This window comes from Streptomyces sp. NPDC002730 (assembly GCF_042888805.1).
Lineage (GTDB): Bacteria > Actinomycetota > Actinomycetes > Streptomycetales > Streptomycetaceae > Streptomyces.
In genome coordinates, this window is the sequence record NZ_JBIAQG010000001.1 from 167,390 (window position 1) to 222,333 (window position 54,944).

Annotated in this window: 58 protein-coding genes and 4 tRNA genes (2 of these 62 running past the window's edge); 40 read left to right on the forward strand and 22 right to left on the reverse strand. The window is 68.3% G+C overall.

The genetic code is table 11. The annotated features are described in order from the left end of the window. Together ACFYXH_RS00820 and ACFYXH_RS00825 are read right to left on the reverse strand one after the other, a co-directional pair. Positions 1-364: the 5' portion of an alpha-ketoglutarate-dependent dioxygenase AlkB family protein gene (locus ACFYXH_RS00820; RefSeq protein WP_389559471.1), read on the reverse strand. Its footprint begins 305 nt before the window's first position; 364 of the gene's 669 nt are visible here — the first part of the coding sequence; its start codon is at positions 362-364; its stop codon lies off the left edge, out of view. Next, entirely contained in the window at positions 361-867 is a 507-nt protein-coding gene (locus ACFYXH_RS00825) for a methylated-DNA--[protein]-cysteine S-methyltransferase (RefSeq protein WP_389559473.1), read from the reverse strand. The genes ACFYXH_RS00820 and ACFYXH_RS00825 overlap by 4 nt, the downstream gene beginning before the upstream one ends. A gap of 458 nt (positions 868-1,325) precedes the next feature. Here ACFYXH_RS00825 and ACFYXH_RS00830 point away from each other — a divergent pair, with 458 nt between their 5' ends. From ACFYXH_RS00830 to ACFYXH_RS00865, 8 genes are all read left to right on the forward strand, one after another. Further along, a complete protein-coding gene (locus ACFYXH_RS00830) occupies positions 1,326-1,604 on the forward strand; it encodes a hypothetical protein (RefSeq protein WP_389559475.1) in 279 nt (92 codons plus the stop codon). Beyond that, the gene (locus tag ACFYXH_RS00835) at positions 1,601-1,888 is read left to right on the forward strand and encodes an HNH endonuclease (RefSeq protein WP_389559477.1); all 288 of its coding nucleotides are present in this window, start codon (positions 1,601-1,603) and stop codon (positions 1,886-1,888) included. The genes ACFYXH_RS00830 and ACFYXH_RS00835 overlap by 4 nt, the downstream gene beginning before the upstream one ends. Continuing rightward, positions 1,885-2,172 carry a hypothetical protein gene (locus ACFYXH_RS00840; protein WP_389559479.1) on the forward strand — a complete coding sequence of 96 codons (288 nt, stop codon included), beginning with the start codon at positions 1,885-1,887 and terminating at the stop codon, positions 2,170-2,172. The genes ACFYXH_RS00835 and ACFYXH_RS00840 overlap by 4 nt, the downstream gene beginning before the upstream one ends. Next, on the forward strand, positions 2,169-2,324 hold the full coding sequence (locus ACFYXH_RS00845; protein WP_389559481.1) for a hypothetical protein: 156 nt from the start codon (positions 2,169-2,171) through the stop codon (positions 2,322-2,324). The genes ACFYXH_RS00840 and ACFYXH_RS00845 overlap by 4 nt, the downstream gene beginning before the upstream one ends. A 7-nt stretch (positions 2,325-2,331) precedes the next feature. Next, entirely contained in the window at positions 2,332-2,832 is a 501-nt protein-coding gene (locus tag ACFYXH_RS00850) for a hypothetical protein (protein ID WP_389559483.1), read from the forward strand. Beyond that, complete coding sequence (locus ACFYXH_RS00855; protein WP_389559484.1) at positions 2,832-3,437, forward strand: hypothetical protein; 606 nt, start codon at positions 2,832-2,834, stop codon at positions 3,435-3,437. Before ACFYXH_RS00850 ends, ACFYXH_RS00855 begins: the two co-directional genes overlap by 1 nt. 500 nt (positions 3,438-3,937) lie before the next feature. Further along, complete coding sequence (locus ACFYXH_RS00860; protein WP_389559486.1) at positions 3,938-4,609, forward strand: hypothetical protein; 672 nt, start codon at positions 3,938-3,940, stop codon at positions 4,607-4,609. Between the two features lie 35 nt (positions 4,610-4,644). Beyond that, positions 4,645-5,910 (forward strand): ATP-binding protein, encoded by a 1,266-nt coding sequence (locus tag ACFYXH_RS00865; protein WP_389560611.1) that lies wholly within the window; start codon positions 4,645-4,647, stop codon positions 5,908-5,910. Between the two features lie 1,178 nt (positions 5,911-7,088). Here ACFYXH_RS00865 and ACFYXH_RS00870 read toward each other — a convergent pair. The 10 genes from ACFYXH_RS00870 to ACFYXH_RS00915 form a co-directional block, all read right to left on the reverse strand. Further along, positions 7,089-7,346 (reverse strand): hypothetical protein, encoded by a 258-nt coding sequence (locus ACFYXH_RS00870; protein WP_389559488.1) that lies wholly within the window; start codon positions 7,344-7,346, stop codon positions 7,089-7,091. A 262-nt stretch (positions 7,347-7,608) separates the two neighbouring features. Beyond that, positions 7,609-8,838 carry a multiprotein-bridging factor 1 family protein gene (locus tag ACFYXH_RS00875; RefSeq protein ID WP_389559489.1) on the reverse strand — a complete coding sequence of 410 codons (1,230 nt, stop codon included), beginning with the start codon at positions 8,836-8,838 and terminating at the stop codon, positions 7,609-7,611. Between the two features lie 141 nt (positions 8,839-8,979). Then, on the reverse strand, positions 8,980-9,702 hold the full coding sequence (locus ACFYXH_RS00880; RefSeq protein ID WP_389559491.1) for a hypothetical protein: 723 nt from the start codon (positions 9,700-9,702) through the stop codon (positions 8,980-8,982). Next, complete coding sequence (locus ACFYXH_RS00885) at positions 9,699-10,103, reverse strand: hypothetical protein (RefSeq protein ID WP_389559492.1); 405 nt, start codon at positions 10,101-10,103, stop codon at positions 9,699-9,701. The genes ACFYXH_RS00880 and ACFYXH_RS00885 overlap by 4 nt, the downstream gene beginning before the upstream one ends. Further along, on the reverse strand, positions 10,087-10,359 hold the full coding sequence (locus ACFYXH_RS00890) for a hypothetical protein (protein WP_389559494.1): 273 nt from the start codon (positions 10,357-10,359) through the stop codon (positions 10,087-10,089). Before ACFYXH_RS00890 ends, ACFYXH_RS00885 begins: the two co-directional genes overlap by 17 nt. After that, positions 10,356-10,853 carry a hypothetical protein gene (locus ACFYXH_RS00895; RefSeq protein ID WP_389559496.1) on the reverse strand — a complete coding sequence of 166 codons (498 nt, stop codon included), beginning with the start codon at positions 10,851-10,853 and terminating at the stop codon, positions 10,356-10,358. Before ACFYXH_RS00895 ends, ACFYXH_RS00890 begins: the two co-directional genes overlap by 4 nt. 404 nt (positions 10,854-11,257) lie before the next feature. Next, positions 11,258-12,808: a DnaB-like helicase N-terminal domain-containing protein gene (locus ACFYXH_RS00900; protein WP_389559498.1), complete on the reverse strand. Its 1,551-nt coding sequence runs from the start codon at positions 12,806-12,808 to the stop codon at positions 11,258-11,260. Continuing rightward, the gene (locus tag ACFYXH_RS00905; RefSeq protein WP_389559500.1) at positions 12,809-13,183 is read right to left on the reverse strand and encodes a hypothetical protein; all 375 of its coding nucleotides are present in this window, start codon (positions 13,181-13,183) and stop codon (positions 12,809-12,811) included. Then, the gene (locus ACFYXH_RS00910; RefSeq protein WP_389559502.1) at positions 13,180-13,770 is read right to left on the reverse strand and encodes a DUF6907 domain-containing protein; all 591 of its coding nucleotides are present in this window, start codon (positions 13,768-13,770) and stop codon (positions 13,180-13,182) included. Before ACFYXH_RS00910 ends, ACFYXH_RS00905 begins: the two co-directional genes overlap by 4 nt. Positions 13,771-13,907: 137 nt before the next feature. Then, a complete protein-coding gene (locus ACFYXH_RS00915; RefSeq protein ID WP_389559504.1) occupies positions 13,908-14,111 on the reverse strand; it encodes a helix-turn-helix transcriptional regulator in 204 nt (67 codons plus the stop codon). Between the two features lie 147 nt (positions 14,112-14,258). Here ACFYXH_RS00915 and ACFYXH_RS00920 point away from each other — a divergent pair, with 147 nt between their 5' ends. From ACFYXH_RS00920 to ACFYXH_RS00930, 3 genes are read left to right on the forward strand one after another with little or no spacing between them, the layout of a single operon-like run. Further along, positions 14,259-14,912, forward strand: a complete 654-nt coding sequence (locus ACFYXH_RS00920; RefSeq protein ID WP_389559506.1) for a helix-turn-helix domain-containing protein — start codon at positions 14,259-14,261, stop codon at positions 14,910-14,912. Then, positions 14,905-15,237 carry a hypothetical protein gene (locus ACFYXH_RS00925; protein ID WP_389559507.1) on the forward strand — a complete coding sequence of 111 codons (333 nt, stop codon included), beginning with the start codon at positions 14,905-14,907 and terminating at the stop codon, positions 15,235-15,237. Before ACFYXH_RS00920 ends, ACFYXH_RS00925 begins: the two co-directional genes overlap by 8 nt. A 50-nt stretch (positions 15,238-15,287) precedes the next feature. After that, positions 15,288-16,235: a tyrosine-type recombinase/integrase gene (locus ACFYXH_RS00930; RefSeq protein ID WP_389559509.1), complete on the forward strand. Its 948-nt coding sequence runs from the start codon at positions 15,288-15,290 to the stop codon at positions 16,233-16,235. 19 nt (positions 16,236-16,254) lie between these two features. Here ACFYXH_RS00930 and ACFYXH_RS00935 read toward each other — a convergent pair whose 3' ends face one another. Next, positions 16,255-16,743, reverse strand: a complete 489-nt coding sequence (locus tag ACFYXH_RS00935; RefSeq protein ID WP_327325461.1) for a YajQ family cyclic di-GMP-binding protein — start codon at positions 16,741-16,743, stop codon at positions 16,255-16,257. Between the two features lie 196 nt (positions 16,744-16,939). Between ACFYXH_RS00935 and ACFYXH_RS00940 the strand changes: the two genes are divergently transcribed. Then, positions 16,940-17,021: transfer RNA gene (locus tag ACFYXH_RS00940), tRNA-Tyr, on the forward strand. Between the two features lie 368 nt (positions 17,022-17,389). On the opposite strand, the gene ACFYXH_RS00945 is transcribed toward ACFYXH_RS00940, so the two are convergent. Further along, positions 17,390-18,010, reverse strand: a complete 621-nt coding sequence (locus ACFYXH_RS00945) for an isochorismatase family protein (protein ID WP_389559511.1) — start codon at positions 18,008-18,010, stop codon at positions 17,390-17,392. A gap of 83 nt (positions 18,011-18,093) precedes the next feature. Further along, positions 18,094-19,311, reverse strand: a complete 1,218-nt coding sequence (locus ACFYXH_RS00950) for an MFS transporter (protein WP_389559513.1) — start codon at positions 19,309-19,311, stop codon at positions 18,094-18,096. Between the two features lie 48 nt (positions 19,312-19,359). Between ACFYXH_RS00950 and ACFYXH_RS00955 the strand changes: the two genes are divergently transcribed. Then, complete coding sequence (locus ACFYXH_RS00955) at positions 19,360-20,337, forward strand: helix-turn-helix domain-containing protein (RefSeq protein ID WP_389559514.1); 978 nt, start codon at positions 19,360-19,362, stop codon at positions 20,335-20,337. A 469-nt stretch (positions 20,338-20,806) separates the two neighbouring features. On the opposite strand, the gene ACFYXH_RS00960 is transcribed toward ACFYXH_RS00955, so the two are convergent. The 3 genes from ACFYXH_RS00960 to ACFYXH_RS00970 all read right to left on the reverse strand — a co-directional run bounded on the left by ACFYXH_RS00960 (position 20,807) and on the right by ACFYXH_RS00970 (position 23,318). Beyond that, positions 20,807-21,304 carry a GyrI-like domain-containing protein gene (locus ACFYXH_RS00960; protein ID WP_389559516.1) on the reverse strand — a complete coding sequence of 166 codons (498 nt, stop codon included), beginning with the start codon at positions 21,302-21,304 and terminating at the stop codon, positions 20,807-20,809. A gap of 65 nt (positions 21,305-21,369) precedes the next feature. After that, positions 21,370-22,026, reverse strand: a complete 657-nt coding sequence (locus ACFYXH_RS00965) for an SDR family oxidoreductase (protein WP_389559518.1) — start codon at positions 22,024-22,026, stop codon at positions 21,370-21,372. Positions 22,027-22,085: 59 nt separating this feature from the next. Further along, positions 22,086-23,318, reverse strand: coding sequence for an amidohydrolase family protein (locus ACFYXH_RS00970; RefSeq protein ID WP_389559520.1), 1,233 nt, complete (start codon positions 23,316-23,318; stop codon positions 22,086-22,088). Between the two features lie 238 nt (positions 23,319-23,556). On the opposite strand from ACFYXH_RS00970, the gene ACFYXH_RS00975 reads away from it, so the two are divergent. The 8 genes from ACFYXH_RS00975 to ACFYXH_RS01010 all read left to right on the forward strand — a co-directional run bounded on the left by ACFYXH_RS00975 (position 23,557) and on the right by ACFYXH_RS01010 (position 28,351). Then, a tRNA-Thr gene (locus ACFYXH_RS00975) sits at positions 23,557-23,629 on the forward strand. A gap of 46 nt (positions 23,630-23,675) precedes the next feature. Beyond that, positions 23,676-23,748 (forward strand) — tRNA-Met (locus tag ACFYXH_RS00980). 85 nt (positions 23,749-23,833) lie between these two features. Next, positions 23,834-23,998: a 50S ribosomal protein L33 gene (gene rpmG, locus ACFYXH_RS00985; protein WP_003956487.1), complete on the forward strand. Its 165-nt coding sequence runs from the start codon at positions 23,834-23,836 to the stop codon at positions 23,996-23,998. 124 nt (positions 23,999-24,122) lie between these two features. Continuing rightward, on the forward strand, positions 24,123-24,575 hold the full coding sequence (locus ACFYXH_RS00990; protein WP_385305859.1) for a MaoC family dehydratase N-terminal domain-containing protein: 453 nt from the start codon (positions 24,123-24,125) through the stop codon (positions 24,573-24,575). After that, positions 24,575-25,003 carry a MaoC family dehydratase gene (locus ACFYXH_RS00995; RefSeq protein ID WP_389559522.1) on the forward strand — a complete coding sequence of 143 codons (429 nt, stop codon included), beginning with the start codon at positions 24,575-24,577 and terminating at the stop codon, positions 25,001-25,003. The genes ACFYXH_RS00990 and ACFYXH_RS00995 overlap by 1 nt, the downstream gene beginning before the upstream one ends. Positions 25,004-25,144: 141 nt before the next feature. After that, a complete protein-coding gene (locus tag ACFYXH_RS01000) occupies positions 25,145-25,702 on the forward strand; it encodes a TetR/AcrR family transcriptional regulator (protein WP_389559524.1) in 558 nt (185 codons plus the stop codon). A gap of 82 nt (positions 25,703-25,784) precedes the next feature. After that, positions 25,785-27,227: an MFS transporter gene (locus tag ACFYXH_RS01005; RefSeq protein WP_389559526.1), complete on the forward strand. Its 1,443-nt coding sequence runs from the start codon at positions 25,785-25,787 to the stop codon at positions 27,225-27,227. 68 nt (positions 27,228-27,295) lie between these two features. Further along, positions 27,296-28,351 (forward strand): UDP-N-acetylmuramate dehydrogenase, encoded by a 1,056-nt coding sequence (locus tag ACFYXH_RS01010; RefSeq protein WP_389559528.1) that lies wholly within the window; start codon positions 27,296-27,298, stop codon positions 28,349-28,351. Positions 28,352-28,454: 103 nt separating this feature from the next. On the opposite strand, the gene ACFYXH_RS01015 is transcribed toward ACFYXH_RS01010, so the two are convergent. Then, positions 28,455-29,087: an NAD(P)-dependent oxidoreductase gene (locus tag ACFYXH_RS01015; protein ID WP_389559530.1), complete on the reverse strand. Its 633-nt coding sequence runs from the start codon at positions 29,085-29,087 to the stop codon at positions 28,455-28,457. A gap of 88 nt (positions 29,088-29,175) precedes the next feature. Between ACFYXH_RS01015 and ACFYXH_RS01020 the strand changes: the two genes are divergently transcribed. After that, positions 29,176-29,769 carry a TetR/AcrR family transcriptional regulator gene (locus ACFYXH_RS01020; RefSeq protein ID WP_389559532.1) on the forward strand — a complete coding sequence of 198 codons (594 nt, stop codon included), beginning with the start codon at positions 29,176-29,178 and terminating at the stop codon, positions 29,767-29,769. Here ACFYXH_RS01020 and ACFYXH_RS01025 read toward each other — a convergent pair. Then, the gene (locus ACFYXH_RS01025) at positions 29,762-30,817 is read right to left on the reverse strand and encodes an adenosine deaminase (RefSeq protein ID WP_389559534.1); all 1,056 of its coding nucleotides are present in this window, start codon (positions 30,815-30,817) and stop codon (positions 29,762-29,764) included. The two genes, ACFYXH_RS01020 and ACFYXH_RS01025, sit on opposite strands and share 8 nt — an antisense overlap. Before the next feature lie 137 nt (positions 30,818-30,954). After that, positions 30,955-32,181: a pyridoxal phosphate-dependent aminotransferase gene (locus ACFYXH_RS01030; protein ID WP_389559536.1), complete on the reverse strand. Its 1,227-nt coding sequence runs from the start codon at positions 32,179-32,181 to the stop codon at positions 30,955-30,957. 170 nt (positions 32,182-32,351) lie between these two features. Between ACFYXH_RS01030 and ACFYXH_RS01035 the strand changes: the two genes are divergently transcribed. From ACFYXH_RS01035 to tuf, 14 genes are all read left to right on the forward strand, one after another. Then, positions 32,352-32,424: transfer RNA gene (locus tag ACFYXH_RS01035), tRNA-Trp, on the forward strand. Positions 32,425-32,532: 108 nt separating this feature from the next. Continuing rightward, positions 32,533-32,820, forward strand: a complete 288-nt coding sequence (gene secE / locus ACFYXH_RS01040; RefSeq protein ID WP_326651931.1) for a preprotein translocase subunit SecE — start codon at positions 32,533-32,535, stop codon at positions 32,818-32,820. Positions 32,821-32,895: 75 nt separating this feature from the next. Further along, entirely contained in the window at positions 32,896-33,852 is a 957-nt protein-coding gene (nusG, locus tag ACFYXH_RS01045; protein ID WP_389559538.1) for a transcription termination/antitermination protein NusG, read from the forward strand. 167 nt (positions 33,853-34,019) lie between these two features. Beyond that, complete coding sequence (rplK, locus tag ACFYXH_RS01050) at positions 34,020-34,454, forward strand: 50S ribosomal protein L11 (RefSeq protein ID WP_307661693.1); 435 nt, start codon at positions 34,020-34,022, stop codon at positions 34,452-34,454. Positions 34,455-34,540: 86 nt separating this feature from the next. Further along, positions 34,541-35,263 carry a 50S ribosomal protein L1 gene (rplA, locus tag ACFYXH_RS01055; protein WP_385305847.1) on the forward strand — a complete coding sequence of 241 codons (723 nt, stop codon included), beginning with the start codon at positions 34,541-34,543 and terminating at the stop codon, positions 35,261-35,263. Between the two features lie 144 nt (positions 35,264-35,407). Next, a complete protein-coding gene (locus tag ACFYXH_RS01060) occupies positions 35,408-36,307 on the forward strand; it encodes a hypothetical protein (protein ID WP_389559540.1) in 900 nt (299 codons plus the stop codon). A 255-nt stretch (positions 36,308-36,562) separates the two neighbouring features. Then, positions 36,563-37,093, forward strand: a complete 531-nt coding sequence (gene rplJ, locus ACFYXH_RS01065) for a 50S ribosomal protein L10 (protein ID WP_326651935.1) — start codon at positions 36,563-36,565, stop codon at positions 37,091-37,093. A gap of 112 nt (positions 37,094-37,205) precedes the next feature. Further along, a complete protein-coding gene (gene rplL, locus ACFYXH_RS01070; protein ID WP_327325478.1) occupies positions 37,206-37,589 on the forward strand; it encodes a 50S ribosomal protein L7/L12 in 384 nt (127 codons plus the stop codon). Between the two features lie 581 nt (positions 37,590-38,170). Next, the gene (gene rpoB, locus ACFYXH_RS01075; protein ID WP_389559543.1) at positions 38,171-41,653 is read left to right on the forward strand and encodes a DNA-directed RNA polymerase subunit beta; all 3,483 of its coding nucleotides are present in this window, start codon (positions 38,171-38,173) and stop codon (positions 41,651-41,653) included. A 125-nt stretch (positions 41,654-41,778) separates the two neighbouring features. Continuing rightward, on the forward strand, positions 41,779-45,702 hold the full coding sequence (locus ACFYXH_RS01080) for a DNA-directed RNA polymerase subunit beta' (protein ID WP_389559545.1): 3,924 nt from the start codon (positions 41,779-41,781) through the stop codon (positions 45,700-45,702). 314 nt (positions 45,703-46,016) lie between these two features. Continuing rightward, entirely contained in the window at positions 46,017-46,388 is a 372-nt protein-coding gene (gene rpsL / locus ACFYXH_RS01085; RefSeq protein WP_003948652.1) for a 30S ribosomal protein S12, read from the forward strand. 2 nt (positions 46,389-46,390) lie between these two features. Beyond that, positions 46,391-46,861: a 30S ribosomal protein S7 gene (gene rpsG / locus ACFYXH_RS01090; RefSeq protein WP_262006819.1), complete on the forward strand. Its 471-nt coding sequence runs from the start codon at positions 46,391-46,393 to the stop codon at positions 46,859-46,861. Positions 46,862-46,899: 38 nt separating this feature from the next. Further along, complete coding sequence (gene fusA, locus ACFYXH_RS01095) at positions 46,900-49,026, forward strand: elongation factor G (RefSeq protein WP_389559546.1); 2,127 nt, start codon at positions 46,900-46,902, stop codon at positions 49,024-49,026. Between the two features lie 161 nt (positions 49,027-49,187). Then, positions 49,188-50,381 carry an elongation factor Tu gene (gene tuf, locus ACFYXH_RS01100; protein ID WP_030351429.1) on the forward strand — a complete coding sequence of 398 codons (1,194 nt, stop codon included), beginning with the start codon at positions 49,188-49,190 and terminating at the stop codon, positions 50,379-50,381. Positions 50,382-50,479: 98 nt separating this feature from the next. Here the strand turns inward: tuf and ACFYXH_RS01105 are convergent, their stop codons facing one another. Further along, a complete protein-coding gene (locus tag ACFYXH_RS01105) occupies positions 50,480-52,606 on the reverse strand; it encodes a PIG-L family deacetylase (protein WP_389559548.1) in 2,127 nt (708 codons plus the stop codon). Positions 52,607-53,179: 573 nt separating this feature from the next. Here ACFYXH_RS01105 and rpsJ point away from each other — a divergent pair. The 4 genes in view from rpsJ to rplW are tightly spaced (at most 14 nt apart) and all read left to right on the forward strand, a layout consistent with a single transcriptional unit that may run on beyond the window. Continuing rightward, complete coding sequence (gene rpsJ, locus ACFYXH_RS01110) at positions 53,180-53,488, forward strand: 30S ribosomal protein S10 (RefSeq protein ID WP_003948644.1); 309 nt, start codon at positions 53,180-53,182, stop codon at positions 53,486-53,488. A 14-nt stretch (positions 53,489-53,502) separates the two neighbouring features. Continuing rightward, on the forward strand, positions 53,503-54,147 hold the full coding sequence (rplC, locus tag ACFYXH_RS01115; RefSeq protein WP_326651944.1) for a 50S ribosomal protein L3: 645 nt from the start codon (positions 53,503-53,505) through the stop codon (positions 54,145-54,147). 5 nt (positions 54,148-54,152) lie between these two features. Then, entirely contained in the window at positions 54,153-54,803 is a 651-nt protein-coding gene (gene rplD / locus ACFYXH_RS01120) for a 50S ribosomal protein L4 (RefSeq protein ID WP_389559550.1), read from the forward strand. Next, on the forward strand, positions 54,803-54,944 hold the 5' portion of the coding sequence (gene rplW, locus ACFYXH_RS01125; RefSeq protein ID WP_326651946.1) for a 50S ribosomal protein L23. 182 nt of this gene lie beyond the right edge of the window; only the first 142 of its 324 coding nucleotides appear in the window; the start codon lies at positions 54,803-54,805; its stop codon lies beyond the right edge, outside the window. Before rplD ends, rplW begins: the two co-directional genes overlap by 1 nt.

Consider the following 54,944-nt stretch of genomic DNA (forward strand, 5'->3'; position numbering starts at 1 on the left):
TCAGCGCGGTGTCGGGGCTGTACTCGGCGGGGGAGCAACCCTGATCCTCCCCGTACGCCTCGACCAGTGCCCTACGCCCCAAGTCCACCAGCCAGTCCGGGAATTCGGCGACCCGTGCGCCGTTCACATCGTCCGCGGTACGGGAGTACCGGTACGGCTGCCAGTGCCATCCGACGCACACGGTCTGTACGGACATCACGCCGCCGCCCGGCAGCGCGGTGTGCCGAAGCGGTACGGGACCGCGCGCCCAGCTCCGGCATGCCTCGACCAGTTCCCGCTGCCGGTCCAAGGGGAGCCACCCCGGCACATGCACGGCGCCGGGGGCGACGACCGCCCGTTCCCTCGGGAACAGGGTTCCGCTCACGATGCCGCCAGGGCGCCTTCGAGCCCGAGGAGCCGCTCCTTGCGCTCAAGCCCGCCCGCGTACCCCCGAAGCGCCCCGTCCGCCCCGATCACCCGGTGGCACGGCCGTACGACCAGCAGCGGATTGCGACCGATCGCCGTCCCCACGGCGCGCACGCCCACCGCCGATGTGCCGACCCGCGCGGCGATCTCCCCGTACGTCGCCGTCTCCCCGTACGGAATCTCCTCCAGTGCCTGCCACACGCGCCGCTGGAACGCCGTTCCGCCGTCGACGTACTCGATCTCGAAGTGCGTCAGCCGGCCCTCGAAGTACGACGTGAGCTGGGTGCCGATCTCCTCGAAGGACTCCGGGGCACGCCGCCACCCGTCCTGGACGACGGGGGCGCCCTTCTGTCCGGGCAGTGAGAGCGAGGCGAGTGCGGTGCCGCCCTTCGCCGTGGCGGACTCCTCGCCGACCAGCAGCAAAGCGCCCAGCGGGCTGTCGATGGTCGCGTAGACCGTCATGGCTTGTCCTTCCCTCGCAGCGTGTCCTGCGTCCTACGCCTACGAGTCTGCGACCCCGGCCCCGCCGAAGCTGGCGGGATTTGGACGTCACACCTGCACAGGGCGGGGTTGGACGTCACACCTGCACAGGGCGGGGGCCGAGCGACCGAGCCGCTCCGCCCCCGGTCCGCCCGGCGCGCCCCGCCGGAGTCAGCGGTAGTTCACGTACTTACCGGATGAGCTCCTGACCTGCACGTGACCACCGAAAGGGGGTTTGACGTGCAGAAACTACTGACAGTATTTGCCACCATTTCACAGTGTTACGCGGCGCCTGGTGCCCTCGATGTGCCCTCGGGTGCCCGCGACCCTCCGCACTCCCGCCGGTCCACACCCTGTGGACACGGCGGCGCCGCCGGATGCTCGAACATCACGACGGCGCCTTGATCCGAAGCCCCTTCGCATCAAGGGAGTCCAGACCCATGCGTGACCTTACCCAGCCCCACGACGTACGCGATCTCCTCGCCGCCGTCCTCGAAGCCCTCGAAATCCCCCACCCCGCCACCCTCGGAGACAGCGAGCAGCACGCCCGCGTGCTCGCCGACCGCGTGATGCACACCGTGATCGCCCTGCGCAGCACGCTGGACGGCAACCCGCTCGGCATCGAGTGGACCGTGGCGTATCTGCGGGAGCGACTCGCCGAGCACCCGCCCACCGGCTACCGCCACTACGGCACCCCGCGCACCGAGGCCACCCAGTGAGCCGCCGTCACCGCGCCGGCTGCATCCGAGGCGAGCGAGGCCGAGCCCTGCGCTATCGCCTCGCCCGCCGCGACGGCCGCCGCTGCTTCTACTGCCGTACGCCGTTCGCGGACGTCACGATGGCGACGCTCGACCACTACGTCCCGTACTGCCTGTGGCCCACCAACCGGCCCTTCAACCTGGTGCTCGCCTGCGAGCCCTGCAACGGGGCGAAGGGCTCGGCGCTGCCGCTCGGCCTGGTGCTGCTCCTCGGCGGCCGTGACGCATGGGGGGTGGCTGCGTGAGCACCCCGCCGAAGCCCGGCAAGGGCCTGTCAGTGCGCGTCGACGAGACGCTGTATGACGACCTCGCCGTGATGATGCGCGCCGGTATTACAGCGTCAGACGCCGTCCGTGAAGCGGTCTCCCTGATCGCCGGGGCGTGGCGCCACGCGTGGGAGTCCGGTCACTACCCCGAAGGCGTCATGCCGCAGGTCACAGACTGCGGACTGGCCCCGTACGACGCGCGTATGACAGCCCCCGTCGCGCCCGCGGACCCGCGTAATACGAGCCCGTCCGGGACGGGGTGAGCCGGTTGCTGCTCGCCGCGTTCTTCGCTGGCTCCGCGCTGCTCGCGCTGTTCGGCCTCTGCGCCGTCGCGCTCCACGACGTGCCCCGTATTACAGGCACCGTCGCCCTGATCTTGACTCTCGCGGCGCTCGGCGTCGCCATCCTCCACTGAGGACACCGTGAACATCACCACCAACATCGTTACCCTCGGCGGCGTCGTCGTCGGCCTGGCCCTGCTCCTCCTGACCGTCCTCAAGTGGGTGTTCCGCGAGAAGCGGCGCCCCTCCGCGATCGCCCCGTTCCTGCTCGCCCTCGCCTACGGCATGCTCCTCGTCCTGTCCGCCGGCGGCATCCTCGGCTCGATCGCGGACATCACCCTGTGGGGCGCGAACGGCCTCGGTGACCTGACCCTCGTGTGGGGCGTCGGCGGTGGCACGCAGAACGTCACCCGCGCCTCGCAGATGGCACTGACAAACGGCGGGCACGCCATCGTCATCCTGCTGACCGTCACCCTGATCGGCCTGTGGAAGTTCGCGGGCAAGGTCCCGAACGGCAAGCTCGCCGCGGGTGTTGTGTGCGGCATCTGCCTCGGCCTGTCCGGTGCGATCGCCGGGGCCGCCGCGGTACCGCTCGCGTCCGGGGCGAACCTCCTCGGCCTCAGCCTCATGGCAGTGCTGTGATGGGCCTGCGGCGCGTACTGGCGCGCATCGCAGGCGGATCGGGGCTGCTGGCCCGCCAGTTCGGCCGATGGCTGCTGCCCGGCACGGGGAAGGCCGCTGCCGGTCGTCTGACCGGGACGCTCGCCGGAACGTGGATGCTCGGCGGCATGGCTCTGGCCGCGCCGGGCCTCATGTGGGCCCTGGCTGGCGGCTGGTGCGTCGCAGCGTGGCGTACGGGCGCGGCGGAGGCGCGCGCGCAGGCGGCTCAGGCCGCGTTCGTCCAGTGGATCCGCGACCAGATCGGCGACCGCAACGGCGTGCTCCTCGCCGAGCTGCTGGCCGGACTGCACGCCGCAGACATGCATCTCGACTGGGACGTGACCGACGTGCGCGCGGTCGTCGAGCGGCTCGGCATCCCCGTCCGTGACTCGCTGAAGGTCGCGGGCTCGGTGTCGATCGGGGTGCACGTGGACGACCTCACGGCCGTGTGGGACGTACAGCTATCCCCTCCCTCGGGCAAGGTCCACAACCCCTCCCCTGCCGGGTTGACCAGCGACAACTACCCAACTACCCCGCGAGTGGAGCGCACGGCAGAAGGGGCTCAGATCACCGTCTACCCGGTGTGATGACGCTCCCTGAAAGTGACCACCGGGTGCTCTGAGGTGGGGGCAAACCTGCTCTGTTGATCTCCCCATTTGCTCGGTGTGTCGGAGTGGGTGGGTGTTCAACGGGAGGGCCTGCGTGCGCATGAAGTACGGCCTGTTCGGGGGCCTGAATGCTCGCGCAGGAGGAAGACGTGGACGCTCATGCTCTGCGTCGGCAGGGCTGGACGATCTCAGCGATCGCTCGCCAGCGAATCCAGGTCCGGACCTCTCGGCCTGCCGCCAGGCCGACATCGACGCCTGACACGCCGAGCACAACGAGCACGGGCGGCCTCGGCCTGGGCAGTAGCCCGCAAGCCCGCTGAGGGACGCCGCACCCCCCGCCAACCGCTGCGGCGCCCGCCTGCGTTCCGCGGCTACAACCGTGCACCCGTACGATTATGATCCGAACAGGCTTAGCCCGTACCACGGTTGGAAAAGATGTGACTCTTCTCCGTTCCTTGTCACCCCCCGGGCATGTACGGATGACGTCGTTCGCCATCGCAGTGACGGGCGTGGTCCTGCTGGTGAGCAGCTGTACGGCGAGCGGGGAGCCCGTGAGCGCCGGCCGCACGTCGGCCGCCTCCGCCCCGGCGCAGCTGTGGCCCGATCGGAAGCGCGCGTCGCAACCCGAGCCCGGACGGGGGGAGGACCTGCCTGCGGCCGTTCCTGGGGTGCCCCGCGTGCCATCGGGGGACATCCGCAAGGCGAACCTGCTCACCGTCGTGAGGGCGCAGGTGGCCGCGGGTTCCGCTTTCGACGGGGAGCCGCTGTTCGACGCCGACACCACGCGGAAGATCGACGCATGCGCCTCCGAGCCGGCGCACTGTCCGGTGTGGACACCGCAGTACCGGGATCTGACGGGCGATGGGGAGGTCGATTTGATAGTCGGCATCGAGACGCCGGACGATTCCCTGGCACTGTGGGTCTTCAAGCTCAACGACGGGGTGGTGACCTGGATCATGGATGCCGGCTCGGCTGTGGGGTCGGTGGAGATCGCGAACGGCGATCTGATCCTGCGGGAGCCCACGGGCACGCCCGGGTACGAGATGCGCACGGTGTACGGGTGGGACGCCCGGAAGCAAACCATGGCCCTGCGCGCAATGGAGTTCGACCAAGCAGACTCCGCCGCCCCCGCCCCGAAGCGCACGCCGTGAGCGCCCGCCGGGCGCGGCTGCGCCTGCCCGCCTGGATGGCGACGCTCTACTGGAAGTTCGCCGTCTTCGTCATCGTCATGTGTTGCGTTCTCGCCGCGGTGGTCGGCGTCCTGGTACACATCCTGGTCGGCCGGCAGATCGAAAGCCAGGCCCGCAGTGCGGCCTTGACCGAACTGGACTCCGTCGCAGACGCGTACGTCGCCGGGGAACCCCTCGGCCGCAACGCCGCGGTGAATCCCGCGGACCTCCCCGCCTCGCTCCGCGCCATGGCACTGCGGGATGAGCGCGGCACACAGCTCGCCGACCACAAGGGCCGCCCGGCAATGTGGGCCGTCGCCCCCGCCGACGGCAAGGCGCTGGCCATCCATGTCGACTACACCCAGCAAGCCGCCGCGCTCCGCGGGCTGGACCGGGCCATCATCGGCTCTTCAGCCCTCGCGATCGCCCTCACACTCATCGTCGGGCTGCTCGCCGTCTCCCGTATCACCCGTCGGCTGCGCCACACCGCCCAGGTGGCTCGCAGAATCAGCACCGGTGATCTCGACGCCCGCGTGGACGATCCCTGTGTCCTACGTCCCGAATATGCCCAGGACGAGGCAGCCGCGGTGGCGGCCGCACTCGACGCGATGGCCGCCACCTTGCAGGCCAAGTTGCACAGCGAGCAGCGTTTCACCGCCGACGTGGCTCATGAGCTGCGCACCCCGCTCACCGGGCTGCGCGTGGCGGCAGAGCTGCTCCCGCCCGGCCGACCGACCGAGATGGTGCAGGACCGTATCCGGACCATGGGCCGACTGACCGAGGATCTGCTGGAGATCTCCCGCTTGGATGCGGAGGTGGAGCAGGCCGACATCGACGTTCATCAACTGGGGCCGCTGGCCGAGCGGGCGGTGCTGGCCACCGGGCTGGAGGCCGAGGTCCGCATTAAGCGGGACACCCGGGTGGAGACCGACCAGCGAAGGCTCCAGCGTGTGCTGGGGAACCTCGTCTCCAACGCCCACAAACACGGCCGTCTGCCGGTGGTCCTGACAGTCGAAGGCCAGGTCATCACCGTGCGGGACCACGGGGACGGCTACCCTGGCTATCTCCTCGACCACGGCCCCCAGCGGTTCAGGAGCCAGTCCAGCAGCGGCAAGAAAACCGGTCACGGCCTCGGGCTGACCATCGCCATCGGGCAAGCCCAAATCCTCGGGGCCGCGCTGCGGTTCTCGAACGCGCCTGACGGCGGAGCCGTCGCCGAACTCGCACTCCCCGCCGAGCCCGGAGTAGCCGCTTCACCAGCCAACATCCCCGGCAACTCATAGACCAACGGTGGTTTGTTGGGACGACGCATTGAGGTTCAGCGCCTGGTCCCTGTTGACGGCGGCGATCAGGGCTTGGCGGGCGGGGGCGCCGTGGACTATGCCGGCCACCAGCGTTGAAGCACGATGCCAGGTGCGGATGGATCTGCGTGAGCAGGCCGCGCATGCGGATGGAGACGCGGGTGGCTTCGCCGGCCAGGTCACCGTCACGCTCATCGCGTAGCGACGCCGCAGGCGCCCTTGACGGGGCGTCACGGTCCGCACACTTCACAAGCGGGCGGCCCCGTCACAGTTGCCCCAGGCACCCCACTGGGGAACGAAGAGCAGCACTGGTTGTTTTCAGAGGTTCTCATCAGGTGCGCGGGGACGTGGATGACTCATGATCCGACGCCTGCTGAGCGCCGCCGCTGATCTCGTGTACTGCGCGGTCTGTGGCTGGTGGTACCCGCCGCACAGCCACTGATCGTCCCCAGCCCGCAGCAGCAGCACGCAGGCCCCCGCAACTCTCCTGCGGGGGCCTGCGTGCGCGCCGTCGTTGTGCACCTCGGTGCAGCGTGGGTCGGGGTCTCTTCTGCGGATGGCTCTACAGGTCCGGGCTGTAGTCGCAGAGCTCTCGGGGGCAGTCCCACATCAGAGTGCCGACCGGGTCAAGTTCGCCGCCCTTCAGATCCGGGACCGGAGTCCACGCAGGGCGGTATCGGTGGCCGCAAGCGGGGCAGGGGCTGCGGCGCATGTTGTTGTGCTCGGACTGGGTGCATCTGCGTGCTCGCTCTCGTTCCATACGGCAACCGTGGCACGGGACCCGCGAGTCGTTGCCCCCGCTCGGATCGTGGCCATATGCAGTGCTGACGGTCCCGGAACAAAGAACGGCCCCCGAGGCGCGGACACGCGTACGCGCTTCGGGGGCCGCTCGATGGCCCCGGCCTGCCCCATGACGGGGGACGAGTGGCAGACCGGGGCCAGGCAGCGAGACGCCCGTACTGCTCTGCCAACCGGGCGTCTCGCTTCCGCGCCCGCGCGGCCCTATCGGAGTAGCGCGCGGGCACGGGGATCAGGGGCTCATCGGTTCGGCGGGCAGACTTTGTGGACGTGGAGGTCAGGCCCGGCGCCGGAGTCGGAGAACTTTTGCAGCGTCTCGTAGTCCTGGTCGCGGCTGATGGGCTGCTGGCAGCGGGCGCAGATCACGACTCCTCCCGGTGCAGCGGGTTGCCCGGGGCGGGCACGGTGCGGAAGAAGGCTGTCGTCGTCGCACGGAACGAGCGGTGATCCGTGTTCCGGCCCGTGTGCCCCAGCGCCCACAGCTCCGGGTCCGTCTTGCTGTCGCTGGCCTGCGAACCCTCGCCGCACGTCGTGCATGCCAGCTCGAAGATCGGCCCGGACGCGCCGGCCGTACGGTCGATGCCGAGGATCCAGTCGGCAAGCTTGATGACCGACCTCATGACGTCGCCCTCACCCGGCAGCGAGGACAGGAGCAGTCCGGATAGGCAAGGCTCTCGGGGATCCGGTCGGCGTCGCCCTTCGGCACAGTGACGGTCGCCCCGGCAGAGCGTTTCTGCCCGTCGCGGCCCACTCGGTACACCTTGATCGTCATCACGGGTTGTCTCCCCAGCCGTCAGTGATCAGCTCCTTACTGACGGTAGGCCCGTGTGAGTCACCTCATGGGTACGGTCCGTACCCCCTTGGTTTCGGTACAAGTTGTACCTACGCAGGTACCCCCCACTCCCGCGCGAGCGTCCGCGCGGTCGGCCGGATCGCCGCCGGCCCCGACTCCACAAGGTCCGCAACCGTGCTGCGGGCGAAGAGGTTGTAGCGCGCCGTCTCCGGTGACGTCTCGTAAGCGCGGCTGAGGAAGTGCACGACCGCGACGTCCTCGCCCGCAAGGCTGTGCGCACGGGCCTGCTCGATGGAATGGAAGCCGCGGCGGGTGGCCGAGGGCATGGTCTCCAAGTCCAGATTTGCGGCGGCCGCAACAGCGGGCCCGCTCTGGGCCATGTCCACGTTCATCGTCAGCTGATAGGCGTCCACCATGCCCCGCCCGAAGATCAGATAAGGGTGGCTGTAGGCGTCGCCAAGGGTGCGCGCCGCGTCGTCCGCCTTGTTCCAGTGGTACTCGGCGCTGCCCTTCTTGCCGACCTTCGCGTACGACAGTGCCGCCGCCAGGTGCAGCAGACCGTGCCGGGCCGTGTCCTCCTCGCCGCGGTCCGGGCGCAGCAGCTCGGCGGCCTTCATCGCCAGCTCGACGCGCGCCTCGTGCGCCTCGCCCGCGTCCCGGTAGATGTGGTTCATGTACCAGGCGGCCCCGGCGATGGCCTGTGGGCTGTCTGCGTCCTGCGCGGCGGCCATGGCTCGGTCGCCGGTCAGCATGACCAGCTCGGGGGCGGGCTGGAAGCTGAGATACAGCTGAGTGAGGTGGTAGGTCTCAGCGAGCGCCGCCAGGGCCCGGCGCCGTTCTGTGCCTTCCAGCGCGCGGCTGGCGTGTTGAGCGTCGGCGAGCAGGCCGGGCAGCACGTCAGCCACATTGGTGCGGTGGTCGCCGATGCCGTGCCACATGAGCCACGCCTGCCGTACGCGGGCGGCCAGTTCGGCGGCTCGGGGTGGCTCGTCGCCTGCTGTCTGGAAGGTGTAGGTGGTGAGGGAGTTCTTCACCCGCTGGAGTGAGGGGTGAGCGACGTTGCGGTAGGTGGATGCGGTGACGCGGTCGTCGCCCGTGAGGTCGGCGAGGGACTGAACATCGAGGACGTCGGCCATGCGCATCAGCATGGGCAGGCGCGGCATGCGCAGGCGGCCTGACTCGATCGCCTTCCACCATTCGTAGGACTTGCCGACGCGTGCGGCCGCTGTAGCGCGTGTTACGCCCTTGCGCTCTCGTGCGCGCCGGACGCGCTCGCCGAAGGTGCGTACGTCTGCCTGAGTGTCGTTGGGATCGGGCATACTGGGCTCCGTTCTGACCTAGACACTCAGAACGCTACTCCCCTTCTTTGAAGGGGAAATGACGAATGCGCCCCCTCCTGGCTCTGCCTGGAGGGGGCGTCGTGCATCACGGGCGGCCCGCCCCGAAGGACGGGCGAGGGGTTAGGCGAAACGGCCGGGCTGCGGAAAGCGGGAGTGCGCCACGCTGTGCGTTCGGGCGGCCGCGGACGTCCGCTGTCCCTCTGTCTCCCTCGCGTCCCGAAGGCGGATGAGCTGAGGCAGGGCCTGTACCTCCTGCGGCGGCCGTACGGCGCGGCACGCCTGCACCGCGAGCCGGTGATCTGGCTTCGTGGACGTGCCCGCGAGAGCTGCCCGCAGCTCTGTCACCTCTTCGAGGTAGCCGGCCGTTGTCAGGTGCTGGTTCGCCCAATCGCGGATGGCGTGCCACTCCGAGTTGTCCACGATCGCCGTGAGGGCACCGCGGCGTGCGGCGTCGTCGTCCCACCGCTCCGCGTCCTGGAGCATGCGTACGCGGCCGGGCCGGTCGGTCGAGTTGGCCTTGTCGAAGGCGGCTCGGAAGGCGGTCATCAGGACAGCACGGTCCGCTGGGGTTGCGTCCGCGGGGATGCCCGGCCCGATGGGAACGAGCTGCTCCAGGTGCTCCAGGCGGGCTCTGCGCCGCTCCGTGAGCCCGTCCCACGCGGTCTGAAGCGCCGTGACGTACGTGGTGTACGCGGCATCGACCGCCTCGGCCTTCGCGAGGTCGGACAGCCGGTACTCGGACCGGGCGGTCTGGACGGCGGCGAGGTACGCGGTCTGTGCCTCGCGGGCGGCCGTGACGTCTGGGTCCTGGTCGTGTGTGGGCATCGGCTTGGGGGGCATCATGCGGCCTTCCTGTGGGAGCGGGCGAGGTGCTCGGCGTCGTCGGGATGCCACAGCCCCCGTGCGGCGGCCGTAACGCCGTGCTGTGCAGCCAGGCGCCGAAGGTGCCGACCGGTCACCCCGAGGCGGCCGGCAAGCTCCTCGGTGGTGACCAGGGCACGCGTTGAGGGTGCGCCGATGTCCGCTGGTGTCCGCTCCGCATGTCCGCTCGCGGACGTGAGGTGTTCGAGGCCCGCCGCGCGCAACGCGTCGAGAGCCGCGGCGACTTCGGGCCGGACCTGTCCCCCGTCCGCGCGATGCCGGGCCAGCTGCGCGCGCAGAGCCAGCCACAGGGGGTGGCAGACCTCTGCGGGCAGGAACACGCCGCCGGCCTCGATGACCGCTGGCCTATGCGACGTCGTCACCATGCGGCCCCTCGGCTGCGCGGTGCAGCAGCTCGGCCCGCAGCGCGTCAGCGGCACGGGAGCGTCGGCCGGTGTCCTGCCAGCGGGTGCCGCGCGGCATCAGGAAGCCCACGGCGAGGGCTGCGAGGCCGGATACGACGTGCCCGAGGTCGTCCTCGTTGAGGTCGACCAGGAGCGCGTCAACGTCCTCGTACCGGTCGTCAGCAATGGTGGCGAGGATCGCCCATACACGGTCCCGGATCTGCCCTTGGTTCATGGCTGGTCGTCCCCCTGCGGAGGCTCCAGAACTGGCGGGCGCGTCGCCTCGGGGTACTGCTCCTGATCGGCCCCGTGCTGCGCCTGGAGCATCTTGAAGAGGTTGCCGAGCATGCTGCCCACTTCCGCGGACTCGTCCGGCGGCCCGTCCACGCTGATGATCCGTACGTGCGCGTTCGTGAGCACTGCGACGGAGCGGGCCAGGTCGAAAAAGTCCCGCGGCTCGCTGGTCCGGTGCAGACGTACACGGGCCTCTGCAACGTCATCGAGCAGGTTGCCCGCCAGGTTCACGCGGGCCGCCTTCTGATCAATGACGCGGGCCTCCACGGCAATCGCGGTGGCCGTGCGGTCGAAGGAGACGCCGGCCGCGGTGCAGATACGGGTGACGCTGGCTGGGGACACCCCGGTCTGTCGTGCCACCTCGTTCCGTGAGGCGCCGGACCGGGCGGCAGCGAGGACGGCCTCGCGTTGTTCGGGGGTGAGGGGTGCGGGCATCGGCGTTGATCTCCTCTCGCGCGTAAGGCTTGGACTGGACCGTCCGCGCGGTCAGGGCTGGCGGGTGGCGTCGTGGTTCAGGTGGTCGGCCATGGGGTTCCGTTCCGTCTGTGTGGCGCATGTGACTGCTCGACCGCGTCCCCGTCCCCTATAGAACGGGGGACGGGGGACGGGGTCGTTTGACGTCGTCCCGGACGGGGTGGGGACGGGGTGGGACGGGGTCGCGGAATCAGCGGTTTGTGCAGGCCGGAGGGGGTGTGACCCCGTCCCGTGACGGGCCGTCATGTGCGGGACGAGCGGGACGGGGTGCCGGGACGGGGTCGGCAAGCCTGTGACCTGCGGGAATGCCGAACGGGCGCAATCTGATGGGCAGTCACGGGACGGGGTGGGACGAGGTCGACTGATCACGCCGTAGCCACCTCCGGGGCGGGGAGGCCGTGAAGCACAGCGTTCCGCGGTCCGGTCTGGGTGATCACCTGGCAGTTGGCCACCAGGCGCGTTACGGCTCGCCTGGTGACCGATGCCCGTCCGGGCACGACCGCTACGAGCTCGGTCATGCTGAGCTTGGTCTCGCTGCTCCTAAGGACAGTGATGACCTTGCTCTCTCGCTCCTTGATCTCGGCCTCTTCCTTGGCGGCCTTCTCCTCCTCGGCGGTCATCTCCGTGGGGTCGTCGGCGCGTTGCATGGGCGGGTAGATGTGCGCCTCGGCGAACTGGTCGCCCTCGGACTTCACGACCAGGTCGGCGAACCAGTGCATCGGGTTCTTGCCGCCGGGCAGGGCGTGCTTGCGGACCTGCGCCGGCCGGTCTTTGGCGATGCGGAGCCGTGAGCGGCCCTCGGTGTTGATACCGAAGGGTCGGACGGCTTCGAGCATGTACTGGACGCCGTCGACGGCGTTGAGCTTGTGGACGCCGCCGAGGGCGTACCGGCCGCGGCTCTCGTTGTTCTTCACCACGTGGTCGAGCGGGACGACCGCGGCCCCGGTGTTGGCGAGGGGCCGCAGCAGCATGCGGCCGAACTTCGCGATCTCGGTGTTGTCCTTCAGCTCTAGCCCGAGCAACGACATGGCTTCGGTGACGCCGTCGACCACGATGAGCGTGGGTTCCAGCTCGCCCACCCGCTTGACGAACGCGGCCAGGGCGGCGGGTGAGGGGATGGCGCCCGGGCGTACGTAGTGGAAGCGCTCGCGAAGGTCCTCAGGTACGGCACCGATCAGCAGCAGGCGCCCGACTACGCCCTCTTCGCTGTCCTCGAAGTCGATGTAGACCACGTGGTTGCCGCGGTTGATCTCGGCCAGAGCGGCGATGAGCGCGAGCCAGGATTTGCCTGCCTCGGACTCGCCTTGGACGCCGTTGACCCGTCCGGGGTAGAACAACCCGATCCCGTCGTCACGCGCACCGACACAGGCCGTGACGGGCTTGTATGTCCCGTCGAGCACGGGCCCAAGGTCCGTGAAGTCCCAGCCGGTTGCGCTCGAACAGCGGACTGATTCCGTGCCGATGGCAGTGAGGTCTGAGCTGACCTGGGCGAGGATGCCGTCGAGGTCCCCATCACCCGAGCGGGCCAGATGTGCAGCCTGCTCGGCGACTTGCGCGAGACGACGCCGCACGGCCATTTCCCGGACGATCTCGGCGTAGCCGTGCGCGTTGGCCACGCTAAACGATGTGTTGGCCAGGTTGTGCAGGGCGGGCGCCCCGCCGACGCGCGTGAGGTCGCCGGACGTCCGGAGCGCGTTCGCCAGAGTGATCGGGTCGACGGGCTCGCCCGCCGCGGCTAGCTGGACGATCGCGCGGTACACGGTCTCGTTGGCGGGCTTGTAGAACTCGGTGCCTTCGAGGATTTCGACCACGTCCGGGATCGAGTCCCGGTAGAGCATCATGCCGCCGAGGACGGCGCGCTCTGCCTCCGCATCGTGCGGGGGAACACGCATGAACTCGTCTTCGGGGTTGGTCACTTACCGCTCCATTGCGAGGGCGTGCGCGGCCTGGCTGATGACGTTGGCGATCGCGTCGAGGCCGTGGATCAGCCCGAAGTCGTCAACCTGTCCGCGCGTGCTGTGGTCGGCGGTGCCGCTGATGGTGATCTGTGAGCAGTGGGCAAGAGCACGGCCGATGACCCGCGCGTCCGAGGTGTGCATGACGTGGCCGTCGCCTGCGTCGAGGACGACGCAGGAGCCCACGGGGAAGGGCCGGTAGTACTCGCTTAGGAATCCGGCGCGGATGACACCGTGTTCGCTCGGAAGTCTCAGCCGGTACTCGGCGCGTACGGCGGGGCCCCGCCCGGCCGCTGCGGCGACCAGGCGGGACCGTGTGGTGGACCGGCCGTTCACTTGCTGGCCTCGGCCGCGAGCAGCTCGGCGGTACGGGTCTTGACCCGCTCGTCCATCTCGGCCATGTAGCGGGCCTTGGCTACCGGGTCGGCGGGGAAGTCGCCGCCGCTCGCCTCGGCGAGCTGTCCGCGCAGGGCACGGAGCACGGGCAGGAACTGCTCCAAGCGGCTGATGAGCACGTCGGTCTGCTCGACGTCGAGTTCGAGGGTCTCGCAGTCGATCTCCACCCACAGGAGGCTTTCGACACCGAAGGCTGCGGCGTCCTGGTTCACCGTGGTGACGCGGGCGGCGAGGACGAGGCCGAGGCCGTCTCCGGGCATGGAGTCCGCGTACGGGGTGGGGGCGGTGACCGCCGCGCGGGGGCCCTGGTGCCATCCGGGCTCGCCGTCGGTGCCGGCGTGATCGAGGACGCACCAGGGGGTGCAGCCGTAGCGGGCCATCCATTCGGCGCCGCGCTGCTCGGCGGTGAGCCCCGCGGGCGGGATGGGCTGGGCGGGGAGTCCGTTGAGGACCGCAGGCACCTTGCCGGTCGGCGTGAGGTCCAGGGCGGGGACGGCGTGGTCGATGTCCTTCGGCTGTGCAATCATCGGTGTGTCCGTTCTCTTGTTGAAGCCCTGGGCGCTCTGGCCGAGCGATGTAGCCCGGGGCTTCGGCGTTGCTGGGATCGGCTAGGGCCCCTGCCGGGTCGGTGTTGGTAGCACCGGCCGTTAGGTGGGGGCCCGTCTTATGCAGCGATGGTCTGCGCGTCGAGCCACGCCTCTACGTCGGACCAGCGGGCCCGGAGGTGTCGGCCGACCTTGATGAACCTGGGACCGCCGCCGCGCGAGGACCACTGGTAGACGGTCCCGAGAGGCACGCCGCAGTACTCGGCGATCTGCTCGGGCGTCGCCAGCGGGCGGCGCGCGGCGGGCAGTGAAGTCGATCGCATGCGGGATCATCCTTCGTTTTCGTTGGCGGGATCACTACGCAAGCGATCCGGCTCCAGGATGCACGCGATGGCATGCGGGGTCAAGCCGCACACCAACATGTCAAACGGTGCGTTGTGAAAACGCGCGCCATGTGCGAGGCTCGGGTTATGGCAGATGAGGAAGAAGCGGCGCCCACCGTGGGGATGGTGGTGGGCGAGAGCCTGAAGGCCATGCGACAGCGGCAGCGCCTCACGCAGGCTGACGTCGCGGCTGTACTTGTCCGGGCGGGGCTCGCGTGGAAGCGCACGCACATCTCCGACCTTGAGAGCGACCGACGCGAGACGTTGGATCTCGGAACCTTGGTTGTCCTTGCTCAAGCGCTGGATGTGCCGCTGCGGGACTTCTTCGCGGGTGAGGGCAATGTGCTGTTGACGCCTCGCGCCGAGTACCCCGAGAGCGGCGCCATGGCCACCCGCGAGCAACTGCGCGACTGGCTCTCGGGGGAAGAGGCCGGCCTTACGGTCATGGGGGACCGGAATGTTCGCGCATTCATGGATCACTTCACTTGGCAGGGACGCGATATCCCCATCGAGGCGGACGCTGCCTTTGCTGGCCGTATGGGAGTCACGGTGCAAGAGGTCGTGAAGGCCGCTGAGCGCATCTGGCGAGGAAGTCTGACCGAAGAGCGGGACCGGCGGGTGGCAGCCTTGGGGGATCTGCCGATCCAGGAGCGACAAGCCAAGCAAGGGCATATCACCCGGCAGTTGACCGCGATCCTGGCCAAGCAGATGGACGTGCCCGAGGAGAGCCGTGATGGCTAGCGTCTACGACCGGTGGCACCTCGCCCGACCTCCCAAGGAAGCCGAACCGTGCACTGAGCACAGCAGCAAAACGCGCTCCCTGGTGCCGAGCGCCGACCACGGCAAGGGGAAGCGCTGGCAGGTCCGTTGGCGCGACGCGGCGGGGGAGCAGCAGAAGGAGAACTTCGCCAAGCGCAGCCAGGCGGACACCCGCGCAGCCACGATTGAGGCTGACCTCGCCCGCGGCCTGTACGTCGATCCTGCGGCCGGCCGGGAGAGCTTCCGCTCGGTCGGCGAGCGCTGGCGCACCTCGGCCGTGCACGGGATGGCACCGCGTCGCGCGTAGAGAGGGCGCTGCGCATCCACATCTACCCGGCGTTCGGCGACCGCCCGATGGTGAGCATCCGGCCATCCGAGATTCAGGCATGGATCAAGGACCGGTCACAGCACCTCGCCCCGTCCACGCTGCGCGTGACCTACGCCTACCTGGTCACCATCTTCGGCACGGCCGTGCGGGACCGGATCATTGCCATCAACCCGTGCTCGGGCATCAAGGCGCCCGAGGTCCGCAAGGCGGAGATCGTGCCGCTGCATCCCTCGGCGGTCCGCTCGCTGGTCGACGCCTCGCCGGACCGCTACCGGGCGCTGAACCTGCTCACCGCGGCGTCCGGCCTGCGGCAGGGCGAGGTGTTCGGCCTGGAGGTCGACTGCATCGACTTCCTGCGCCGCGAAGTGACGGTGCGGCAGCAGCTGATCGGGCCCGAGGCGGGGGAGCCGTATCTCGGTGAGCCGAAGACGCACGAGAGCTATCGCACGGTGCCGCTGGTGAGCTCAGCGGTTGACGCGCTCGCCGCGCACCTCCAGCGCTTCCCAGCGGTGCCCGTGGACATCGAGGACCGCACCGACCCGAGGAAGCCTCGGCGGCGCATGGCGCAGCTGCTGTTCACCAGCGAGCGGCGAGAGTCGCTGCGGCGCGGGAACTGGGCGCACGTGTGGGAGCGCATCGAGGTGAACGCGAACAAGCTGCTGGAGGCGGCTCACGCGGCGGCGTATGAGTGGTGGGTGAGGCAGGGCCGGCCGGAGGGCGCGGAGCCCGCGCCCGTCCGGGTGCCCGATGGCGCGAGCATGCACGACCTGCGCCACTTCTACGCCTCGGCGCTGATCAAGCACCGCGAGAGCGTCAAGACGGTCCAGCGGCGATTGGGGCACTCGAAGCCCTCGATCACGCTCGACATCTACACGCACCTGTGGCCGGACGACGAGGACACAACGCGAGCCGCGGTGGAGGCGATGCTTGGCGATGTGCCCGCGTTGTGCCCTCCAGCCAAGATCCAAACCAGTTAGTGCAGGTAAGGGCGCTACATCACCGGTAGTTCACGAACTGCAGCGCGAACTCGAAGTCCTGCCCCTTCAGCAATGCCTGCACGGCCTGCAGGTCGTCCCGGCTCTTCGAGCTGACCCGCAGCTCGTCGCCCTGGACCTGCGCCTTGACGCCCTTCGGGCCCTCGTCGCGGATGATCTTCGCGACCTTCTTGGCGTTCTCCTGGGAGATGCCCTCCTCGATCGAGGCGAAGATCTTGTACTCCTTGCCGGACAACTGCGGCTCGCCCGCGTCCAGGGCCTTCAGTGAGATCCCGCGCTTGACCAGCTTGGACTGGAAGACGTCGAGGATGGCGGCGACCCGCTCCTCGGAGTTGGCCTGCATAAGGATCTTCTCGCCGGACCAGGCGATCGACGCCCCGACGTTCTTGAAGTCGTAGCGCTGCGAGATCTCCTTCGCGGCCTGGTTGAGGGCGTTGTCGACCTCCTGCCGCTCGACCTTCGAGACGATGTCGAAACTGGAGTCGGCCATGTCCTGTGGCTCCTTGTATCGGGTGCGTGGAGGCGCGGCCGGAACTGCCCGGACCGCTCCCGCAAGCCTAGCCACCCGCACCCGCCCCGAGTGCTGATCAATCCGGTGGCGAAGTACCCCCGGGCATCAGGTATCGTTTACGTCGTTGCCACGGAGCACCACCCCACAGCGGGTGACTTTCACGGCGACATCCCATGGCGGTGTGCCCGAGTGGCCAATGGGAACGGACTGTAAATCCGTCGGCTCTGCCTACCCAGGTTCGAATCCTGGCGCCGCCACGTGATGACGATGGCCCCCGATCTGCGGAAACGCGGACCGGGGGCCATCGTCGTGAGAGCAGTCGTCAGGCTCGACTGTCTCGCAATGACTCTTTCTCGCACGCTCTCTACCAGTAGTTCTGGACGGGGCGTGGACGGGAATCCCCGCCCCGAGCCGTAGACCGTGATGTGCCGGCGCAGCAACCGTCCACCGGCCTGGTCACCGTCATGCTCAGCAGCTGGAGCTGGAGCTGGAGCTGGAGCTGGGTCGGCGGTACGCGGCCGGCGTCTGAAGCAGGAGCGGGTCCTGAACGACGTACGCTCCGAGTCCCCAGCAACTTCGGGGGCCCGAGGCATACGTCGGTTCGTCAAAGGACCAGGTGCTCCTGTCAGCGGCTGTGGGCTGCTGCAAGCTGACTGACAAGGGTGGCGAACGGCATGTCGAGATCCGCGTACACGTCGTTCGCGATCGGATGCGCGTTGTCGGCGAGCATCTCGACGGCGAGGGTGGCGTAGTCGCTGACGATCACCCCTGCCTGCTGCAGCCGCAGGAGTCCGGTCTCTCGCTTGGTCGCGGAGAAGGTGCCGGAGGCGTCGACGGCGACATAGGCGTCGAAGCCCGCGGCGGTCGCGGAGATCGCAGGGAACGCCGCGCAGACTTCGAGCGAGATCCCGGCGATGAGGATCTTGCTGCGCCCTGTCGCCTCGACGGCCTGGCGGACCCGGTCGTCGTGCCACGCGTTGACGGTGCTCCGGTCGATCACCTTCTGCTCTTCCGGGAGTTCGGCCTGCAACTCGGGAATGAGAGGTCCCCACATGCTGTCCGCCGCGGTGGTGGTGACGACGACCGGGAGGTTCAGACGCAGGGCCGCCCTGGTGAAGCGGGTGACGTTGTGCCTGAGCTCGCCCACGTTGATGTCACGTACGCCGGTGAACAGCCCGATCTGGTGATCCACCAGCAAGAGGGCGGCGTTGTCCGCGGTGAGGGCGTCGTGGAAGCGATTCTGCATGGTCGGTTTCTCCTTGGTGTTCATGGTTGTCGACTGCGTTGGCTTTTGGGTTGCTGGCCTTGCGGCTCCACGGATTCACGGGCTCAGGTGGTGTCGGATGCCGCCGTACGCCGACGAACGCGTCCGGCGACGAGCAGGGCGCCCAGCGCGGAGCAGGCGCCGATGAGGCCGATGCCCGACCACAGCGCCCGCGGGCCCAGGGGGAGCAGTGCCGTGCCGATCACCGGCGCGAGGACCGCGCCGCCGGACCAGCTCATGCCGCAGACGCCGGCGTAGGTGCCCTGTAGCTCATGGGGCGCCAGCGAGGCCACGATGGTGGGAAGGGCGCCGGCGATGACGATCTCGCCGGCGGTCCAGACCGCCACCGTCAGCGCGAGCCCGCGGCCGTCCTGCACATACGCGGTGAGCGCGAAGCCTGTTGCGACGACAGCGGTTCCGGCGGAGAGCACGAGGCCCGGGTCCCGTCGCCCGACCCACCGTGCGGTCAAGGGCTGGACGACGATGATCAGTACGCCGTTGAGCGCCATCGCCAGGCCGAACTGCGCACGGCTGACGCCCTGTTCGGCCATGGCCAGCGGGAGCGTGGTGAACGCCTGGGCGTACAGCGCACCGTATCCCGCGGTGACGGCGCACACCGCGAGCAACAGCCGGTCCTGCAACACCGCTCGCAGCCTTCCCCCGGGAGGGGAGTGGCCGGCCGGGCGTGACTCGGGCACGGTGGCCCACACCACGGCGGCGAAGGTCAGTGCGGCGGCAGCGTTCACGGCGAACATCGCCCGAGCGCCGTGATCGGCGAACCAGCCGCCGGCGACCATCGCGACCGAGTAGCCGACGTTCACGCCCCAGAAGAGCAGCCCGTACGCGCGTGGGCGCAGCGCGGGCGGGACGAGGTCGGCGACCATCGCCTGCGAGGCCGGCCGGTAGGAGTCGATGGTCAGCCCGAGCAGGAACGCGGTCGTCGCCACGGCGAGGAACCCGCTCGCCGCGCCGAGGGCGACCATCGCGGCGGAGGTCGCGAGCATGCCGCCCGTGAGGGTCGCCCGACGGCCGAGCCGGTCGGCCAGCCATCCGGCGAGCACCTGGGAGAGCAACGACCCGACGCCGAAGGCCGTCATGACGGCGCCCGACTGCGCGAGGGTGAAGCCCCGGACCTGCACCAGGTACACCGACAGGAGCGGCTGCACCATCGCGCCGGTGCGATTGATGACGGTGCCGAGCCAGAGCATCCAGAAGGGACGCGGCAACGACGACGGACCAGCGGCACTGGGCGCCGCGGCGGGGCGGGAGGTGAGGACGGCCATGCGGAACATGTTTGACCGGCGCTCCGTCAACCCGTAAATGTTTCATCTGTGGCTGAATCCTCGTGGGCAGAGTTCGACTTCACCTCCGCCGACCTCGCCCGGCTGAGGTTCGCCTTCTCGCCGGTGTCCGAGGCGGTGGCGAGCCTGCGTATGCTGCAGGACCCCGGCCGGCACGCGCTGCACCTGCCGTGGATCCGAGCCGTACGTCCCCGGCTCACAGGGCTGGACCTGCGGCTGCTGTTCGCGCTGGTCCCACTCGGCCCCTACATCGTCGACTTCCTCACGCCGCCGCCGACCAGCCCTCTGCCGGACGTCACCGCCGAGCTGGAACTCGTCGGCGCAGCGGACGTGGAGAAAGCTGTGTGCGAGGTGGCCAGGGTTCCCGGCGTCGACACCCCGGTCGTACGGGAGTTCCTCGTCGACCCGTCCGCCGGAGTCGCCCGCGTCGCCGCCGAGCTGTGCCTGTACTGGGACACGGCGCTGGCCCCGTTCTGGCCGCAGATCCGAGGGCTGTTCGAGTCGGAGGTGATGCGTCGTTCACGGCAGTTGACCCGCGAGGGCGCAGGCGTGATGTTCAACGACCTGCACCCGAACATCACGTGGAACGACGGCCGTCTGCGCGTCCGGACCCGCGCATGGCGGCGCACCGGACCCCTCGACGGCGACGGCATGATTCTCATCCCGAGTGTCTTCCACTGGCCGGACACGACGGTGATGGCCGAGCCCTACCAGCCGAACCTGGTGTACCCCGTACCCGGCGTCGCCACGGTGTGGTCGCACGAGGTCGTCCCCACCACCGACGCGCTCAACGCTCTCATCGGACGCACCCGCGCCCGGATTCTCGTCACCCTCACCGAAGCGGCCACCACGAGCATCCTGGCGCGCCGGCTGTCCATGGCGCCCGGCGCGATCAGCCAGCACCTGAAGGTGCTCTCGGAGAGCGGCCTGGTCACCCGCAGCCGCAGCGGTCGCGAGGTGTTCTACGAGCGCTCTCAACTGGGCGACTCGCTGTGCGCGGCCTCGTGAGGCGGGTGGCCGGGGACCTGGGCGTCAAGGCGCAGCCGGCTTCCGACCGCAGGGACTGGCGCCGCCCGGATTGCGTCACCAACGGTCTGGTGCGCCACGCGAGCAGTGCTGCCGAGACGGCCCAGTGATGAGGCGATGCACGACACGGGCGAGCTCGGCGGCCCCTTCCGGATCGTCGGCGTAACGGGCGACGACGAGCGGGGCGATCCAGCCGGGCATCACGTCCTCGGGCCAGAGGAGCGCACTACCAGGCCGCAGATGCAGGCAACGCCTTCACCTCACTCCCGCCCCGCCGGCGTGGGCATCCGAGGCGCCCGAGGGTGGTCGGGGCCCAGGACGCGAATGCCCAGAGCCGCCTTGCTGCGGATCAGTCCCACCAGAGCCGCCGCAGCACCCGGCGCACGCCGGTCGGCCGCTCACCCCGGCGCACCTCCCCGTGGACGGCAGGCTGCTCGGCGACCACGCCCCCTCAGTCCGCCAGCCGGAACGCCAGCTCGATCTCCCATTTGGACATGTCCGGCTCCACCCGCGGGTCCGTCAGATACGACTCGATACGGCAGGCCCAGCGCTCAACACCGTCCACCACCGTCATGTCCCACTCCAGGCCCTCCCGCGCCGCCCACTCCCGCAGCTCGGTGATGGTCGCGAACAGCCGGTCGGGATGGCCGGTATGGGTGACCGTCACATAGCGGCCCGCGGGCAGTACCGCGATGCGGATGTCGCCCTCAGGCTCCGGCGCGGAGACGACGGGCATCCCCGCTTCGACCTCCGACTCCCCGTCCATGTCGATGGCGTTGAAGCGGAAGAACGGGGCCCCGTCGAACTCCGCCCCGCGGCTGGTCAGCCAGCCGATCAGCTCCGGCAGTCGGTCCGCGATCACGGCGAAGGCGTCCATCCGTACGGCCCCGCGGACGAAGGCGTACAGCTGCTCCCCGCGCTCCACGACTGTCGGCTGGATCTCAGACATCTTTTTCCTCATGGCACCAAGGACTGTGCGGCGACCGGGAATTCATCGGAACAGCGCCCCGCCGGTCAGTTTCCGGCGACATCTTTGACCGCGACGGTCACCGGCACCGAACCGTTGATCAGTTCCAGCGTCAGCCCTGCCGTTGCCGGCGACTCCACGAGCTCCGCGAGCACCGCCGCCACATCGTCACGCGGCACTGTTCCAGAGCCCGTCGAGGCTTTCAGCTGTACGAGACCGGTGCCCGCGTCGTTCGTCAGCATGCCAGGCCGCAGAATCGTCCACTCGAGGCCGGACTTGGACCCTACATAGTCGTCCGCGGCGCCCTTCGCCCGCAGATAGACGTCGAACTCCGAGTCGCCCGGGTGCTGGGCGTCGGCGCCCATCGACGACACCACGATGAACCGCCGTACGCCTGCCCGTTCCGCCGCGTCCGCGAAGAGCACCGCGGCGCCACGGTCCACCGTGTCCTTGCGTGCGGCGCCGCTGCCCGGGCCCGCGCCCGCCGCGAACACCGCCGCTTCGGCGCCCTGCAGTACCGCAGCGACCTCCTCGACCGAGGCCGACTCCAGGGACAGGAGGACCGGTTCGGCCCCCGCTTCCCGCAGGTCGGCGCCTTGTTCCGGCTTGCGGATGATGCCCGCGACCTCGTGTCCGCGCGCCGAGAGCAGGCGCTCAAGACGGAGCGCGATCTGACCATGTCCTCCAGCGATGACAATGCGCATGAGTACGACGGTACGTCCGAAGCGCGGCGCTCGCTCAGGGACCGGCGTCCGGTCGCGGCTCAGGGACCGGTGTCCGGCCGCCCCTGCCGCGGCAGTTCGAGCGCGACGGCGACCGCCGAGTCGCAGTACTCACGCACCGCGCTGGTACGGGCCACCACCCGCCCGCGGTGAATGACGATCCGGCTGTACGCCAGCGACAGTACGCCCGAGATCCGCTCGCCGCGCACCGCCAGCAGTTCCGCCGGGAAACCGGCCTCCACCCGCACCTCGGGCAGCCCCATCGCTTCCCGGGCGGCCCCGGCCACGGCCCGATAGGCGTCCTTGGACCGCATCCTGCCCTGCGAGGCCAGCAGATACGCCGCCTCCAGCGGATCCCCGCGGCCCACCGGGTTCGACACGTCCCGCAGCGCCCCGCTGCCCGCCGCGACCCGCACTCCGGCCGCGCGCAGCAGCCGCACCGGTGCGTTGCCCCGGTGTTCCACGGCCCCGCAGCCGCCCTGCGGCACGCAGACCACCGTGACGCCGGCCGCCGCGAGCTGGTCGGCGGCCCTGGATGCCGACTCGCGCGGCTGTCGAGCGAGCCCCGCGCACGGCCCGATCACCACTTCCGACCGCAGCCCGCCCGCCATTGCCGCCAGCCGTGCGAGCCGTGCCGGATCGTCGCCGTGGGTGTGCAGGTCGACGGGGCAGCCGTGCTCGGCGGCGACCTCCAGCACCGCCTCCGCGTACCCGGTCGGATCGGGGTCGGCGTCCGGACAGCCGCCCACCACCCCGGCGCCCATCTTCATCGCGTCGCGCAGCATCGCCAGACCGTCAGCCCCGGCGACGCCCGTGAGCAGCCGGGGCACCGCGACGGCCGTCAGATCCGCCAGCCCGCGCAGTGAGCGCCGAGCCTGGAGCACCGCCTCCAGCGGGCCGAGCCCCTGCACATCCCCGATGCGTACATGCGAGCGCAGCGCCGTCGCACCGTGCCCGAGCTGCAGCAGCGCGGCCTCGGTGGCCCGCCGCTGGACATCTTCGGTCTCGTACGAGACGGGGCCGGGGGAGTCGGCGGTGAGCGCGGTGTCGCCATGGGCGTGCGGCTCGGCCGGGGCGGGCAGCAGCAGATAGCCGCGCAGGTCCACGCGGGCGGAGCGCGGGGTGAGGCTGCCCGCGGTGCCGACCGCCTCGATGCGTCCGCCACTGAGCCGTACGTCGACGGTGCGGCCGTCCGTGAGCCGGGCGCTGCACAGGAGCAGCGCAGTGGTGTCCGCGGTGGCGCCGTCGGGGGGCTGCGGCTGGCTGTCGGGCATCGCGCTCCTGTGTGGGGCGGTGGGGCTCGGGCGGCGCGACGAAGGGCAGGATCACGCAGCGTGAGTCGAGCCTAGGGGCGCTCGGAGCGCGCTTCGAGGAGGAGCGCAATAGTCGTACCGGTGTGGTCACGAGTGGCGTACGAGACGGGCGGGGCGGAACCCGGGCTGAGGACCGGGCAGCGGGCCACGAAACGGATTTGGGCGATCGGCGACCGACCGTGTAATGTCTTCATCGCTCGCCCCAATAGCTCAGTCGGTAGAGCGTCTCCATGGTAAGGAGAAGGTCTACGGTTCGATTCCGTATTGGGGCTCTGATGTCGGAGATCCTCACCTTCGGGTGAGGGGATCCGGTATCGAAGCGGTGTAGCTCAGTCGGTAGAGCAAGCGGCTCATAATCGCTGTGTCACCGGTTCAAGTCCGGTCACCGCTACATACAGTAGCCGATTGTGGGGTCGGTCCTCCGATCGGCTACTCTTTTATGCGTTCATCCGTCCATCCGTCCAAGGAGCACTCACGTGGCTGCCACCGACGTCCGCCCGAAGATCACGCTGGCCTGCGTGGAGTGCAAGGAGCGGAACTACATCACCAAGAAGAACCGGCGTAACAACCCGGACCGTCTTGAGATGAAGAAGCACTGCCCGCGCTGCAACTCGCACACGGCGCACCGCGAAACCCGCTGAATCAGGCTCGTACACGAGGCCGCCCCCACTGGGGGCGGCCTCGTGTCGTTTGTAGTGGCCAAATCCCGGCAGGGCCAATCCAATCCGGCCCGGCAGGGTCAATCCATCAGGAGGGAGCCAGTCCATGGCGCTCGACCAGTCCTTCGTGGGGCGGACCTATCCGCCCACCTCGCCTTACGAGGTCGGCCGGGAAAAGATCCGGGAGTTTGCCGAGGCGGTGGGTGACGCCAATCCCGCGTACACCGACCAGGAAGCCGCCAAGGCGCTCGGCCACGCCGATGTGATCGCTCCGCCGACTTTCGCCTTCGCGATCACTTTCAAGGCTGCGGAACAGGTCATTCAGGATCCGCTGTTGGGACTGGACTACGACCGTGTGGTGCACGGCGACCAGAAGTTCGCGTACACGCGGCCGGTGCGGGCGGGGGACCGGCTGACGGTCACCTCGACCATTGAGGCCATCAAGTCCCTTGCCGGCAACGACATCGTGGATATCCGCGGTGAGGTGCGCGACGAGTCGGGCGAGCATGTCGTGACCGCGTGGACGAAGCTGGTGGCGCGCGCCGCCGAGGAGGCGTGATGACGGCGAAGATCTCTTACGCGGACGTCGAGGTCGGCACCGAGCTGCCGGCCCAGAACTTTCCCGTGACGCGCGCCACGCTGGTGCAGTACGCGGGCGCCTCCGGGGACTTCAACCCGATCCACTGGAACGAGAAGTTCGCCACCGAGGTCGGGCTTCCGGATGTGATCGCGCACGGCATGTTCACCATGGCCGAGGCGGTCCGGGTGGTGACGGACTGGGTCGGCGACCCGGGCGCCGTCGCCGAGTACGGCGTCCGCTTCACCAGGCCCGTCATCGTGCCGAACGACGAGCAGGGCGCGCTGATCGAGGTCACCGGCAAGGTCGCGGCGAAGCTGGAGGACAACCGGGTGCGCGTCGACCTGACGGCGATGAGCGCCGGGCAGAAGGTGCTGGGGATGTCCCGGGCCGTGGTCCGGCTCGCCTGAGGTACGAAGACCGGTAGGAGAGATGTGTAAGGGGCACCCGCTGTGGCGGGTGCCCCTTACTTTGTCTTCGTCGGTGCCCTGCGCCGCCTCGCCCCGCGCCGACTCTTGACTTAGTTAGTGATTGGACACTAACTTACTCGCATGGCCAGGATGAGCGCAGACGAGCGACGCGAGAGCGTCATCCGCGCCGCGATCACCGAATTCGCGCGCGGCGGCTACAACGGCACCTCCACCGAGGCGATCGCCAAGCGGGTCGGCGTATCGCAGCCGTACCTCTTCCGTCTCTTCAAGAACAAGCGGGAGCTGTTCCTCGCGGCGGCGCTCCGCTGTCTGGAGGAGACCCCGAAGGCGTTCGCCGACGCCCTGGAGCGGCGTCCCGACAGCTCACCGCTGGAGGCGATGGCGGCGGCGTACATGGAGCTCATCGGTGACGGCGACAAGCTGCTGATGCAGATGCAGACGTATGTCGCCGTGGCCTCCGCCGAGGCGGCGGGGGACCACGAGTTCGGCGAGCGGATCAGAGCCGCCTGGGCCGGTATCTGGGACCAGGCGCAGGCCGCCTTCGTCGGGGACGTGAACGAGACGACCGACTTCCTCGGTTGCGGCATGCTGATCAACGTCCTGGTGGCGCTGGGCTTCCCGGAGGATCACCGGGTGTGGGCCGGGCTCGACATGTCCGACATCAGGACTTCGCGCTAGTTGCAGGATCCCGCTTCCTCGGGGATGGGGAGAGTTCTGCCCGTGAAAGTTAGTCATCAATAACTAACCCTCTGGGGGAGCAGTGAACCAGCAAACAGCCCGCCGCGGCAGCGCCGCCTGGGCCCTCGTCATCACCAGCGTCGCCAGCTTCATGGCGGCCCTCGACAACCTTGTCGTCACCACCGCACTTCCCTCCATCCGCAAGGATCTCGGCGGTGCGCTGGAGGACCTCGAATGGACGGTGAGCGCGTACACCCTCACCTTCGCCGTACTGCTGATGTTCGGGGCGGCCCTCGGTGACCGCTTCGGCCGCCGGAAGCTCTTCATCGTCGGCCTCACGATCTTCACCGGTGCCTCCGCCGCGGCCGCGCTCGCACCCGGTATAGACGCCCTCATCGCCGCCCGCGCCGTCCAGGGCGTCGGCGCCGCGGTCATGATGCCGCTCACCCTGACCCTGCTCACGGCGGCCGTGCCCGTCGCACGCCGCGGCGCGGCCCTCGGCATCTTCGGCGCCGTCACCGGCCTCGCCGTCGCCAGCGGCCCCCTCATCGGCGGCAGTCTCACCGAACACATCTCGTGGCAGTGGATCTTCTGGCTGAACGTCCCGATAGGCCTGGCCCTGCTGCCGCTCGCCCGGCTGCGCCTCGACGAGTCGTACGCCCCGAACGCCCGGCTCGACCTCCCCGGCACCCTCCTCGTCAGCGGCGGCCTCTTCGGCATCGTCTACTCGCTGGTCAACGGCAACGCCGACGGCTGGACCAGTACCCCGATTCTCGCCGGTCTGATCGTGGGCACCGCACTCCTCGCCGGTTTCGTCCACCACGGCTTCAACAACAAGAACCCCATGCTCCCCATGCGGCTCTTCCGCAGCCGCGCCTTCTTCGGGATCAATATCGCGAGCCTGCTGATGTTCCTGGGGATGTTCGGCTCGATCTTCCTGCTCAGCCAGTTCCTGCAGGGCGTCGCCGGCTATTCGCCCACCGAGGCGGGCCTGCGGATGCTGCCCTGGACCGGTATGCCGCTGATCGTCGCGCCCATCGCCGGATACCTCTCCGACAAGATCGGCGGCCGCCCGGTCGTCGTCACCGGCCTCGCCCTCCAGGCGATCGGCCTCGGCCTCTTCGCCCTGGTCATCGAGCCCGGTGTCTCGTACCCGGCCCAGCTTCCCGGCCTGATCCTCGGCGGTATCGGCATGGCGCTCTATTTCGCCCCCGCTGCCAGTGTGGTCATGTCCAGCGTCAGTCCCGCCGAGCAGGGCATCGCCTCCGGGGCCAACAACGCCCTGCGCGAGGTCGGCGGAGCCCTCGGTGTGGCGGTCCTCGGCGCGGTCTTCGCGGCCCAGGGCGGCTACGAGTCCGCCGACGCCTTCACCGACGGCACCGTCCCGGCACTGTGGATAGGCGCCGGAGCGGTGGCTCTCGCGGCACTGATCGCTCTGCTGATCCCGGGCCGCCGCCGCACGGTCGAAGCAGGTCCCCAGGAGGCGTCCCCGGCCGCCGAGGAGCGCGAGTCCATCGCCGTATGACGGCCGGAGTACGCAGACGGTCCGTGGCCCCGCCCGAGCGGTGGGCCACGGACCGTACCCTTGTCCCCGTGCAGGAACTCCACGACGCTCCCCTCGCCCCCCTGACCACCTTCCGGCTCGGCGGCCCCGCGACGCGCCTCGTCACGGCCACCACCGACGACGAGGTGGTCGCCGTCGTACGCGAGGCGGACGCCGCCGGCACCCCGCTGCTGATCATCGGCGGCGGCAGCAATCTGGTCATCGGGGACAAGGGCTTCGACGGCACCGCGCTCCGTATCGCCACGCGGGGCTTCGAACTCTCCGGTACGAAGCTGGAGTTGGCGGCCGGTGAGGTCTGGACGGACGCGGTCGCCCGCACCGTCGAGGCGGGGCTCGCGGGCATCGAGTGCCTGGCCGGCATCCCCGGATCGGCCGGTGCGACGCCGATCCAGAACGTCGGCGCGTACGGCCAGGAGGTCTCCAGCACCATCACCGAGGTCGTCGCCTACGACCGCCGCACCGGCGAGACGGTCACCGTCCCCAACGCCGAGTGCGCCTTCTCGTACCGCCACAGCCGCTTCAAGCAGCACCCCGAGCGCTATGTCGTGCTGCGCGTCCGCTTCGAGCTGGAGGACGCGGACGGCCTGTCCGCGCCGCTGAAGTACGCCGAGACGGCCCGCGCCCTCGGCGTGGAGGCCGGCGACCGCGTCCCGGCCGCAGCCGCCCGCGAGACCGTACTCAAGCTGCGTGCAGGCAAGGGCATGGTGCTGGACCCCGAGGACCACGACACCTGGTCCGCCGGGTCCTTCTTCACCAATCCGATCCTCGAGCAGGCCGCGTACGAGTCCTTCCTGGCACGCGTCCACGAACGCCTCGGCCCGGACATCGCGCCGCCCGCCTTCCCGGCGGGGGAGGGGCGCACCAAGACCTCGGCGGCCTGGCTGATCGACAAGGCCGGCTTCACCAAGGGATACGGCACCGGGCCCGCGCGTATCTCCACCAAGCACACGCTGGCCCTCACCAACCGCGGCGAGGCCACCACCGAGGACCTGCTGGCGCTCGCCCGCGAGGTCGTGGCAGGCGTGCGCGAGGCCTTCGGCGTCACGCTGGTCAACGAGCCGGTGACGGTCGGCGTCAGCCTGTAGAGCTGACGGTCGGCATCAGCCTGTAAAAGCTGCTGGAACCCGCCGGGTTCCAGCGTTGCCCGGGTCCGCCCGGCAGCCGGTTCGTCCTCGTTCTCCCCCAGGCCTAGTACGCCACCCCGACTCCCTGCTTCACCGTCGCCGGGTCGTCGACCATCGCCAGCATCGCGTGTGCCACATCCGCCCGGCCGATCATCCTGCCGCTGCGCGGACTGCCGCCGACGACCGTCCGGTAGGAGCCCGTCAGCGGCTTGTTCAGCAGCCGCGGCGGGCGTACCGAAGTCCAGTCCGTCGTGCTGCGTGCCAGCTCCTCCTCCATGGTCCGGAGGTCGTCGTACACAGCCTTCAGCGCCGTGTTGACGGCCGCCAGCATCGCGCGGTCCAGCATCGGCTGGCGCTCCGGGACCGGGCCGAGCGGGGCCGCGCTCACCACCAGCAGCCGACGTGTCCCCTCCGCCTCCATCGCCCCCAGCACCGAGCGCGTCAGCTTCGCCGCGATCCCGGCGTCCGCGCGCGTGCGTGCACCGAGACCCGAGAGCACCGCGTCGCGCCCGGCGACGGCCGACCGCAGCGACTCGCCCTCCTTCAGATCCGCACGGAAAACCTGCAGGCCGGGGCCCGTGACCGTGAACCGCGCCGGATCGCGAACCACCGCCGTCACCTCGTGCCCCGCCGCCAGCGCCTGCGTGACGATCTCCTGCCCGATGCCGCCGGTCGCGCCGAAAACGGTGAGTCTCATGGCCCGCACCTCCATGGTGGGTAAGTATTCACTCACCTCTAGAGTGGGTAAGTGCTCACTCACTCGTCAAGTGCCTTTCGGAGGTTCCATGCAGAAGCCGGCCCGCGCCCGCATCCTCGACGCCGCGCATGAGCTCCTGCTCACCATCGGCCTCGCCCGTGCCACCACCAAGGAGATCGCCAAGGCGGCCGGCTGCTCGGAGGCGGCGCTCTACAAGCACTTCGCGAGCAAGGAGGAGCTCTTCGTGACCGTGCTGAAGGAGCGGCTGCCCAGGCTCACGCCGCTGCTGGACACACTCATCGCCGAGCCGGCACGGCGCACCGTCGAGGAGAACCTCACCGAGATCGCCCGCGAGGCCGCGCTCTTCTATGCCCAGAGCTTCCCGATCGCCGCTTCGCTCTACGCCGACCCCCGGCTCAAGCAGCGCCACGACGCGGCCCTGCGCGAGCTGGGCGCAGGCCCGCACATGCCCATCCGGGGCCTCGACGCCTATCTGCGCGCCGAGCAGGACGCCGGCCGGGTGCGCGCCGACGCGGACACCTACGCGGGCGCGTCCCTGCTTCTCGGTGCCTGTGCACAGCGGGCCTTCGCGTACGACATGACCGCGGACGGAAAGCCTCCGCAGCCGCTCGACGAGTTCGCCGCGGGAATCGCCCGCACGCTGCTGCGCGGAATCAGTTAGCCGGTCGGTCGGTCAGCCAGTCGTCGATGCCGGCCAGCAGCTTGTCCCTGATCTCCTCAGGCGCCGCCGAGCCGCGCACGGACTGCCGGGCCAGCTCCGCGAGCTCCGCGTCGGTGAAACCGTGGTGCGTCCGCGCCAGCTCGTACTGCGCCGCCAGCCGGGAGCCGAAGAGCAGCGGGTCGTCCGCCCCGAGCGCCATCGGCACCCCGGCGTCGTACAGCGTCCGAAGCGGTACGTCCGCCGGCTTCTCGTACACGCCCAGCGCCACATTCGACGAGGGGCACACCTCGCAGGTCACCCCGCGCTCGGCCAGCTTCCGCAGCAGCTGTGGGTCCTCCGCGGCCCGTACGCCGTGGCCGATCCGGGAGGCGCGCAGATCGTCCAGGCAGTCCCGTACGGACGCGGGTCCGGTCAGCTCGCCGCCGTGCGGCGCCGCCAGCAGGCCGCCGTCCCTGGCGATCGCGAAGGCGCGGTCGAAGTCCCGTGCCATGCCCCGGCGTTCGTCGTTGGAGAGACCGAACCCGACGACCCCCCGGTCCGTGTACCGCACCGCGAGCCGCGCCAGCGTGCGCGCGTCCAGCGGATGCTTCATACGGTTCGCCGCAACCAGCACCCGCATACCGAGACCGGTCTCCCGTCCGGCGCGCTCCACCGCGTCCAGGATGATCTCCAGCGCCGGAATCAGCCCACCCAGCATGGGGGCGTACGAGGTCGGGTCGACCTGTATTTCAAGCCACCCCGAGCCGTCCCGCACATCCTCCTCGGCCGCCTCGCGCACCAGCCGCTGGATGTCCTCGGGCGAGCGCAGACAGGACCGGGCGATGTCGTAGAGCCGCTGGAAACGGAACCAGCCGCGCTCGTCGGTCGCCCGTAGCTTGGGCGGTTCGCCGCTGGTCAGGGCATCGGGCAGATGGACGCCGTACTTGTCGGCGAGCTCGAGCAGGGTGGTGGGCCGCATCGACCCGGTGAAGTGCAGATGCAGATGGGCCTTCGGCAACAGCCTGAGGTCTCGTTCAGCGGCTCCGCCGCGGGCACGAACTTGCTCCATTGAAGGATCTTGCCGCACCTGCCCGCCGTCCGGCAGCCCCTTTCCCCGATCGGGTCCTTGCCCGAACGAAGAAACGGAACGGAAACGGGCCCCCGGCCGAAGCCAGGAGCCCGTCAGCCCACGCACGTGAGCAGGGTTCAGTCGCGCGCCTCGGCCAGCAGCTTCTGGATCCGCGAGACACCCTCGACCAGGTCCTCGTCGCCCAGCGCGTACGAAAGCCGCAGATAGCCCGGCGTACCGAAGGCCTCGCCGGGAACCACCGCCACCTCGACCTCGTCCAGGATCAGCGCGGCCAGCTCGACCGAGGTCTGCGGACGCTTCCCGCGGATCTCCTTGCCCAGCAGCGCCTTCACCGAGGGGTACGCGTAGAACGCGCCCTCGGGGGTCGGGCAGAGCACACCGTCGATCTCGTTGAGCATCCGCACGATGGTCTGGCGGCGCCGGTCGAAGGCGGTCCGCATCTCGGCGACCGCGTCCAGGTTCCCGGAGACCGCGGCCAGCGCCGCGATCTGCGCGACATTGGAGACGTTCGACGTGGCGTGCGACTGCAGGTTGGTCGCGGCCTTGATCACGTCCTTGGGGGCGATCATCCACCCCACACGCCATCCGGTCATGGCGTACGTCTTGGCGACACCGTTGACGACGATGCACTTCTCGCGCAGCTCGGGGACGAGCGTGGGGAGCGAGGTGAACTTCGCGTCGCCGTAGACCAGGTGCTCGTAGATCTCGTCGGTGAGGACCCACAGGCCGTGCTCGGCGGCCCAGCGGCCGATCGCCTCGGCGTCGGCCTCGCTGTAGACCGCGCCCGTCGGGTTCGAGGGCGAGACGAAGAGGACGACCTTCGTACGCTCCGTGCGCGCCGCCTCCAGCTGCTCGACGGAGACCCGGTAACCGGTGGTCTCGTCGGCCACGACGTCGACGGGCACACCGCCCGCGAGACGGATCGACTCGGGGTAGGTCGTCCAGTACGGAGCCGGCACGATGACCTCGTCGCCCGGGTCCAGGATCGCCGCGAACGCCTCGTAGATCGCCTGCTTGCCACCGTTGGTGACCAGGATCTGGGAGGCGTCGACCTCATAGCCGGAGTCGCGCAGCGTCTTCGCGGCGATGGCGGCCTTGAGCTCGGGGAGCCCTCCGGCCGGGGTGTAGCGGTGGTACTTCGGGTTGCGGCAGGCCTCGATCGCTGCCTCGACGATGTAGTCGGGTGTCGGGAAGTCCGGCTCACCCGCGCCGAAGCCGATCACCGGACGCCCGGCGGCTTTGAGGGCCTTTGCCTTGGCGTCGACGGCGAGGGTCGCGGACTCGGAGATCGCGCCGATGCGGGCGGAGACCCGGCGCTCGGTGGGAGGGGTTGCAGCGCTCATACGGGCCATCGTCCCAGACCGCAAACGGACCCGGTACACGTGTTTCGAGTAGCGGACAGGAACCGGCCCGGAGCTATCTGTTCGACGCCGGGCCTGCAACCACGTACACTCACTCGTCGTTGGCCCTCACCAACCACATCTACGGATGGGGTAGGTTGGGGAAACCACAAAGGGTCGTAGCTCAATTGGTAGAGCACTGGTCTCCAAAACCAGCGGTTGGGGGTTCAAGTCCCTCCGGCCCTGCTACACACACCTTCGCCAGGTTGTGTGCGCATGTACGTACATTCAATGAACCGCCGTGCGGCTCCACCGGGCGCGGCGCGGCCACGACCCGGAATCAGGTGAAAGATCGTGACGGACGCCGTGGGCTCCATCGACATGCCTGATGCCGATGATGAGGCGCCGGAGTCGAAGAAGCGGACCCGCAAGGGCGGCAAGCGCGGGAAGAAGGGCCCTCTGGGCCGTCTCGCGCTCTTCTACCGACAGATCATCGCCGAGCTGCGCAAGGTCGTCTGGCCCACTCGCAGCCAGCTGACGACGTACACCACAGTGGTGATTGTCTTCGTAGTCGTCATGATTGGTCTGGTGACCGTGATTGACTATGGGTTCCAGGAAGCCGTCAAGTACGTCTTCGGCTGATCCCGCGGAGGGCGCCGGCAGCGGCGCCCCTTTCGCATGTTCCACCCCATCTGTATCCAGGAAGAAGCAGCCACCGTGTCTGACCCGAACCTGAACGACGCCGTCGAGCCCGTGGAGGGCGAAGAGACTGCGGCGACGGCCGAGGCGGCCGAGGCTGCGCCGGACACGGTCGACATCGACGCGCTCGACGACGACGCGCTCGACATCATCGAAGGGGCCGACGAGGTCGACCTCGCCGAGGCTGCCGACGCCGCCGCGGGCGAGCCGGCCGAGAAGGCCGCGATGCACGACGAGGACGAGGCCACCGCGGTGGCCGAGGTCGAAGAGGACGAGGCCGCCACAGCCGACGTCGACGAGGACGCCGAAGAGGCCGCAGGAGCCGAGGACGAAGAGCCCGCAGAGCCCGAGGCCCCTGCCGACCCGATCGCCGCTCTCCGCGACGAACTTCGCGGACTGCCCGGCGAGTGGTACGTCATCCACACGTACGCCGGGTACGAGAAGCGCGTGAAGGCGAATCTGGAGCAGCGTGCCGTCTCGCTGAACGTCGAGGACTTCATCTACCAGGCCGAAGTGCCCGAGGAAGAGATCGTCCAGATCAAGAACGGCGAGCGCAAGAACGTTCGCCAGAACAAGCTTCCCGGCTACGTTCTGGTCCGCATGGACCTGACCAACGAGTCCTGGGGCGTCGTCCGCAACACCCCCGGCGTCACCGGCTTCGTGGGCAACGCCTACGACCCGTACCCGCTGACCCTGGACGAGATCGTCAAGATGCTCGCCCCGGAGGCCGAGGAGAAGGCCGCCCGCGAGGCCGCAGAGGCCGAGGGCAAGCCGGCTCCGGCCCGCAAGGTCGAGGTCCAGGTGCTGGACTTCGAGGTCGGTGACTCGGTCACCGTCACCGACGGCCCGTTCGCGACGCTGCAGGCCACGATCAACGAGATCAACGCCGACTCGAAGAAGGTCAAGGGCCTCGTCGAGATCTTCGGCCGCGAGACCCCGGTCGAGCTCAGCTTCGACCAGATCCAGAAGAACTAGTTCGTTCTGGAACATACGCCTCCGAACAGGTCAGAACGGCTCTCGCAGCCGCTCTGACCTGCTCGGTTTTTGGCCGCGCAGCTGTACCCGTTATCGTTGTGCGGTATGCCTCCATCCGGATGACTGGATGGAGCGCTGAAAACTCTCACTAGGACCCGGAGAGAGCAATGCCTCCCAAGAAGAAGAAGGTCACGGGGCTTATCAAGCTCCAGATCCAGGCCGGCGCGGCCAACCCGGCTCCGCCGGTCGGCCCCGCGCTCGGTCAGCACGGCGTCAACATCATGGAGTTCTGCAAGGCCTACAACGCCGCGACCGAGTCGCAGCGTGGCATGGTCGTGCCGGTGGAGATCACGGTCTACGAGGACCGTTCCTTCACCTTCATCACCAAGACTCCGCCGGCCGCCAAGCTGATCCTCAAGGCCGCGGGTGTGGACAAGGGCTCCGGCGAGCCGCACAAGACCAAGGTTGCCAAGCTCACCGGCGCCCAGGTCCGCGAGATCGCCACGGTCAAGATGCCCGACCTGAACGCCAACGACCTGGACGCCGCGTCGAAGATCATCGCCGGCACCGCCCGTTCCATGGGCATCACGGTCGAGGGCTGACAGCTCAGCTCCCTGTACGACCTCTCAGTGGTAGGACCAAGCGCTGGTCCGCACCACGACTCCACCCCTGAACCTCAGGAGCAGAAGTGAAGCGCAGCAAGACTCTCCGCGCTGCGGACGCCAAGATCGACCGGGAGCGCAACTACGCCCCGCTCGAGGCCGTCCGTCTCGCCAAGGACACCGCCGCCACCAAGTTCGACGGCACCGTCGAGGTCGCCTTCCGCCTGGGCGTTGACCCGCGCAAGGCCGACCAGATGGTCCGTGGCACCGTCAACCTTCCGCACGGCACCGGCAAGACCGCCCGGGTCCTGGTCTTCGCGACCGGTGACCGTGCTGCGGCCGCGGAAGCCGCGGGCGCCGACATCGTCGGCTCCGACGAACTGATCGACGAGGTTGCGAAGGGCCGACTGGACTTCGACGCCGTCGTCGCCACCCCGGACCTCATGGGCAAGGTCGGCCGCCTCGGCCGCGTGCTCGGTCCGCGTGGTCTGATGCCGAACCCGAAGACCGGCACCGTCACCCCCGATGTCACCAAGGCTGTGAACGACATCAAGGGCGGCAAGATCGAGTTCCGCGTCGACAAGCACTCGAACCTGCACTTCATCATCGGCAAGGTCTCCTTCGACGAGACGAAGCTGGTCGAGAACTACGCCGCGGCGCTGGAGGAGATCCTCCGTCTGAAGCCGTCCGCCGCGAAGGGCCGCTACATCAAGAAGGCGACCCTGACCACGACGATGGGCCCCGGCATCCCGCTGGACTCCAACCGCACCCGCAACCTCCTCGTCGAGGAGGACCCGGCTTCCGTCTGAATCTGACGGCAGCCGCGGGTCTCGCGTACTGAAGCCGGTCCCCGTACCTCTCACCGAGGTGCGGGGACCGGCTTTATTCGTACGCGCTGTCGTAGGGCTGCGTTACGGTTCTGTGAGTTCGCTGAGACACAAGGGGTGGGGTTTATGAGCACGTCCGGATTCAGGCGCGGGGGCGTTGCGCTGACGGCGGTCGCCGTGATCGCCGGAGCCGCAGGCTGCCAGGGCGGCGGCAGCGGCAGCGGAGGCGGGACGAAGGCCGGGAGCGGGGGTGTGGCCGCGGTCAGCCCGATAGCCGCGCTGCGCACCGTCGAGCAGAAGACCAGCGGAGCCCACTCCGCAAAGGTCGACGGCACGATGGTGATGGGCTCTGCCATGACCGTGACGATGAACGGGGCCCTCGACTGGGCGGACGGCATCACCGGCGCCATGGAGATGAAATACACCGGCGGCACCATGGCGGACGCCATGAAGAAGGCCGGTGGCAACGGGGCCATGAAGGCCCGCTATCTGAGCGATGCGTACTACGCGAACCTGGGCGACGCCCTCGCCGCGCAGACGGGCGGCAAGCACTGGATCCGGTACGGCTACGCCGATCTGTCCAAGCTGATGGGCGCCTCCGGCGACGTCATGAAGGACCAGATGCAGAACGCCACTCCGGACAAGGGAGTGAAGGCGCTGCTCGCCTCGGGCGATGTGAAGAAGGTGGGCGAGGAGAAGGTACGGGGCGTCTCCGCCACGCATTACTCCGGCACGGTCGACGTCGCGAAGCTGACGGAGAAGAACGCCGCGCTCAGCGCCGACCAGCTCAAGGCCTTCAAGGAGCAGCTCGGCAAGGCCGGCATCACCACCGAGAAGGTCGACATCTGGGTCGACAAGAACGACCTGCTGGTGAAGAAGTCCGAAAGCGGTCAGCTGAAGACCGGCGCGTTCAACTCGACGGTCTTCTACTCCGACTACGGCACCGCGGCGTCGGTCGAGGCGCCGCCGGCCGCTGACACGGTTGACTTCACCAAGCTCATGAAGCGGCAGGCGGGGGCCTCGTAACCGGCGATTTGCCTGACGCGGAACCATTCGCGTACTCTTCCACAGAAGCCAAAGACCGCTGGTCGTTGCTGTGTCCTCGCAAGAGGGTGCGGTGGCCGAAGGATCCGCTAACTGCGGACGTCCTGCGCAGGTGACTGTGGACAGTTCCCGGACTCGCTCCGGTAGAGCTACGCCCCGTGCGCCTGCGCCGGGGCGTTTCGTTTTGTTCAGCCCCTTCTGAGCGGTCCTCATCACCCGGAAGGAGGCCGACGCTCTATGGCAAGGCCCGACAAGGCTGCCGCGGTAGCCGAGCTCGCGGACCAGTTCCGCAGCTCGAACGCCGCCGTGCTGACCGAGTACCGGGGTCTCACCGTGGCCCAGCTCAAGCAGCTGCGCCGTTCGCTCGGTGAGAACGCCCAGTACGCCGTGGTGAAGAACACGCTGACCAAGATTGCGGCCAACGAGGCCGGGATCAACACGCTCGACGACCTGTTCAACGGTCCGACAGCGGTTGCCTTCGTCACCGGTGACCCGGTGGAGTCGGCGAAGGGTCTTCGTGACTTCGCCAAGGACAACCCCAACCTCATCATCAAGGGCGGTGTCCTTGACGGTAAGGCGCTGTCCGCCGATGAGATCAAGAAGCTTGCGGACCTCGAGTCCCGCGAGGTTCTGCTCGCCAAGCTGGCGGGCGCCATGAAGGGCAAGCAGTCCCAGGCTGCCGCGCTCTTCCAGGCGCTTCCCTCGAAGTTCGTCCGCACCGCGGAGGCGCTTCGTGCCAAGAAGGCCGAGCAGGGCGGTGCCGAGTAATTCGGCTCGCGCATTGACCGTCGCCGCGTAGCGCGGCCGGTCGCAGCGGGCCGATGTACGCCCGCCGACATATACATCCGGCACCAGCCGAATTAGTGGAAGGACCGCCATCATGGCGAAGCTCACCCAGGACGACCTGCTTGCGCAGTTCGAGGAGATGACCCTCATCGAGCTCTCCGAGTTCGTGAAGGCCTTCGAGGAGAAGTTCGACGTCACCGCCGCCGCCCCGGTCGCCGTTGCCGCTGGTGGCGCCGCTGCCGCCCCGGCCGAGGCCGAGGCCGAGCAGGACGAGTTCGACGTCATCCTCACCGGCGCCGGCGAGAAGAAGATCCAGGTCATCAAGGTCGTGCGCGAGCTGACCTCCCTGGGTCTCAAGGAGGCCAAGGACCTCGTCGACGGCACCCCGAAGCCGGTCCTCGAGAAGGTCGCCAAGGAGGCCGCTGAGAAGGCTGCCGAGTCCCTCAAGGCCGCTGGCGCGTCCGTCGAGGTCAAGTGACCTTCTGAGTCTCTGCCGCGCGCCGGAAGGCGTATAGCGGCAACAGCCGGTTCCGCTTAGGGGCCGCTGGGGACACAGCGAAGGGCGATCACCCATCCGGGTGGTCGCCCTTCGGCGTTCCCGCGAGGCCTGCCTTGCTCTTCCGCTTTCGGGGGGTATCGTGATCTTCGCCGTGCGCCCCTGACGCTGGTCAGTGACGATCCCAGCAGCCAGTTTGAGTGGGGGGGCCTTGACGAACCGCACGGAGCGCGCAATTCTCAGGACGCGTCGTCACAACGATCCGGATCCGAGGCATGGATCGACGACCGAACGGGCAGTATCGATGTGCGCCACATGGCGCGAGGGCTTGCCGCGGAGTTGAGAACAACGAGGGTCTCGAAAACCCGCACTGGACATCAGTGTGCCAAGTGGCTACACTGACCCTTTGCGCTGCCTGTTAGCTGCCCCCTGCCCGTCACCAGGGGCATCCCCACGCACGAGCACCGTTGGTCGAATCATCCCTCACCTGGGATTTCTATCTCCGTGCCCAGCGTGGGACCGGTACGCGCGTAGTGAGTCCGAGCCCTCGGAAGGACCCCCTCTTGGCCGCCTCGCGCAACGCCTCGACCGCGAATACGAACAACGGCGCCAGCACCGCCCCGCTGCGCATCTCCTTTGCAAAGATCAAGGAGCCCCTCGAGGTTCCGAACCTCCTCGCGCTGCAGACCGAGAGCTTTGACTGGCTGCTCGGGAACGCCGCTTGGAAGGCTCGTGTCGAGGCGGCTCTGGACAGCGGACAGGACGTCCCCACCAAGTCCGGTCTGGAAGAGATCTTCGAGGAGATCTCTCCGATCGAGGACTTCTCCGGGTCGATGTCGCTTACTTTCCGCGACCACCGCTTCGAGCCTCCGAAGAACTCCATCGACGAGTGCAAGGAGCGCGACTTCACGTACGCTGCCCCGCTCTTCGTCACGGCCGAGTTCACCAACAACGAGACCGGCGAGATCAAGTCCCAGACGGTCTTCATGGGCGACTTCCCGCTCATGACCAACAAGGGCACCTTCGTCATCAACGGCACCGAGCGTGTCGTGGTGTCCCAGCTGGTCCGCTCGCCGGGTGTCTACTTCGACTCCAACATCGACAAGACGTCCGACAAGGACATCTTTACGGCCAAGATCATCCCGTCCCGGGGTGCCTGGCTCGAGATGGAGATCGACAAGCGCGACATGGTCGGTGTCCGCATCGACCGCAAGCGCAAGCAGTCCGTCACCGTCCTGCTCAAGGCTCTCGGTTGGACCACCGAGCAGATCCTCGAGGAGTTCGGCGAGTACGAGTCGATGCGCGCCACCCTGGAGAAGGACCACACCCAGGGCCAGGACGACGCGCTGCTCGACATCTACCGCAAGCTGCGTCCGGGCGAGCCCCCGACGCGCGAGGCGGCTCAGACGCTGCTCGAGAACCTCTACTTCAACCCGAAGCGCTACGACCTCGCCAAGGTCGGCCGCTACAAGGTGAACAAGAAGCTCGGCGCGGATGAGCCGCTGGACGCCGGCGTGCTCACCACCGACGATGTCATCGCGACCATCAAGTACCTGGTCAAGCTGCACGCCGGTGAGACCGAGACGGTCGGCGAGAGCGGCACCCAGATCGTCGTCGAGACCGACGACATCGACCACTTCGGCAACCGTCGTCTGCGTAACGTCGGCGAGCTCATCCAGAACCAGGTCCGTACGGGTCTGGCTCGTATGGAGCGCGTCGTGCGTGAGCGCATGACGACCCAGGACGTCGAGGCGATCACGCCGCAGACCCTGATCAACATCCGGCCGGTCGTCGCCTCCATCAAGGAGTTCTTCGGCACCAGCCAGCTGTCGCAGTTCATGGACCAGAACAACCCGCTGTCGGGTCTCACCCACAAGCGCCGTCTGTCGGCGCTTGGCCCGGGTGGTCTCTCCCGTGAGCGGGCCGGCTTCGAGGTCCGTGACGTGCACCCGTCCCACTACGGCCGCATGTGCCCGATCGAGACCCCTGAAGGCCCGAACATCGGTCTGATCGGCTCGCTCGCCTCCTACGGCCGCGTCAACGCGTTCGGCTTCGTCGAGACGCCGTACCGCAAGGTCGTCGACGACCAGGTGACCGACGAGGTCGACTACCTGACCGCCGACGAGGAGGACCGGTTCGTCATCGCGCAGGCCAACGCCGCGCTCACCGATGACCTGCGGTTCGCCGAGAACCGGGTGCTGGTCCGCCGCCGTGGCGGCGAGGTCGACTACGTGCCCGGCACGGACGTGGACTACATGGATGTCTCGCCGCGCCAGATGGTGTCGGTCGCGACCGCCATGATCCCGTTCCTCGAGCACGACGACGCCAACCGTGCCCTCATGGGCGCGAACATGATGCGCCAGGCCGTGCCGCTGATCACGTCCGAGGCGCCGCTGGTCGGCACCGGCATGGAGTACCGCTGTGCGGTCGACGCCGGCGACGTCATCAAGGCGGAGAAGGAAGGTGTTGTCCAGGAGGTCTCCGCGGACTACATCACCGTCGCCAACGACGACGGCACGTACACCACGTACCGCATCGCGAAGTTCTCCCGCTCCAACCAGGGCACCTCGGTCAACCAGAAGGTTGTCGTGGACGAGGGCGCCCGGGTCGTCGAGGGCCAGGTCCTCGCCGACGGTCCGGCCACCCAGCAGGGTGAGATGGCGCTCGGCAAGAACCTGCTGGTCGCCTTCATGCCGTGGGAGGGTCACAACTACGAGGACGCGATCATCCTTTCGCAGCGCCTCGTGCAGGACGACGTCCTCTCCTCGATCCACATCGAGGAGCACGAGGTCGACGCCCGTGACACCAAGCTCGGCCCGGAGGAGATCACCCGGGACATCCCGAACGTCTCCGAGGAGGTCCTCGCCGACCTCGACGAGCGCGGCATCATCCGTATCGGTGCCGAGGTCGTCGCCGGCGACATCCTGGTCGGCAAGGTCACGCCCAAGGGTGAGACCGAGCTGACCCCGGAGGAGCGACTGCTCCGCGCGATCTTCGGTGAGAAGGCGCGTGAGGTCCGTGACACCTCGCTGAAGGTGCCGCACGGCGAGACCGGCAAGGTCATCGGCGTCCGCGTCTTCGACCGCGAGGAGGGCGACGAGCTGCCGCCGGGCGTGAACCAGCTGGTTCGCGTCTACGTCGCGCAGAAGCGCAAGATCACCGATGGTGACAAGCTCGCCGGCCGTCACGGCAACAAGGGCGTCATCTCGAAGATTCTGCCGATCGAGGACATGCCGTTCCTGGAGGACGGCACCCCGGTCGACATCATCCTCAACCCGCTGGGTGTCCCGTCCCGAATGAACCCGGGACAGGTCCTCGAGATCCACCTCGGCTGGCTCGCCAGCCAGGGCTGGAAGGTCGAGGGCAGCGAGGAGTGGATGGAGCGGCTGAAGGCGATCGGCGCGGACGAGGTCCAGCCCGGTACGAACGTCGCGACGCCGGTCTTCGACGGTGCGCGCGAGGACGAGATCGCCGGTCTCTTCGAGTCCACGATCCCGAACCGCGACGGCAACCGGATGGTTCAGCCGTCCGGCAAGGCCAACCTGTTCGACGGCCGCTCCGGTGAGCCGTTCCCGGACCCGATCTCGGTCGGGTACATGTACATCCTCAAGCTCCACCACCTGGTCGACGACAAGCTGCACGCCCGCTCGACCGGTCCGTACTCGATGATCACCCAGCAGCCGCTGGGTGGTAAGGCCCAGTTCGGTGGCCAGCGATTCGGTGAGATGGAGGTGTGGGCGCTGGAGGCTTACGGCGCCGCGTACGCCCTCCAGGAGCTGCTGACCATCAAGTCCGACGACGTCACCGGCCGCGTGAAGGTCTACGAGGCCATCGTCAAGGGCGAGAACATCCCCGAGCCCGGCATTCCCGAGTCCTTCAAGGTGCTCATCAAGGAAATGCAGTCGCTCTGCCTCAACGTGGAGGTGCTGTCCTCGGACGGTATGTCCATCGAGATGCGCGACACGGACGAGGACGTCTTCCGCGCTGCGGAAGAGCTCGGTATCGACCTGTCCCGGCGCGAGCCGAGCAGCGTCGAAGAGGTCTGACGGGTCTGGTCGGGACCTCCTCGTGAGGTCCCGACCCTGCCCCGGACCCGTACAGACCATGATTTAGCGCCCGATATCTCGCTTCACAGCGAGGGGCACGAACCCCTGAGAGGGATTGACGCATAGTGCTCGACGTCAACTTCTTCGACGAGCTGCGGATCGGCCTTGCGACCGCGGACGACATCCGACAGTGGTCCCACGGCGAGGTCAAGAAGCCGGAGACCATCAACTACCGCACGCTCAAGCCCGAGAAGGACGGACTCTTCTGCGAGAAGATCTTCGGTCCGACCCGGGACTGGGAGTGCTACTGCGGTAAGTACAAGCGTGTCCGCTTCAAGGGCATCATCTGTGAGCGCTGTGGCGTCGAGGTCACCCGCGCCAAGGTGCGCCGTGAGCGGATGGGTCACATTGAGCTGGCCGCGCCTGTCACCCACATCTGGTACTTCAAGGGCGTCCCGTCGCGCCTCGGCTACCTGCTCGACCTCGCGCCGAAGGACCTCGAGAAGGTCATCTACTTCGCCGCTTACATGATCACGTTCGTGGACGAGGAGCGCCGGACGCGCGACCTGCCCTCGCTGGAGGCCCATGTCTCCGTCGAGCGCCAGCAGGTCGAGAACCGCCGTGACGCCGACCTCGAGGCCCGCGCCAAGAAGCTCGAGACCGACCTGGCCGAGCTCGAGGCCGAGGGTGCCAAGGCCGATGTGCGCCGCAAGGTGCGCGAGGGCGCCGAGCGTGAGATGAAGCAGCTGCGCGACCGTGCGCAGCGCGAGATCGATCGTCTCGACGAGGTGTGGAGCCGCTTCAAGAACCTCAAGGTCCAGGACCTCGAGGGCGACGAGCTGCTCTACCGCGAGCTGCGTGACCGCTTCGGCACGTACTTCGACGGCTCGATGGGTGCCGCGGCGCTGCAGAAGCGCCTGGAGTCCTTCGACCTCGAGGAGGAGGCCGAGCGTCTCCGCGAGATCATCCGTACCGGCAAGGGCCAGAAGAAGACCCGTGCGCTCAAGCGCCTCAAGGTCGTCTCCGCGTTCCTGCAGACCAGCAACAGCCCCAAGGGCATGGTGCTGGACTGCGTGCCGGTCATCCCGCCGGACCTGCGTCCGATGGTGCAGCTGGACGGTGGCCGCTTCGCGACCTCCGACCTGAACGACCTGTACCGCCGTGTGATCAACCGCAACAACCGCCTCAAGCGTCTCCTTGACCTCGGTGCCCCCGAGATCATCGTGAACAACGAGAAGCGGATGCTGCAGGAGGCCGTCGACGCGCTGTTCGACAACGGCCGCCGCGGTCGCCCGGTGACCGGTCCCGGTAACCGCCCGCTGAAGTCCCTCAGCGACATGCTGAAGGGCAAGCAGGGTCGTTTCCGTCAGAACCTGCTCGGTAAGCGAGTCGACTACTCGGCCCGTTCCGTCATCGTCGTCGGCCCGCAGCTCAAGCTGCACCAGTGCGGTCTGCCGAAGGCCATGGCGCTGGAGCTCTTCAAGCCGTTCGTGATGAAGCGTCTGGTCGACCTCAACCACGCGCAGAACATCAAGTCGGCGAAGCGCATGGTCGAGCGCGGCCGCACGGTCGTGTACGACGTCCTCGAAGAGGTCATCGCCGAGCACCCGGTTCTGCTGAACCGTGCGCCCACGCTGCACCGCCTCGGCATCCAGGCCTTCGAGCCGCAGCTGGTCGAGGGCAAGGCCATCCAGATCCACCCGCTCGTCTGCACCGCGTTCAACGCGGACTTCGACGGTGACCAGATGGCCGTGCACCTGCCGCTCTCCGCGGAGGCGCAGGCCGAGGCGCGCATCCTGATGCTCTCCTCGAACAACATCCTGAAGCCGGCCGACGGCCGTCCGGTCACCATGCCGACCCAGGACATGGTGCTGGGCCTGTTCTTCCTCACGACCGACGAGGAAGAGCGCAAGGTCATCGGCGAGGGCCGGTCCTTCGGCTCCACGGCCGAGGCGATCATGGCGTTCGACGCCCGCGAGCTCTCGCTCCAGGCGAAGGTCGACATCCGCTTCCCGGTGGGCACCATCCCGCCGCGCGGCTGGACCCCGCCGGCGCAGGAAGAGGGCGCTGCGGACATCAGCGGCTCCGGTGCGGGCGAGTGGCAGCAGGGTGACAGCTTCCGGCTGCGTACGAGCCTGGGCCGCGCGCTCTTCAACGAGCTGCTGCCCGAGGACTACCCGTTCGTCGACTACTCGGTGGGCAAGAAGCAGCTCTCCGAGATCGTCAACGACCTCGCCGAGCGCTACCCCAAGGTCATCGTGGCGGCAACGCTCGACAACCTGAAGGCGGCCGGCTTCTACTGGGCGACCCGTTCCGGTGTCACCGTGGCCATCTCCGACGTCGTGGTCCCCGAGGCCAAGAAGGCGATCGTCGCGGGCTACGAGGCGCAGGACGAGAAGGTCCAGAAGCAGTACGAGCGCGGTCTGATCACCAAGGACGAGCGCACGCAGGAGCTCATCGCGATCTGGACCAAGGCGACCAACGAGGTTGCCGAGGCGATGAACGCGAACTTCCCGAAGACGAACCCCATCTTCATGATGGTTGACTCGGGTGCCCGAGGAAACATGATGCAGATGCGTCAGATCGCCGGTATGCGTGGTCTGGTGTCGAACGCCAAGAACGAGACCATCCCGCGGCCCATCAAGGCGTCGTTCCGTGAGGGTCTCACCGTGCTGGAGTACTTCATCTCCACCCACGGTGCCCGTAAGGGTCTGGCGGACACCGCCCTGCGTACCGCGGACTCGGGTTACCTGACCCGTCGTCTGGTGGACGTCTCGCAGGACGTCATCATCCGCGAAGAGGACTGTGGCACCGACCGCGGCCTCAAGCTGCGGATCGCCGAGCGCGGCGCCGACGGTGTGCTGCGCAAGGCGGAGGACGTCGAGACGTCCGTGTACGCCCGCATGCTCGCCGAGGACGTCGTCGTCGACGGCAAGGTCATCGCGCCGGCCAATGTCGACCTGGGCGATGTGCTCATCGATGCGGTCGTCGCCGCGGGCGTCGAGGAGGTCAAGACCCGCTCGGTCCTGACCTGTGAGTCCGCGGTCGGCACCTGTGCGTACTGCTACGGCCGTTCGCTCGCCACCGGCAAGCTGGTGGACATCGGTGAGGCGGTCGGCATCATCGCCGCCCAGTCCATCGGTGAGCCCGGTACCCAGCTGACGATGCGTACCTTCCACACCGGCGGTGTGGCCGGTGACGACATCACCCAGGGTCTGCCCCGTGTGGTCGAGCTCTTCGAGGCTCGTACGCCCAAGGGTGTCGCCCCGATCTCGGAGGCGGCAGGCCGCGTCCGTATCGAGGAGACCGAGAAGACCAAGAAGCTCGTTGTCACCCCCGACGACGGCAGCGACGAGACGGCGTTCCCGATCTCGAAGCGCGCCCGTCTGCTGGTGGGCGAGGGCGACCACGTCGAGGTGGGCCAGAAGCTCACCGTGGGTGCCACCAACCCGCACGACGTGCTGCGGATCCTCGGTCAGCGCGCGGTCCAGGTCCACCTGGTCGGCGAGGTCCAGAAGGTCTACAACTCGCAGGGTGTGTCGATCCACGACAAGCACATCGAGATCATCATCCGGCAGATGCTGCGCCGTGTGACGATCATCGAGTCCGGCGACGCGGAACTGCTGCCGGGCGAGCTCGTCGAGCGCTCGAAGTTCGAGACCGAGAACCGTCGTGTGGTCACGGAAGGCGGCCACCCGGCCTCCGGCCGTCCGCAGCTGATGGGTATCACCAAGGCCTCGCTCGCCACCGAGTCGTGGCTGTCGGCGGCGTCCTTCCAGGAGACGACCAGGGTTCTGACCGACGCGGCGATCAACGCCAAGTCGGACTCCCTGATCGGCCTCAAGGAGAACGTCATCATCGGTAAGCTCATCCCGGCCGGTACGGGCCTGTCCCGCTACCGCAACATCCGGGTGGAGCCCACCGAGGAGGCCAAGGCCGCGATGTACTCGGCCGTCGGCTACGACGACATCGACTACTCGCCGTTCGGCACCGGCTCCGGCCAGGCCGTTCCGCTGGAGGACTACGACTACGGTCCGTACAACCAGTAAGGCAGTAGCAACGCCACAGGGCGGTCATCCCTCGCGGATGACCGCCCTGTGGCGTATGTTGCAGGGTGGTGTGTCCTGCGCGTGTGCATTTGTTTTGACCGGAGCCGATGCGGTAGGTACGCTCTGACCTTGTGCCTGGGGTGTGCCTGGGCTCGTGTGCGTGTCCTCAACCGCACGGCGAGTCCGAAAATGGCCACCGCAATCTGCGTTCTCTTCCTTCGCGGGGGAGCCTGCAGCATTCGACACACCCGACCGCGTGGGTCGGCGACGTTCCAGGTTAGCTTCACTAACGGCACACAGAAACCGGAGAAGTAGTGCCTACGATCCAGCAGCTGGTCCGGAAGGGCCGGCAGGACAAGGTCGAGAAGAACAAGACGCCCGCACTCGAGGGTTCCCCTCAGCGTCGTGGTGTCTGCACGCGTGTGTTCACGACCACCCCGAAGAAGCCGAACTCGGCGCTGCGGAAGGTCGCGCGTGTGCGTCTGACCTCCGGCATCGAGGTCACGGCCTACATTCCGGGTGAGGGACACAACCTGCAGGAGCACTCCATCGTGCTCGTGCGTGGTGGCCGTGTGAAGGACCTGCCGGGTGTTCGTTACAAGATCATCCGCGGTTCCCTCGACACCCAGGGTGTCAAGAACCGCAAGCAGGCCCGCAGCCGCTACGGCGCCAAGAAGGAGAAGTAAGAATGCCTCGTAAGGGCCCCGCCCCGAAGCGCCCGGTCATCATCGACCCGGTCTACGGTTCTCCTCTTGTCACGTCGCTGATCAACAAGATCCTGCTCAACGGCAAGCGTTCCACTGCCGAGCGGATCGTCTACGGCGCCATGGAAGGCCTCCGCGAGAAGACCGGCGCTGACCCGGTCATCACGCTGAAGCGCGCTCTCGAGAACGTCAAGCCGTCTCTCGAGGTCAAGTCCCGCCGTGTCGGTGGCGCCACCTACCAGGTGCCGATCGAGGTCAAGCCCGGTCGCGCCTCCACCCTCGCGCTCCGCTGGGTCGTGGGTTACTCCCGCGCCCGTCGCGAGAAGACCATGACCGAACGCCTCATGAACGAGCTGCTCGACGCCTCCAACGGCCTCGGCGCTGCGGTCAAGAAGCGTGAGGACACGCACAAGATGGCCGAGTCGAACAAGGCCTTCGCGCACTACCGCTGGTAGTCGCTACCCACATCGAGACCGAGAGAAGATTGAGCCTTATGGCCACCACTTCGCTTGACCTGGCCAAGGTCCGCAATATTGGGATCATGGCCCACATCGACGCGGGCAAGACGACGACCACCGAGCGCATCCTGTTTTACACCGGTGTGAGCTACAAGATCGGTGAGGTCCACGACGGCGCTGCCACGATGGACTGGATGGAGCAGGAGCAGGAGCGCGGCATCACGATCACGTCCGCCGCGACGACCTGTCACTGGCCGCTCGAGGACGTCGATCACACCATCAACATCATCGACACCCCGGGGCACGTCGACTTCACGGTCGAGGTGGAGCGTTCGCTCCGCGTGCTCGACGGTGCCGTCACGGTGTTCGACGGTGTCGCCGGCGTTGAGCCGCAGTCCGAGACTGTGTGGCGTCAGGCGGACCGCTACGGCGTTCCGCGTATCTGCTTCGTCAACAAGCTCGACCGCACCGGTGCCGAGTTCCACCGCTGCGTCGACATGATCGTGGACCGCCTCGGCGCGACCCCGATCGTGATGCAGCTGCCGATCGGTGCAGAGGCTGACTTCAAGGGCGTCATCGACCTGGTCCGTATGAAGGCCCTGGTCTGGTCCGCCGAAGCCACCAAGGGCGAGATGTACGACGTCGTCGACATCCCGGCCACGCACACCGAGGCTGCCGACGAGTGGCGCGGCAAGCTGCTCGAGGCCGTGTCGGAGAACGACGACCAGATGATGGAGCTGTACCTCGAGGGCGTCGAGCCCACCGAGGAGCAGCTCTACGAGGCGATCCGTCGTATCACCATCGCGTCCGGCAAGGGCGGCGGCACCACCGTCACCCCCGTCTTCTGCGGTACCGCGTTCAAGAACAAGGGTGTTCAGCCCCTGCTCGACGCGGTTGTGCGCTACCTCCCCTCCCCCCTGGACGTCGAAGGCATTGAGGGCCACGACGTCAAGGACGCGGAGAAGGTCATCACGCGCCGTCCGTCCGACGACGAGCCGCTGGCCGCTCTGGCCTTCAAGATCGCGAGCGACCCGCACCTGGGCAAGCTCACCTTCATCCGGGTCTACTCGGGTCGCCTGGAGTCCGGCACTGCGGTGCTGAACCCCACCAAGGGCAAGAAGGAGCGCATCGGCAAGATCTACCGTATGCACGCGAACAAGCGTGAGGAGATCGAGTCGGTGGGCGCCGGCGACATCGTCGCCGTCATGGGCCTGAAGCAGACCACCACCGGTGAGACGCTGTGCGACGAGAAGAACCCGGTGATCCTGGAGTCCATGGACTTCCCGGCGCCGGTCATCCAGGTCGCGATCGAGCCCAAGTCCAAGGGTGACCAGGAGAAGCTGGGTGTCGCCATCCAGCGTCTCGCGGAGGAGGACCCCTCCTTCCAGGTCCACTCGGACGAGGAGACCGGCCAGACCATCATCGGTGGTATGGGTGAGCTTCACCTCGAGGTGCTCGTCGACCGCATGCGGCGCGAGTTCCGCGTCGAGGCGAACGTCGGCAAGCCGCAGGTCGCGTACCGCGAGACGATCCGCAAGACCGTCGAGCGTATCGACTACACGCACAAGAAGCAGACCGGTGGTACCGGTCAGTTCGCGAAGGTGCAGATCGCGCTGGAGCCCATCGAGGGCGGCGACGCGACCTACGAGTTCGTGAACAAGGTCACCGGTGGCCGCATCCCCCGTGAGTACATCCCTTCGGTGGACGCGGGTGCGCAGGAAGCCATGCAGTTCGGCATCCTGGCCGGCTACGAGATGGTGGGCGTTCGCGTCACCCTTCTCGACGGTGGTTACCACGAGGTCGACTCCTCCGAACTCGCGTTCAAGATCGCTGGTTCGCAGGCGTTCAAGGAGGGTGCCCGCAAGGCGTCCCCCGTGCTCCTCGAGCCGATGATGGCCGTCGAGGTCACCACGCCCGAGGACTACATGGGCGATGTCATCGGCGACCTCAACTCCCGCCGTGGCCAGATCCAGGCCATGGAGGAGCGCAGCGGCGCTCGCGTCGTGAAGGGGCTGGTCCCCCTCTCGGAGATGTTCGGCTACGTCGGAGACCTCCGCAGCAAGACCTCGGGTCGCGCAAGCTACTCGATGCAGTTCGACTCCTACGCCGAGGTTCCGCGGAACGTCGCCGAGGAGATCATCGCGAAGGCCAAGGGCGAGTAACTCTTCGGAGTTCACGCTTTAGGCTTGTCACCGGTGCCTGGAGAGGCGTCCGGCGCAGAGCGAGAGCAATGCGGCGGACGCCCCCGGGCCCCGGCATCCCAGCAAAGATCACCTGGCGCCGATGAAGCAAGGCGTACAGAACCACTCCACAGGAGGACCCAGTGGCGAAGGCGAAGTTCGAGCGGACTAAGCCGCACGTCAACATCGGCACCATCGGTCACATTGACCACGGTAAGACGACCCTCACGGCCGCCATTACCAAGGTGCTGCACGACGCGTACCCGGACCTGAACGAGGCCTCGGCCTTCGACCAGATCGACAAGGCTCCTGAGGAGCGCCAGCGCGGTATCACCATCTCCATCGCGCACGTCGAGTACCAGACCGAGTCGCGTCACTACGCGCACGTCGACTGCCCCGGTCACGCGGACTACATCAAGAACATGATCACGGGTGCCGCGCAGATGGACGGCGCCATCCTCGTGGTCGCCGCCACCGACGGCCCGATGCCGCAGACCAAGGAGCACGTGCTCCTGGCCCGCCAGGTCGGCGTTCCGTACATCGTTGTCGCCCTGAACAAGGCCGACATGGTGGACGACGAGGAGATCCTGGAGCTCGTCGAGCTCGAGGTGCGTGAGCTCCTCTCCGAGTACGAGTTCCCGGGCGACGACCTGCCGGTCGTCAAGGTCTCGGCGCTCAAGGCGCTCGAGGGCGACGCCGAGTGGGGCCAGACCGTTCTCGACCTGATGAAGGCCGTTGACGAGTCCATCCCGCAGCCCGAGCGTGACGTCGACAAGCCGTTCCTGATGCCGATCGAGGACGTCTTCACGATCACCGGTCGTGGCACCGTCGTCACCGGTCGTATCGAGCGTGGTGTCCTCAAGGTCAACGAGACCGTCGACATCGTCGGTATCAAGACCGAGAAGACCACCACCACGGTCACCGGCATCGAGATGTTCCGCAAGCTGCTCGACGAGGGCCAGGCCGGTGAGAACGTCGGACTGCTCCTCCGTGGCATCAAGCGCGAGGACGTCGAGCGCGGCCAGGTCATCATCAAGCCGGGTTCGGTCACGCCGCACACCAGCTTCGAGGCCCAGGCCTACATCCTGTCGAAGGACGAGGGTGGCCGTCACACCCCGTTCTTCAACAACTACCGCCCGCAGTTCTACTTCCGTACCACGGACGTGACCGGCGTTGTGACCCTCCCCGAGGGCACCGAGATGGTCATGCCGGGCGACAACACCGTCATGACCGTCGAGCTGATCCAGCCCGTCGCCATGGAGGAGGGCCTCAAGTTCGCCATCCGTGAGGGTGGCCGGACCGTCGGCGCCGGCCAGGTCACCAAGATCAACAAGTAATTGCTGATCTGACCTGGTCGCTCCCCGGAGCATCAGCAAGGGCCCCGCACCACTGGTGCGGGGCCCTTCGCGTTGCGCTGTCGCCTGCGAGGCCGTGGCTAGCCGGCGGTTCCTGCCTCGGGCGACCAGGTCCAGGGGTGCGCGTCCGCCCCCAGACCCACGACGGTGGCACCCGAGCCGCCTATGTGCAGGGCCGGTGCGTCCAGGGACGGCAGTGTGCCGTTCTTGCGGATCAACACCTTTCCTGCGACCCGCAGTTGGAGCTGCCCCTTGAGGTCCTTGCCGAGGAGTACCGGGCCGCGCGGGGTGGGCGCCGCGCTCACCGGACCGTGGCCGTCGAACCGGACGCCGGGTGTGCGGACGCCGTCGGGGCGTACGGATGTCAGCGCGGGTGAGGCCGTCCCGGGTCCTTCGGACTTCGCGACACGCTCCACGCGGTACAGCAGTTCCACGGTGCCGTTCTTACCGGCCACCGCGGCGGGGCTGTCCACGGGTACCGGCAGCGGCCCGGCCGGCTGGTGGGCGAGCGGCTGTCCCGGTGCGTCCTGTGCCCAGTGGTGCACGCTGTCGTGCCCGGCACCGAAGACATGCACCCGCCCGGCACTGTCCACCACCGTGGACAGTCCGTCCTGAATCTCGCCGCCCTCCAGGTCCTGCCAGCGGTCCCAGTGGCCCTCGGTGTCACGGACCCGCGTGCTGATGCCCTGGTCCGCGTTGCGTACGAAGAGATGGACGCGGCCGTCGGGGGCCGTGACCGCCACCGGAACGCCGATCCGCCGGCCCCGGTCGTCGCCGCGCTCCGGATTGCCCAGCCCCTGCCAAGGCAGGAAGGGACCGCCAGCGGAGCGCTGCTCCAGCAGCACGACCTCCCTCCTGTTGGCGCCGCCGTGGCCGCCGAGCGCCGAGAAACGCAGCCCGAAGAGCAGCTGCCGGCCGTCCTTCAGCGCCGCCGCGCCGAGCGTGGGCGCGAGCGGCCCGCCGCCGAGGTCGTCCGGGTCGCCCCACCGGCCGCTGCCGCGCTCGCTCTCGCGCCAGCGCACCGCGCGCAGCCCCAGCACTCCGTAGGCGGCGAGCCTGCCGTCCGGCTCGGTGGCCACCGCCGGGCGCGCGCCCGGGTAGCGGTAGTGAGTGGAGCGCACCCAGCCCTTCTTGTTGGTCAGCGGACGCTTGCCGCCGACGTTGTAGTCGCCGCAGCCAGCGGCATTGCCGCACTTCCAGTCGGGGGCGCCGCCGTACGGGACCAGATGGGCGGCCTTCTGTCTGAGCACGCCCTCCGGCAGGTTCTTGGGCCAGTGGCGGTTGTAGTAGCCGCGGAAGGACGTGGCGACGAAGGCGGGCACCTGGCCGCCCTCCTGGGTCGCCTCGGCCACCCAGCGCACCAGGGCTGCCCAGCTGAAGGAGGCCACGGCGGTGTGGTCCGCATGGTCCGAGTAGCCGTGCTGCTCGCTGTCCTTCTTGCGGGTCGCCTCGTCGCTGTGCTGGATGTCCGGGTCGGGGTCCAGGGTCTGCACGACCGTGGGCCGGTAGCGGTCCAGCAGCCCCACGAGTACGTCGATGAGCTGGTCGTAGTCGTACGAGCCCGCCTTGCGTACGGGGGAGTCGTCGGCGGCGACAGTCCGCAGATTCTGCTCCCGGTCCTTCCACAGGGCGGGCAGGCCCATGCGGCCGCCGCGCGTCGTGTGCATCGCGAGGTTGAGGAAGATCAGCTCGACCCGGCGGGAGCCGTTGGCGAGAGTGTTGATCTCGGCCCGCTGGTCGCCGCGCAGCGTGGCGACGCCTTTCTGCCAGTCGGTGAACCTGGGCAGCCCGAGCAGTGTCGCGTACGCCTGGCGCAGCCCCTGGTGGCGTGCGGAGGAGTACGCCGTCTTGTCGGCGCCCGGCTGCGGTCGGCCGGGCGCCTTGTTGACGCCGTCGGCCTCGCCGGCGGTGACATAGACGCAGACCAGCGGAACCCCGGCGTCCAGCATTCGCTGGGTGTCGGGGTTCATGAAGTACAGATCGTCGTCCGGGTGGGCCAGGATCTGCATCAGCTGCGCCCGCCGGGAGCTGGAGATCGGCATGCCCGGCGCGGGGTCGGCCGTCGGGACGGCGCGCCGCGGTGCGGGCACGGAACACGAGCTGAGGGCCGCCGCCGCGGCGACGGCGGCTGTGGCGGTGACCACATTTCGTCTGCTCAGGCCGGTGGAACGCGCGGCAGCCTTCCCCAGGGCATGCGCGATCTGCATCTGTTGTGCTCCGTCCGCTCCGCTCGCAGCGGGCAGACAGGCGCCCCCGTGCTGCGTACCGTTGATCTCCGATAATGGCGGAGGGGCTGGTCAGAGCCGGTCCGCGCTCAACTAGACGGCGATTCGACGTGCGAGGTTGCCTGAGCGTGGGCAGCATGTGGGTGTGGAGCGGGCCGGTGGGGTACGCTCTCCGGCTGCGATTGGCCAGGGCTCTGCCCCATATGGCACACTAGCCAGGTTGCTCGGTTGAGTGCCGATGCTGCGCGCCTCCCGTCGGGAGGACCGGAAGCGAGTCCCACAGTACTCGTCGCCTCATCTGCCGTAAGGCAGCGCTGAGGCGGACGTACGGGAATCTTTCGGGAAGTGTCAGCGGGGTGCGAACCAGGCACCCGGTGGGTGTTTTCCCCCGGCTCGCGGTCTCAGGCCCGCACCCCTTGGTTGGGAAATCCTTCGGGAAATCTTCGTAGAGGGAATGCGACACGCCCGACCGCGTGGGTCGGAGAGAACGGCGCTTGTGAAGAGCGCAGCCATCCGGGTTCCAGAGCGTTTCGAGAGACAGGACTACTAGTAGCCATGGCGGGACAGAAGATCCGCATCCGGCTCAAGGCCTACGACCACGAGGTCATCGACTCCTCGGCGAAGAAGATCGTCGAGACGGTGACCCGCACTGGTGCGTCGGTCGCGGGCCCGGTGCCGCTGCCCACTGAGAAGAACGTGTACTGCGTCATCAAGTCGCCGCACAAGTACAAGGACTCGCGCGAGCACTTCGAGATGCGCACGCACAAGCGCCTGATCGACATCCTCGACCCGACGCCCAAGACCGTTGACTCGTTGATGCGCCTGGACCTTCCGGCCGGCGTTGACATCGAGATCAAGCTCTGAGAGGCGCGGAAGAGATGGCAAAGCAGATCAAGGGCGTCCTGGGCGAGAAGCTCGGCATGACCCAGGTCTGGGACGAGAACAACCGTGTCGTCCCGGTGACCGTCGTCAAGGCCGGGCCCTGCGTCGTTACCCAGGTCCGTACGAATGACTCCGACGGCTACGAGTCGGTCCAGATCGCCTTCGGCGAGATCGACCCGCGCAAGGTGAACAAGCCCCTCAAGGGCCACTTCGCCAAGGCCGACGTGACCCCGCGCCGCCACCTGGTGGAGCTCCGTACCTCCGACGCCAGCGAGTACACGCTCGGCCAGGAGATCACTGCCGAGGTGTTCGAGTCCGGCGTCAAGGTTGACGTCACGGGCAAGAGCAAGGGCAAGGGCTTCGCCGGTGTCATGAAGCGTCACAACTTCAAGGGCCTCGGCGCCGGTCACGGTACCCAGCGCAAGCACCGCTCTCCCGGCTCCATCGGTGGCTGTGCCACCCCTGGGCGTGTCTTCAAGGGCATGCGCATGGCGGGCCGCATGGGCAACGAGCGGGTCACCACCCAGAACCTGACCATCCACGCGGTTGACGCGGAGAAGGGCCTGCTGCTCATCAAGGGCGCGGTTCCTGGTCCGAACGGCGGCCTCGTCCTCGTCCGCACTGCGGCCAAGGGGGTCTGAGGACTATGAGCACCATTGACATTCTGTCGCCCTCCGGCGACAAGTCCGGGACCGTCGAGCTTCCGGCCGAGATCTTCGACGCCAAGGTCAGCATCCCGCTGATCCACCAGGTCGTCGTCGCGCAGCTGGCCGCCGCCCGTCAGGGCACGCACAAGGTCAAGCGTCGTGGCGAGGTCCGTGGTGGTGGCAAGAAGCCTTACCGCCAGAAGGGCACCGGCCGCGCCCGTCAGGGTTCGACCCGTGCGCCGCAGTTCGCCGGCGGTGGCGTCGTCCACGGCCCCACGCCGCGTGACTACTCGCAGCGGACCCCGAAGAAGATGAAGGCCGCCGCCCTGCGCGGTGCCCTCACCGACCGGGCCCGCAACTCCCGTATCCACGTCGTTTCCGGCGTGGTCGAGGGCGAGATCTCCACGAAGGCCGCCAAGTCCCTGCTGGGCAAGGTCAGCGAGCGCAAGAACGTGCTCCTGGTTGTCGAGCGCTCGGACGAGGCCGCGTGGCTCTCCGCCCGCAACCTGCCCCAGGTGCACCTCCTGGAGCCGGGCCAGCTGAACACGTACGACGTGCTCGTCTCGGACGACGTGGTCTTCACCAAGGCCGCCTTCGAGTCCTTCGTGTCTGGCCCCAAGGCCGCTGAGACCGAAGGGAGCGACGCCTGATGTCCGAGGCGACCGTCACCAGCAAGACCTTCACGGACCCGCGCGACGTTCTCGTCAAGCCGGTTGTCTCCGAGAAGAGCTACGCCCTGCTCGACGAGAACAAGTACACGTTCATCGTCGCGCCCGGCTCCAACAAGACCC

Excerpts from the sequence above, each read along its gene's own strand:
- ACFYXH_RS00830 (WP_389559475.1), top strand. The coding sequence starts at position 1,326 with ATGCGTGACCTTACCCAGCCCCACGACGTACGCGATCTCCTCGCCGCC.
- ACFYXH_RS01000 (WP_389559524.1), top strand. The coding sequence starts at position 25,145 with ATGGCCAGGATGAGCGCAGACGAGCGACGCGAGAGCGTCATCCGCGCC.
- ACFYXH_RS00825 (WP_389559473.1), bottom strand. The coding sequence starts at position 867 with ATGACGGTCTACGCGACCATCGACAGCCCGCTGGGCGCTTTGCTGCTG.
- ACFYXH_RS01030 (WP_389559536.1), bottom strand. The coding sequence starts at position 32,181 with ATGAGCGCTGCAACCCCTCCCACCGAGCGCCGGGTCTCCGCCCGCATC.
- ACFYXH_RS00990 (WP_385305859.1), top strand. The coding sequence starts at position 24,123 with ATGGCGCTCGACCAGTCCTTCGTGGGGCGGACCTATCCGCCCACCTCG.
- ACFYXH_RS00925 (WP_389559507.1), top strand. The coding sequence starts at position 14,905 with ATGGCTAGCGTCTACGACCGGTGGCACCTCGCCCGACCTCCCAAGGAA.
- rplC (WP_326651944.1), top strand. The coding sequence starts at position 53,503 with ATGGCAAAGCAGATCAAGGGCGTCCTGGGCGAGAAGCTCGGCATGACC.
- ACFYXH_RS00915 (WP_389559504.1), bottom strand. The coding sequence starts at position 14,111 with ATGCGATCGACTTCACTGCCCGCCGCGCGCCGCCCGCTGGCGACGCCC.
- ACFYXH_RS00920 (WP_389559506.1), top strand. The coding sequence starts at position 14,259 with ATGGCAGATGAGGAAGAAGCGGCGCCCACCGTGGGGATGGTGGTGGGC.
- rplD (WP_389559550.1), top strand. The coding sequence starts at position 54,153 with ATGAGCACCATTGACATTCTGTCGCCCTCCGGCGACAAGTCCGGGACC.
- ACFYXH_RS00945 (WP_389559511.1), bottom strand. The coding sequence starts at position 18,010 with ATGCAGAATCGCTTCCACGACGCCCTCACCGCGGACAACGCCGCCCTC.
- ACFYXH_RS00870 (WP_389559488.1), bottom strand. The coding sequence starts at position 7,346 with ATGAGGTCGGTCATCAAGCTTGCCGACTGGATCCTCGGCATCGACCGT.
- ACFYXH_RS00960 (WP_389559516.1), bottom strand. The coding sequence starts at position 21,304 with ATGTCTGAGATCCAGCCGACAGTCGTGGAGCGCGGGGAGCAGCTGTAC.
- rplJ (WP_326651935.1), top strand. The coding sequence starts at position 36,563 with ATGGCAAGGCCCGACAAGGCTGCCGCGGTAGCCGAGCTCGCGGACCAG.
- ACFYXH_RS01060 (WP_389559540.1), top strand. The coding sequence starts at position 35,408 with ATGAGCACGTCCGGATTCAGGCGCGGGGGCGTTGCGCTGACGGCGGTC.
- ACFYXH_RS00895 (WP_389559496.1), bottom strand. The coding sequence starts at position 10,853 with ATGCCCGCACCCCTCACCCCCGAACAACGCGAGGCCGTCCTCGCTGCC.
- ACFYXH_RS00970 (WP_389559520.1), bottom strand. The coding sequence starts at position 23,318 with ATGCCCGACAGCCAGCCGCAGCCCCCCGACGGCGCCACCGCGGACACC.
- ACFYXH_RS00865 (WP_389560611.1), top strand. The coding sequence starts at position 4,645 with ATGGCGACGCTCTACTGGAAGTTCGCCGTCTTCGTCATCGTCATGTGT.
- ACFYXH_RS00935 (WP_327325461.1), bottom strand. The coding sequence starts at position 16,743 with ATGGCCGACTCCAGTTTCGACATCGTCTCGAAGGTCGAGCGGCAGGAG.
- ACFYXH_RS01105 (WP_389559548.1), bottom strand. The coding sequence starts at position 52,606 with ATGCAGATCGCGCATGCCCTGGGGAAGGCTGCCGCGCGTTCCACCGGC.
- ACFYXH_RS00875 (WP_389559489.1), bottom strand. The coding sequence starts at position 8,838 with ATGCCCGATCCCAACGACACTCAGGCAGACGTACGCACCTTCGGCGAG.
- ACFYXH_RS00890 (WP_389559494.1), bottom strand. The coding sequence starts at position 10,359 with ATGAACCAAGGGCAGATCCGGGACCGTGTATGGGCGATCCTCGCCACC.
- rplK (WP_307661693.1), top strand. The coding sequence starts at position 34,020 with ATGCCTCCCAAGAAGAAGAAGGTCACGGGGCTTATCAAGCTCCAGATC.
- ACFYXH_RS01015 (WP_389559530.1), bottom strand. The coding sequence starts at position 29,087 with ATGAGACTCACCGTTTTCGGCGCGACCGGCGGCATCGGGCAGGAGATC.
- rpsG (WP_262006819.1), top strand. The coding sequence starts at position 46,391 with ATGCCTCGTAAGGGCCCCGCCCCGAAGCGCCCGGTCATCATCGACCCG.
- ACFYXH_RS01025 (WP_389559534.1), bottom strand. The coding sequence starts at position 30,817 with ATGGAGCAAGTTCGTGCCCGCGGCGGAGCCGCTGAACGAGACCTCAGG.
- rplL (WP_327325478.1), top strand. The coding sequence starts at position 37,206 with ATGGCGAAGCTCACCCAGGACGACCTGCTTGCGCAGTTCGAGGAGATG.
- ACFYXH_RS00950 (WP_389559513.1), bottom strand. The coding sequence starts at position 19,311 with ATGGCCGTCCTCACCTCCCGCCCCGCCGCGGCGCCCAGTGCCGCTGGT.
- rpsJ (WP_003948644.1), top strand. The coding sequence starts at position 53,180 with ATGGCGGGACAGAAGATCCGCATCCGGCTCAAGGCCTACGACCACGAG.
- ACFYXH_RS00860 (WP_389559486.1), top strand. The coding sequence starts at position 3,938 with ATGACGTCGTTCGCCATCGCAGTGACGGGCGTGGTCCTGCTGGTGAGC.
- fusA (WP_389559546.1), top strand. The coding sequence starts at position 46,900 with ATGGCCACCACTTCGCTTGACCTGGCCAAGGTCCGCAATATTGGGATC.
- ACFYXH_RS01020 (WP_389559532.1), top strand. The coding sequence starts at position 29,176 with ATGCAGAAGCCGGCCCGCGCCCGCATCCTCGACGCCGCGCATGAGCTC.
- ACFYXH_RS00965 (WP_389559518.1), bottom strand. The coding sequence starts at position 22,026 with ATGCGCATTGTCATCGCTGGAGGACATGGTCAGATCGCGCTCCGTCTT.
- ACFYXH_RS00855 (WP_389559484.1), top strand. The coding sequence starts at position 2,832 with ATGGGCCTGCGGCGCGTACTGGCGCGCATCGCAGGCGGATCGGGGCTG.
- ACFYXH_RS00910 (WP_389559502.1), bottom strand. The coding sequence starts at position 13,770 with ATGATTGCACAGCCGAAGGACATCGACCACGCCGTCCCCGCCCTGGAC.
- ACFYXH_RS00880 (WP_389559491.1), bottom strand. The coding sequence starts at position 9,702 with ATGATGCCCCCCAAGCCGATGCCCACACACGACCAGGACCCAGACGTC.
- ACFYXH_RS00995 (WP_389559522.1), top strand. The coding sequence starts at position 24,575 with ATGACGGCGAAGATCTCTTACGCGGACGTCGAGGTCGGCACCGAGCTG.